Raw genomic sequence first — 54,099 nt, 5'->3', positions numbered from 1 at the left:
TTGCCCGGCACCGTTCCCGACGGTCTTTTTTGCCGCGTCGCCTAAACCGAGGTTTCTGAGAAGCAATCACCTGGCCCTGCACCGGCCCGCACTGGCACACTTGCGGCCATTTGCGGAGAACTCAGCGTGCTGATTGGCTATATCAGGGTGTCAACAAATGACCAGAACACGGACTTACAGCGGATTGCGCTGCAGAGCGCAGATTGTGAGCTGATTTTTGAGGACAGGATAAGCGGTAAAACCAGCGACAGGCCGGGGCTAAAGAAGGCGCTGCGCTGCCTGCAGCCCGGTGACACGCTGGTCGTGTGGAAGCTGGACAGACTCGGCAGAAGTATGCGGCATCTGGTCATGCTGACCGAAGAGCTGAGAGAGCGAGGCGTGAACTTCCGCAGCCTGACGGACAGCATCGATACCAGCACGCCGATGGGGCGGTTTTTCTTTCACGTTATGGGCGCCCTGGCGGAAATGGAACGCGAGCTGATCGTAGAGCGCACGCGCGCCGGGCTGGCCGCCGCGCGTGATAAAGGCCGCGTCGGTGGCAGGCGGCGAAAGATGACAGCGGAAACGGTGGAGCGTGCCCGGCGGATGCTGGCGCAGGGCGCAACGCTGCTGCAGGTGTCACTGGTGCTGGACGTGTCAGTTAAGACGATTTACCGCTATATCCCCGCCCCGGAACAGAAAACCCTGCGCGAAAACGGCGCGTCTGTTGTATCAGACACCGCACAACAGCCAGCGCGTGCCCCGTCATAGCGGACCATAGACCATAGCGGAACCCCTTCACAGGAGAACCGCCCTATGGCACAGGATTATCACCACGGCGTGCGCGTTGAGGAAATCAACGAAGGCACGCGAACTATCACCACCGTCAGCACCGCGATTGTCGGGCTGGTCTGTACCGGCGACGACGCCGACGCGGCCACCTTTCCGCTAAACCGCCCGGTGCTGTTAACCGACGTACTCACAGCCAGCGGCAAGGCCGGAGAGTCCGGCACGCTGGCGCGCTCACTGGACGCCATCGCCGATCAGTCCAAACCCGTCACCGTCGTCGTGCGCGTGCCGCAGGGCGAAACCGAAGCGGAAACCACCGCCAACATCATCGGCGGCGTGACCGACGGCCAGCGCACCGGCATGAAGGCGCTGCTGGCCGCGCAGTCCGTCTGCGGCGTAAAACCCCGCATTCTCGGCGTGCCGGGCCACGACACCAAAGCCGTCGCCACCGAGCTGCTGGGCGTGGCGCAGAGTCTGCGCGGCTTCGCCTACCTGTCCGCCTACGGCTGCAAGAGTGTTGAAGAGGCGATTGCCTACCGCAGCAACTTCAGCCAGCGCGAAGGAATGCTGATCTGGCCTGACTTCATCAGCTTTGACACCGTGCTGAAGGCAGACGCGACGGCCTACGCCACCGCCCGCGCGCTTGGCCTGCGCGCCAAAATCGACGAGCAGACCGGCTGGCACAAGTCCCTGTCAAACGTTGGCGTTAACGGCGTCACTGGCATTTCCAAAGACGTTTTCTGGGACCTGCAGGATCCGGCCACTGATGCGGGCCTGCTGAACCAGAACGACGTCACCACGCTTATCCGTAAAGACGGCTTCCGCTTCTGGGGCTCCCGCTGCCTCAGCGACGATCCGCTATTTCAGTTTGAGTGTTATACCCGCACAGCGCAGGTGCTGATGGACACGATGGCTGAAGGGCAGATGTGGTCCGTTGACGGTGCGCTGAACCCGTCGCTGGCCCGCGACATCATCGAAAGCATCCGTGCGAAGCTGCGCAGCCTGGTGACTCAGGGCTATCTGATTGGTGCGGACTGCTGGCTGGATGAGAGCGTTAACGATAAAGACACGCTCAAGGCGGGCAAGCTGTTGATCGATTACGACTACACGCCGGTGCCGCCGCTGGAAAACCTGCTGCTGCGCCAGCGCATCACAGACCAGTACCTGCTCGATTTCAGCAGCCGCGTCAGCGCATAAGGAGACGGAAAGATGGCATTACCCCGCAAACTCAAGCATCTGAACCTGTTCAACGCAGGCAACAACTGGCAGGGGCTGGTTGAGTCCGTGACGCTGCCGAAATTCACGCGCAAGTTTGAGAAGTATCGCGGCGGTGGCATGGCCGGTGCTGTGGACATTGACATGGGCCTGGACGATGGCGCGCTGGATACGGAATTCACCATTGGCGGCACTGAAGCGCTGCTGATTAAGCAGATGGGCACCACCACCGTGGACGGCATTCAGCTGCGCTTTACCGGCTCCATTCAGCGCGACGACACCGGCGAAGTGCAGGCGGTCGAGCTGGTCACGCGCGGACGATATAAGGAGCTGGACTCCGGAGAATGGAAAACCGGCGAATCCAGCACCACCAAAGTGTCCGGCACCAACAGCTACGCAAAGCTGACCATCAACGGCGAAGTGCTCTATGAGTGCGATCTGGTGAACATGATCGAAATCGTGGGCGGCACCGACCTGATGGAAGCGCACCGCAACGCGCTGGGCCTGTAATCATCCCGGCAGGCCCAGCGCCTGCCGCTTATCTCTCTTTTTAACGGAATCAAATCATGACTGACAAAACCACGCCAAATGAAAAAGCCGTTGAGCTCGACACCCCGATCCTGCGCGGCAAAACCGAAATCACCTCTGTCACCGTGCGCAAGCCGCAGTCCGGCGCGCTGCGTGGCACCCGCCTGCAGGCGCTGCTGGACATGGACGTGAACGCACTGATCACCGTGTTGCCGCGCATTACCACCCCGGCGCTGACCACGGCGGAAATTAACGAAATGGATCCCGCCGATCTGGTCAGTCTGTCGGTGGAGGTGGTCACTTTTTTGCTGAAGAAGTCGGTCCTGTCGGATTTAGCGACGGCCTGACGGTAGACGATCTGGTGGCGGACATCGCCACCGTCTTTCACTGGCCGCCCTCCGTTACGGAGTCCATGACGCTGACCGAGGTTCTGGAGTGGCGGCACAAAGCAATCCTGCGACACAGGGCCAGCGATGAGTGATAAAAATCTGCGTTTACAGGTCGTGCTGGGCGCGGTCGATAAGCTGACGCGCCCCTTCCGCAGCGCCCGCGACAGCACGCGCGAGCTGGCTGGCACACTGCGCGACACGCGCAACACCCTCAAGGCGCTGGACGCACAGGCCGGGCGCATTGACGGCTTCCGTAAAACCCGCTCACAGCTTGCCATCACTGCTAACAATCTTAAAGCCGCCCGCGAAGAAGCGGCGCGGCTGGCCGTACAGTTTACGGAAACAAACAAGCCTACCGCCGCGCAGGCCCGCGTGCTGGAGCAGGCAAAAAACCGCGCCAGCCAGCTGCAGCAGACTTACAACGGGCTGCGCCTGTCGGTGCAGCGTCAGCGTGAGGCGCTGGGCGCTGCCGGTATCGACACGAAGAAACTGAGCCAGGCACAGCGCGAACTGAAAAGTCAGTCGGACGAGGCACGCGCCGCCATTGACCGGCAGCAGCAGTCGCTTAAAAAGCTGGGAGATCGGCAGGCAAAAATGCGCGCGGTACGTGAGCGCTATTCACGCTCGCTTGAGGTGCGCGACCGCGTGGCCGGTGCCGGTGCGGCAACATCCGCCGCCGGGCTGGCAATGGGCGCGCCGGTGCTGGCCAGCGTGAAGTCTTCAGCGGCAATGGAAGACGCCATGAAGGGCGTGGCGAAGCAGGTTAACGGGCTGCGCGACGACAGCGGCAACCGCACAAAGCAGTTCTATGACATGCAGGCCGCCATCAAGGCCGCCAGTGAGCAGCTGCCGATGGAAAACGGCGCGATTGACTACGCCGCGCTGGTTGAGGGCGGCGCGCGCATGGGCGTGACGAACCAGAATGATTCCTATGAGGACCAGAAGCGCGACCTGATGGCCTTTGCCACCACGGCGGCGAAGGCGTCCACCGCGTTTGAACTGCCTGCCGGTGAGCTGGCCGAAGGGCTGGGCAAGATTGCGCAGCTGTATAAAATCCCCACGCGCAACATCGAGCAGCTGGGTGACGCGCTGAACTACCTGGACGATAACGCCATGTCCAAGGGTTCCGACATCATCGACGTACTGCAGCGCATGGGCGGCGTGGCCGACAGGCTGGACTACCGCAAGGCGGCTGCGCTCGGCTCAACCTTCCTCAGCCTGGGCGCAACGTCGGAAACCGCCGCCAGTGCGGCGAACGCCATGGTGCGCGAGCTTTCCGTTGCCACCATGCAGAGTGACCGCTTTATGGACGGCATGGATCTGCTGAAACTCGATCCGAAAAAGATTGAAAAGCAGATGACCACGGACGCCATGGGTACCATCCAGCGCGTGCTGGAAAAGGTCAACAACCTGCCGAAAGACAAACGCCTGACGGCTATGACGATGGTCTTCGGCAAGGAGTACGGCAAGGACGCGGCCAAACTCGCTAACAACATGCCGGAGCTGAGGCGACAGCTGCAGCTGACGCAGGGCGACGGGGCGAAAGGCTCCATGCAGAAAGAGTCAGACATCAATAAAGACTCGCTTTCGGCGCAGTGGATGCTGACCAAAACCGGCGTTTCCAACACCATGAGCGGCCTGGGCGATTCGCTGCGCACGCCGCTGATGGACATCATGAACATGGTGAAGAAAGTCACCGGCGTAACCCGCCGCTGGGTGGAAAACAACAAGGTGCTGGCGGGCACGCTGGTGAAGACTGCCGCCGTTCTCTCATTACTGGTGCTGGGTGCCGGGGCTTTTCTGGTGAGCCTCGCGGCGTTTTTTGGGCCGCTTGCTTTGCTGAGGTTCAGCTTTAACGTGCTGGGGATAAAAGCATTCAGCGCCTTCGGGCTGATTAAAAGCGCCATCGGCATCGTGGGGAACGGCGTGCTGTGGCTGGGGCGGCTGATGTTTGCGAACCCGATTCTGGCCGTTATCGGGCTGATTGCCGCCGGGGCGCTGCTTATCTGGCAGAACTGGGACACGCTGGGGCCGAAACTTGCCGCGCTGTGGGACGGCATCAGCACAAAGGTCAGCAGCGTCTGGACCGCGATCCGCACCTACATCAGCACAAAGTGGGGCGAGATTGTCGCCGACGCGAAAGCGCTGCCCGCGCGGTTTCAGGAGGCGGGTTCACAAATGATTGACGGCCTGATGGCGGGCATCAGTCAGAAGTGGGATGCGATTAAAAACAAGCTGTCGTCACTGACCGACTACCTGCCGGACTTTCTGAAGCCGGGCGGCGATAAGTCCGGCGGGCCGCAGCTGCCGCGACCGGCAACAGTAAAAACGGGCGGCGGTGTATCTCTGCCGCCGGGCGGGTTCCCCGGATTTGCGGGCATGTACGACAGCGGCGGCTTTATCCCGTCCGGGCAGTTTGGTGTGGCCGGTGAGAACGGACCGGAGCTGGTCAGAGGTCCGGCGAACGTGACCAGCCGCCGGAGCACCGCACGGCTGGCGGCACTGGCGGCGCTGACGCTGGGCGGCGCAGCGACGGCGGAGACAAAGCCCCTGCACCCGCTGAGCCTGCCAGTTCAGGCGTACCGGCAGGAAGCACCGCGCATGAGTGGCAGTGCTGCACAGGGAGCTGCGCCGCAGATTCATGCCTCCTTCACCATCGTGCAGCAGCCGGGGCAGAGCCAGCAGGATCTGGTTGATGAGGTCATGCGCAAGCTGGAGGCAAAAGAGCGGCAGGCGCAGGCCCGCGCCCGCAGCAGTTACCGGGACAGGGGAGGATTTGAGGAATGATGATGACGCTGGGCTTATTTGTTTTCATGCTGAAAACGGTGCCCTATCAGGAACTGCAGTATCAGCGCAGCTGGCGTTTCCCGTCAAACAGTCGCGTGGGCGTGAGGCCGTCGCTGCAGTTTTTAGGCCCGGACAACGACACGCTGACGCTTTCCGGCGTGCTGCTGCCAGAGATTACCGGCGGCAGGCTGTCGCTGTTCGCGCTGGAGCAGATTGCGGAGCTGGGCCGCGCGTGGCCGCTCATTGAGGGCAGCGGGACGATTTACGGCATGTTCGTGATTGAAAGCCTGAGCCAGACCAAAGCGGAGTTCTTCAGCAGCGGCGTGTGCCGCCGCATTGAATTCACGCTGACGCTGAAGCGCACCGATGAATCGCTGGGCGAGATGTTTGGCAGCCTCAGCGATCAGCTGTCTGCCATGCAGGGCGCAGCCGCCACCGCCGCCGGTAAGGTGAGCGCCGCAGCGGGAGGATTATTTTCATGATGACCAGCCCTTGGATTAACGGCCAGCAGAACTCACCGGCGTTCCGGCTGACGATGGACGGCGCAGACATCACGCAGAAGCTGGAAAAGCGCCTGCTGAGCCTGACGCTCACTGACAACCGGGGCTTTGAGGCGGATCAGCTGGACATCGAGCTGGACGACGCGGACGGCCAGCTGCAGCTTCCGCGCCGGGGCGTCGTGCTGTCGCTGACGCTGGGCTGGCAGGGTGAGGCACTTTTTCCGAAAGGCAGCTATGTGGTTGATGAAATCGAGCACAGCGGCACGCCTGACCGCCTGACGCTGCGGGCGCGCAGCGCGGACTTCCGGCAGACCCTGAACACTAAGCGGGAGAAGTCCTGGCACAAAACCACAGCGGGCGAAATTGTCCGGGATATCGCCGGGCGGCATAAGCTGAAGGCGGCAATGGGTGAGGACATGGCGGCCGCAGAAATTGACCACCTTGACCAGACCAACGAATCAGACGCCAGCTTTCTGATGCGCCTGGCTAAACAGTGCGGCGCGGTGGCCTGCGTCAAGGACGGTAATCTGCTGTTTATCCGCCAGGGGCAGGGAAAAACGGCAAGCGGCAAGGCGCTGCCGGTAATCACCCTTCAGCGCAGGGACGGAGACAGCCACCGCTTCACCCTGGCGGACCGCGACTCTTACACCGGCGTGATCGCCAGCTGGTTGCACACCCGCGAACCGGTAAAAAAAGAGGTGGCGAAGGTAAAGCGCAGGCGCAAATCCACTGCAAAGAAAAAAGAGCCGGAGGCTAAACAGGGCGACTACCTGATCGGCACGGATGAAAACGTGCTGGTACTGAGCCGCACTTACGCAAACCGTAGCAATGCAGAACGAGCTGCCAAAATGCAGTGGGAACGCCTGCAGCGTGGTGTGGCAACGTTCTCAATCCAGCTGGCACAGGGACGCGCAGAGCTTTACACGGAAATGCCGGTGAAGGTTAGCGGCTTCAAGCGGCAGATAGATGTGGGAGAATGGATCATCACAACGCTGACGCACAGCCTGACCGCTGATAGCGGATTTACTACCAGTATCGAGCTGGAAGTGAAAATAGACTCACTTGAAATGGAATAGAGCTATCTCAAAGTGGTTTATTTCAGTATTATTAATCTCAATTGGGTTTTGGAGACGACGTGATGATGAATTGCCCTTTATGCGGGAATGCCGCACATACTCGCAGCAGCTTTCAGGTATCAGCAACAACTAAAGAAAGATACAACCAGTGCCAGAACATCAATTGCAGCTGCACGTTTAAATCTCATGAGACCGTGTCTGAGATCATCATGAAGCCCGGTAGCGTTAAATCTGTGCCGCCGCATCCTGGAAGAAATCAGCAGCAACCACTGTGGCTATGATTGCTGCCGAATCTGACCAAAAGCAATAAGGGTATGAACTTATCCTCTGGAGGTTGCTGAGTCACAGTCTTAGGTATTTGGTTAACTCAGCAGCTCTCAATCATTCTTCAGAAGATCCCCAAGAAATTTCCAGGTATGGATGCGTAAAATTCACGCTGTAATCACGAGATTGTAATGCGTCAATAATATCATCGAGAAATTCAGCAATGTCTTCATCTCTCAGCTTATAGCTTGCTTTCGAACTACCAAATCTTTGGCAGTCATTGCACTCATACCAGATTGAGTCCATCAAATCTTTAAAGCGCATATTTTTTTTACCGCGTTCTGTGGCTTCGCGGGCATCATCTGCATCACGTTCGAACATTATTAGCATCTCCATTTTTCTGAATAATAAAAACTTAATTACTACAGGATGTATATGTAGGAGTGAGATCAAAAACTCAAGCTTAAAAATGTTAAAAATAAAAGTTTAGCTAATGTATGAAATAAGATGCTGATCTAACTGGGATTATGAAATGAAAATTCTTTTCCAACGGTGTTTTTGCATCTTGTAAAATGGAGTTTATCAATATATTCAAATGCTTATGAGAAGTGATGTTGCATAAAAATGACTGCTCATTAAAAATTTTAATCAGTGAAGGTTGGTTTGCAATATGATTGGTTGCAACAGCGATTAGTGATAAATGGCTGCTGCCATTTTGCTGCCAATGGTGAAATCTTAAAACAAAAAAGCCACCCTTGAAGGTGGCTTAACTGCATGATTTTAATCATTAAATTTGGTGGCCCCTGCTGGGCTTGAACCAGCGACCAAGCGATTATGAGAACCGTGTACCCCCTATATATAACAAAGGCTTACAAGCATTATCAACAAGTTAAGTGTTGAATGTTGTTGAATGTTGTTGAGCTTATGAGTCTTGAGGGGACAAAAAGGGGGCTTAATTTTCCAGGGGGTTCATCCTCGTAGCCTCTTCAAGATGATCGGGAGCAAAGTGTGAATAGCGCATTGTCATCTTGATATCTGTATGTCCAAGAATGCGCTGCAACACTAAAATGTTGCCGCCATTCATCATGAAATGACTAGCGAAAGTGTGGCGTAAAACGTGCGAAAGTTGCCCGTCAGGCAGTGATAATTCAGCGCGTTGTACTGCCTTTCGGAAAGCTGAATAGCAGGGAGCAAACAAAGGTGAATTTTTTTTGGGGATCGGCAGTGAGTCATATAACGCCTGGCTAATAGGGACAGTGCGGTTACGATTGCCCTTCGTTTTGAAAAATGAAATTCGATTATTTGAAACCTGTTGTTTAGTTAAGCTCTCGGCTTCATTCCAGCGCGCCCCAGTAGCAAGGCAAATTCTTGCCACATGCCAAACGCTGGGGTTTCGACTATTCAAGCATTCAGCAAGAAGCCTTTTTATCGCATCAGCTTCAAGATAAATTAGCTCGCTTTCTTCAGATTTAAAAGGCCGCATCTGCTCTAAAGGGTTGTCGCTTTTCCAGTGGCCTAATCGCTTCAGCTCATTGAAAACTGCTCGAAAATAAGCTAGTTCAAGGTTGACGGTACGGGGAGAAACCTTTTCTACTCTGCTGGTGCGAGACAACTCGCCAGACAGGCGCTTTTTACGATAAATAGAGAAAAGCGTAGCAGTGAACTCATGCGCTAAAGGTTCACCCATACTGGCGCAAGCAAACTCCATGGCCCCTTTACGCCGTTCTCCGTCATCAAGCGTTATGCCGTGCTCGTCAAACCACTGGTTAACTAAATCTTTAAGTTTGCGGCGATCTTCTTTGCCATCTAGCCACGGTTTGATGTGGAGATTTTCCATAACGTGGTTCTGGTAGGCTAGAGCTTCACCTTTTGTTGAAAAAGTTCTGCGAATACGCTTGCTCGGTTTACCTTTTGGCTTCCCTTCTGGGTAAAAATCAAGAAGCCATTTGCCGTCGCTTTGTTTTCTAATAGACATATCAATCAATAATCGTTAGCACTATGCGGCCAATAATTTCGATCTCGTCCAGAGCGCAATCGAAAGAAAGCCCTCCGGCGACACCGCTTACTCTTACTTTTTTTACTGGAATACGAATCAACCTTCTTATGCTGATTTTGCCTTCGACGTTGATTAGCCATTCTCCGTCGTAAACTTCGCTTGTTTTGCAATCAACGACATATTGGGCTTTGTCCGTTTGTAAAAGCATGGGTAAGGCTGGGGAGGGGATACCCTCTCGGAATAGGGTTTTATCAAACGTAACATAACCTGAATCGTACAGTTGGCCATCAACAAGTTTTTGGCGCGAAAACTTCAAAGTGTCCGGCTCGTCGCCATCAAATTTTTTTCCTGAACCAGTAGATAACCATTCCAGTGAGGCCCCAGTTTCTGCAACGCATCTGACCACGATATCGGCAGGAAAAATACCCCTTTTAAAGCGGGCGGAAAGGCTGCTCGCCGCCATATCTAAGTGATCCGCAAGCTGCATTTTCTGAGAGAAGCCGTATGCCTCAGTGACTCGGTCTAAAACGACACTGCTGTGGTCAATTTTATCAAAGGGGAATTTGCTCATAATTTAGCCTAAATTCGCTTTTTGCAAAATTTTATTGATGTTTTGCTAAATGCGAATTAAAGTCTCTCCGTAGTTTGCAAAAAGTTGAATGTTATTGAATGTTGTTGAATGTTGTTGAGTGTTGATGCACTCACGCGAAATGAGGAGTTTGATGCATGCGTCCTAATATTACAATCACGATCCCGATCCCCTATATGCCTTTAGAAGAGTACTGCTTATTGACCGGCATCGCAGAAGGCACCGCCCGCGATATGATCCGTGATGGCCGTCTGCCAATCCGTGGTAAAGGCGATAAGCCCCGCGCTCGCGTCGAAGTAAACATGGCAGCCCTAACCGTTGAAGCCTTAAGCGAATGCCGAATTTCGCTTCAGGCGTAAACAATCTTACGAGTTAGGGATTAACTAATCATGTTTGATTATCAGGTTTCCAAACAACCGCACTTTGATAATGCCTGCCGGGCGTTCGCTGTTCGCCATAACATCCGCGAACTGGCCGACCGTTTAGGGATGAATCATCAGACTTTGCGCAACAAACTGAACCCGGATCAGGTTCACCAGTTAACGGCGATGGAGATTGCCGCGATTACCGATCTGACTGAAGACGCAACGCTAATCGACGGTCTGCTGTCGCAAATGAAATGTATGCCTGCCGTGCCGGTCAATGAAGCGAAAGCTGAGCGTGTAACTCATTACGTTTTGCAGGCGACGTCGGAGCTGGGAAAAGTGGCAGCTGCTGCCGTTTCGGGGCAGAAAATGACGCCTTCCTGTAAGAGTGCATTTATCGAAAACATCAATGCGGGCATCCGCTGTCTTTCGTTGATCGGCTTAAGCGTTCATGCCCGCGTGCATTCTAATCCAGCCCTGGCTAACACCGTGGATGCGATTAGCGGCCTTAGCGCTTCCATCGGTCTGAGTTAAGGAAAAATAATGATCTCAATGGCTGCGCTACTGAAGCGCCAAAGTCCGTTACCTGCATACGGTCATGGCTGGATTATGAACAAGGACGGCAAGCGCTGGAATCCGGCATTAAAACAGCAAGATTTTTCCAGTAATAAAAAAAACAGTAAAAGAGGTAAATTATGGCTATTAAAGCTGAAGCAGCACTTGCTGAAATAAAAGCGGGCGCAAGAGTGGCCGGACTGAATCACGTTGCCGAACTGCGCTCAAAATTTTGGGGCAACGATTGCGGAAAGGATATCAGCCGCTTTTTTGAAGAAATGCGTGATACCACTGACCGGAACTATCAGGAAAACAAGCGGGCATTAGGCGCTATTTTCTATCTGGCAAATATTCGGACTGAGCGGCATGAGCTTGATTTCAGTGAGCTGACCACTGATGAAAAAAGCGCGCTTATTCGTGCGATGAACCATTTTCGTGCAGTAGTGAGCTTATTTCCCAAGAGAATGACTCTGCCCAACTAATCAACCTTTTTAAATAAATGACGTCAACCCGTCGGGCATCCCTTGTCCCGCATTCAGGAAAAAGAGAAATGAGAAATATCGAAACCCGCAATTTTGACAGCGAAACAGAGGCGCTGGCCGCGTTGCTGAAAAAGGCCCGCACCGAAGAACGCAAAGACCGTGCGCTGGCCGTTTCCGATCGCCTGGCTGAGCTGGCCGCGCATATCCGTGAGCAGGAGCTAAATGGCACCGAAGCCGCCGAGCTTATCCGCCGCGAGGCTGAACGTTACACCAGTGAATCGCAGGAGCTGCACTGATGGCCGATTCAATGGATCTGGTGCAGCAGCGCACCGACGAAATGCTGGCGCGCAATATCGCCCAGGTAATTTATCGCCCGGTGACGGTCAGCGCCTCTTTTTGCGAAGATTGCGACGCGCCCATCCCTGAAGCGCGCCGCCGTGCCGTTCAGGGTGTTACCCGCTGCGTGAGCTGTCAGGAACTGGAGGAGCGCGCCAATGCTTTCAATTAATAATGGAACTCACGATATCGGTATCGCAAAAACCGGAGATTATGTTTTAGGTCGGATGGTATGGCGCACGGTTGAGGGAAAGCGTGTGCGTGTGTCCGAAGTAATGGCCGTTTACAAATCCGAGGCGCTATTAGCTCGCGATCTTATAAGTGATTGCATAGGCATTGCTGCCCATCGCAATGAAGTAAGCGAGTTAGGCCAAATGTCGGACATTTATAGCCGCCTGTTAATTGCCTGTCAGGAGATTTATTCAGTTCTTTCTCCACTGCGTGAGCAAAAAAAGGCTGAATATGAAAAGCGTATGCGTCAGGGGGAAGAGTGAACAAGACTATTTTAAAATGGGCCGGTAGCAAAGCAGGCGTTATGCCTGCTCTTTCCTTGCATCTGCCGCAAGGTGATCGCCTGGTTGAGCCGTTCGCTGGATCTTGCGCGGTAATGATGAATACGGATTTCCCGGCTTATCTGGTGGTGGACGTAAATCCTGATCTAATTAATATGTATCGCCAGATAAAGGAAATTACTAATCCGTTCATCGTTACTGCAATGAAATTATTTATTGATAATGAGAAAGCGGAAGATTATTACCGTATCCGTGAGGAATTTAACTCCTGCCCGTCACTAACATTGCTACAGCGCGCCACTTATTTCCTTTATTTAAACCGTAATGGATACCGTGGGCTATGTCGTTATAACCGTAAGGGAGAATTCAACATTCCATACGGTAATTACAAAAAGCCATATTTCCCAATGGCTGAAATTGAAGCGTTTGCCGAGAGGGCGCAGCGAGCCGAATTCATCTGCGCTGATTTTCGTGAAACCCTGGGCATGGTAAAAACCGGTGATGTGGTGTATTGCGATCCGCCGTATCACGGGGCGTTTACCGATTATCATACCGGCGGGTTTAGCGAAGACGACCAGCACTCACTGGCCTGTATTCTGCTGGGTATTTCTGAGCAAAATCCTGTTGCAGTATCCAACAGCGACACGCTTTTCACGCGCAGCATTTTCCGCGCATTCGACATTACCAGAATTAACGTAGCCCGCTCTGTTGGGGTCGCTGCTGGTAAGAGTAAGTGCGCGACAGAAATCGTTGCTGTTCGTGGCCCGAAGGCAAGCCCTGTTTTCATTGGTGTGGATATGGGCGCAAGCGATGATTATTCCGCGATAATCCCGGTGGCCCAATGATTCAGGAATACGCTTACCCGTGGAATGCACCACGGGAGGCTATCGCCAGCCCATACCTAACCTATGAAGAGGAGCACAGCCGCAGTCGAATGATTGCGGCTTTGTCGCATGCACAGAATTTACTGGAGAAGCAGCCGACGCTCGTTCAGCTTGACGTAAAGCGCCGCACCGGTGAGCTGGAAAAAACTCACGGCACAGCGCGTGCCAATGCGTACTTAACGAAAACGTTCGTCGAGCGCACATTGCCACGCGTTGAAAGCGTCAGCTCGCAGTATCGCCTCGGCGAAATGAGCGCCGGCACCTTTACGCTGCTTACCGGTAACGCCTCTGATAAAACCGGGGCCGCCGGTGCGGCGGGTACGCTGTGGGAGCTGATGAACCGCTTTAACCGCCTTCCGGATCTGGCCCGTGCCGACGTGGATTTACTGGCCGGGGATATCGCCAGCTTTATCCTGGCGGAAATGGTGCAGGCGCACGGCCAGTCTGAGAATGAATCAGACTATAAATACACGCACCGGGTTTACATGACGGCTGCGGCCATCACCCGCGAACTGAAGCAGATCCCGCCACTGTGGGAGAAAGTTACCTCGCGTATTTTCTGCCCGGAAGACGTGACGCCTGCGATCATGCGTATGCAGACCGAAAAATGGTGGAAAGGACGCCTGCGCCGCGTGGCTGCCTCATGGCGCGAGCACCTGCAAATAGCGCTCGCAAACGTCAGTAAAAAACATACCCCTTACGCCAGCACCATGACTGTAAACGAGTGGCGCGAGCAAAAGCGTCGCACGCGTGAATTCCTCAAGGGCATGGAGCTGGAAGACGAGGAAGGCAACCGCATCAGCCTGATTGAAAAATACGATGGCAGCGTGGCGAACCCGGCGATTCGTCGCTGCGAGCTGATGACCCGCATCCGTGGCTTTGAAAATATCTGCAACAATATGGGCTTTGTCGGCGATTTCTATACGCTGACCGCACCCGCCCGCTATCACGCCACAATCAAGACCGGCTATCGCAACCGCAAATGGAGCGGTGCCAGCCCGGTGGAAACGCAGCGCTATCTCTGCAACGTCTGGCAGAAAGTCCGCGCCAAACTGCACAGGGAAGAGATCCGCATTTTCGGCATTCGCGTGGCCGAGCCGCATCACGACGGTACGCCACACTGGCATATGCTGATGTTCATGCGCCCGGAAGACGTGCAGCGCGTCCGGCAGGTGATCCGCGATTACGCGTATCAGCAGGACAGCTACGAACTGACCACGGACAAAGCCAGAAAGGCCCGCTTTCATGCTGAGGCTATCGATCCGGAGAAAGGCAGCGCGACCGGCTACGTGGCTAAGTACATCTCCAAAAACATCGACGGCTACGCGCTCGACGGCGAGCTGGACGACGAAAGCGGCAAAGAGCTGAAGGAAACCGCGCCCGCCGTGTCTGCCTGGGCAGCGCGCTGGCACATCCGTCAGTTCCAGTTTGTCGGCGGTGCGCCGGTAACGGTTTATCGTGAGCTGCGCCGTATGGCTGACAGCGAAACGGCGCAGGGCTTAAGCATTGAGTTTGCCGCCGCGCACGATGCTGCAGACGCGGGCGACTGGGCGGAATATGTTAACGCCCAGGGCGGCCCGTTCGTGAAGCGTGACGAGCTGGCCGTGCGCACCTGGTATCAGGCAAGCGAAGACTGCAACGAGTACGGCGAGGAAACCGTGCGCATTAAGGGCGTTTACGCCACGTCAGTTGGTGAAGACACCCCGATCTTAACCCGCCTCGCACAGTGGAAGATTGTGCCAAAGCGCGCCGTTGACCTGGCCGTTGATTTTAAGGACGCGTCCGCGTCCTCTCGGAGTTCTGTCAATAACTGTACGGGAGGTTTGAGATCGCAGGATTCAAAACAGCCGGAAAGTGTTGATGATCGCGACCTTTCAGCGTTAACCCGTAAGGAGCGGCGACGACTGTTAGCCAGGGTAAGGGCTGATATACCGGAAAAAAGGCATCTTCAGCTGCGCCGCTCTGACAAAACAGAAGCAGCGTGCGATAACGTGATCGGCCAGATACGCGACATCACCCGCGAAACCATCAGCCGGGCAGTCGCCGTGCGCCTTATCAGCGGTACAGAAACCAAAATTGCCGGGCAGTGGTTCCGCAGCTCTGGCAGCGGTGAGCTTTTTAGCCCGAAGAGACGTATTGAGACGGTAGGCCTTTTATCAAAAGTTGAACGGCTTAAGCAACTTTCAGCAAAAAAATTGCCTTAGGCACTCTGCTTAAAACTAACAGGTTATCGGCTGAACCTAAGAAAAAGGCTAGTAGCGGTTAACTAATGCTCGTTACGAATTATGATAAAAAATACAAATCTATCAAAGTGATATAATTATTTATGCGCATCTTTAAAAGACTTTATATCATTATGAATGCTGTGATACTGTATGTATGTACAGTTGTTATTGGGGGGGAGGGTGTGAGTAGTGAATTACAAAAGCAGGTGATGCTTGAGCAGGTAGAGCTGATAGCTAGGCTTACTTCAGAAGGAGCCTGTAAGGAACGAGATAGAGTAGTTGCGTTAAACCTTATTGCTGAGATAGCACGTAATATTTCGATGACTAACAAACAGCTTCCAGTCGTGTTTTCGACTGCGACTTTTGGAGGATAGCTGGTGATGTGAAAGATAGCTCAAGTTGTATCGTTTTTGACCGATAATACTACTGCTAGCTCCTTAGGGGTTATAGTGTTCTCTAATACTATATGTAGTGGTTGAGTCTGAAAAATGCGTCTTGATGCTCAAAAAGTGTTGATTTTAAGGCACCACTAGACATTAATGAGCATGAGCCCAGCATCATTTTAGTCTCTTAGACAGATTTTTCTGATTGACGCTTTGACTGTTTGAGATGGCTGGATGTAAACTCTGGCCCCAAAATCATAAACGCGGCTGATTGATAATGGGGAAACCAAAAGGAAGTCCTAGATCTGCTCCTGCTAAAGTAACAGCAGCCCAGGCATTTCGAGATGTGATGATCAAAGCTATGACCACTGGTCAGTTAGTGCCGATCACAATCAGTATCGTATTAATGATTGCAGCATGGCGAATGCCGTCAGATGAGATTGGAAAATTAGCGAACCGCATACTTGATGGGTTTGTTGATCACTCTCTATTAGGTTACATCCTAGCGGTTATTGCCGTTCTGGCTTGGGCTTGGCACGCGTCGGTTATGCGTCGGTGCTTCGCTCTGGAGGCTAAAAGAATAGGCACTGAGAAGACGCAACATCAACAAGCGCGTACTACAATTTCATTGGGTACAAGCGATAAGTAGTAACATCATAAGGAGAAACTATGCTTACAGTGCTGTTCTATGTGCTGTTGAGTATGGCTGCAGCACACTTTATTTACGAGCGGATTCTACTCCCTTCGCTGAGGCTTCATTACCGCAACAAGCTGTTTGAGCTTCGAGATACAGTAAGAAACGAGATTATCTCAGACCATTCTGAAGATAATACGAAGGCAGCACAATTGGTTCACGAGGCGTTGAACAATGCGATCAATAGACTGCACCTCATGACCATCACAAACAGAGTCAGAGCAAAGATCCGTTTAGAAAGTAATCCAGAGATTAGGGCAAAGCTAAACAGAGAGGTTGAACTGTTCAAGCGGTGTAATAACTTGGTGATTAATCAATCAATTCAGGAGTCTGCGAAGATTTTGGAAAAAGTATACATAATCAATAACTTAATGTTGATATCGTATACTTTTCCATTTTACGTGGTTATAGCTTTAGTTGCTAATGTCGTTAAGGCAGCTAACAACTTGCTCACTCTCATTGGTGACAGAAAGAGTTTGGAGCAAGCTGTCATGCTTCTACCGGATCGCCAAGTTGCTAAGCTTGTGACTGCTGACGGAAGAGCTTTCGCGTAAATAAAAAACCGCCTGCTGGGCGGTTTTTTTTCGTGCATGCATAGGGTGCATGGATCCGCATGCACGATCCCCAAGTAAACATATAAACCATGACCAATGCTGGCGCCGTTTTTTTGCTTGATGCACCTGCATTAAAAACGATGCACAAAGCGGGCAGGCGTGGCGGGGATAGCATTGCGCGCGGAGGGGGTAAACATGTGTGCCGCAGGCTGCGTCAGCGCCCCGGAGGCGTGCGCAATGGTTTGGGGTGACAGAGGGGTGATTAAGCACGAGGGCCACGCAAAATGCGTCTGAGGGCGTCTGGCATTGGCCGGAATCGATGTGGTACAGTTTTAACCAATACGGTTACCCATGTAAGGGAATGATATGGATACAACTGAGCAGCTAAACGGGACTTACTTTTACGGCGGGCTTACCAACCTGTCTGCCGGAGAGCTTTATTTCTGGATAATGATTGATGTGACTGCCGAGCACTTCAGCGGTGCAAAAGATATCCTCGCGCTGGCAGCGATCTACTCGGGACAAAATACGATTGACGTATCCGGCAAGCTAAACGGGGCGTGGAAAGGCACCTCTTATGCTTCGGTTTATTCCCGCAAGCTGTTGCGTGATTATCGTCTTCCGTTCAGATTGCCTACGTGGATACAAAATCCTAAAAAGCCGCTTCAAATTAAAATGTTAATGACTCACAAGCTGGGGACGTTTGTCGGTCGCACAATCCCGGTTTTAGGTTGGGTAATTATGGCCGCTGATGTGGCGGAGATAGGCTGGAAAGCCACGGTAAAATACAACCGTATTGCCAATAAGGACGACAGGATATGGTAAGCGAGGATACAGAAAAGGCCGTATTTGCACTGGTTGAAGATTATAACGGCAGAAGTCTGTTCACGTTCAGGCGTTATAAGCTTGAGCTGGACACCGATCTGAACAACGACTTTCGCATGGATCCTATCGACGCGTATGAGTTGCTGGAACGCTATGCTGACAAGTTTGGCATTGACCCTGGCACTATCACATTTGCCGAATATTTCCCGGAAGATTTTACCGCGCCCCATGATCCGCTGACTATTCGTCTGTTGGTTGAGTCTGCACGGGCCGGTCGCTGGCTGGGTAAATAATTAACGCCTGCAAAGGCAGGCGCTATATCTTCAGTTTGCTGCGGCCGCTTCCAGTGAATAGGGCCGGAATGCAATCACCTCTTCCCCCATCCAGTCGTTAATCTCCTTCAGCCGCTCCTGCAATGGCGTTAACTCATTCCTGACAAAAACCTGTGACGCCTTCACCGCATCCCCGAACCCACCGGAGTTGTCCGGGATAATCCCCATCATCTGCGGCGGCACGCGGTGCGCGCTTAACAAGTCGTCGCGGCTCGCCTTTTTGATGTTAAAGAAATCATCTTTCGTTGCCACCTCGCTGAGCGGCAGAATTTTAATCCCGTCCGGCTTGCCGTTCGGCGCGTACATAAACAGGTTGCGGAAGTTGCCCAGGCCTTTCGTGTCGCGCATTGCCTGGCGCATCCGATCCACGTCGCTGGAACTCTGCGCCGCGTCGGTCATATACAGGATGTAGCCCGCGTGCGCGCCGTTCTGATAGTACTTGCGGCGAAACAGCGTGGCCGCCTCGTTCAGCCAGGCGGAGTTAAGCGCGCTGAGGTATTCCGGCAGGCCGTAAAGCTCCTGATTAATGTCCGGCTCAATCAGGTGAAACACGCTGCCGGCTGCAAACTGGTGCGGCTCCTTCCAGTCGTTCACAAACCAGTATTCGCCGTCCTTCACGCCCTTACGGGTAAATTTTGCCGGGGTGGTTTCCAGCCTGAACGGCTTGCCGAGGCTGTTGTGACGCAGCTCGGCAAAGGCATTCCCGAACACCAGATAATCCAGCGCGAACTTGCTGAACTCCTGCTGGCTTAACATCGGGTGCGGAATGAACGTTGAGGCCAGAATGTTGCGCTTAACGTAAATCGGCGAGCTGTGATGCACCGCCGAACGCAGGCTTTTTGCCAGCCCGTGAAAGCTCACCGGCGGCTCGTACCAGCGCCCGTTTCCGATACACTCCGCATAATCCAGAATGTCGCGCTTATCCATGACCGGAGTGGGTTCGCCAAAGGTAAAAGCCTCGACCGGCTGCGGCGCGGCCGGTGCCGCTGGTGCTGCCTTGAATGCCTTACGGCTGCGTTTTTTCATCAGTAAAATTCCACAAAAGAAGGGTTAACGCCGCCGCTGGCGGCGGTCAGTGGTTCGTTTAACAGCGCGTGCATAATTGCCCAGGCGACGTCGGCGTGGCTGGCGTCCTCGCTGCGGCTCGCCTCATAGGTTGAGCGGTTGCCGCTGGCGGTCATGGTTTTACGGATCGCCATAAAGGACTGCGTGATATCGGTGCTTCCGGCGTCGTATTCCAGGCGGCCGCTGCTGATAGTGTCTTTTGCCTTCAGCACCATCCCTGTCTTCACTTCCGGCGAATAGCGGATTTCACGCGCGGCCGGGTAGAACTGCCGTACCAGCTGAAAAACGCCCTGGCCGATGCCGGTGGCGTCCACGCCGATGTACTCCACGCAGTATTTTTTCGTTAAGTCCTCAATGGATTTTGCCTGCGCGGCAAAGTCCATCCCGCGCCACTGGTGATGCTCCAGCACGCGAAACTTGCCGCCCGCAACCAGCGGCGGCGCAATCACGGCGCAGCCCGCGCTGTCGCCGGTGTGCGACGGGTCATAGCCAATCCACACCGGGCGGTAATCGAACGGGCGCAGCGCGTAAGGGTTAAAGTCCGTCCATTCTTCCAGGCTGTCGATCATGCAGGTCTGCAGCTCGGCAAACGGGAACACGCTGGCCTCGTCGTCCACAAACTCGCACATTAAAAGGTTCTGATATTCCGACGGGCTGTACTCAAGCGAAAGCTGGTCCAGGTCAAACAGGTTACAGCCGCCGGTCAGCGCGTCCTCAACGGTGACAATCTGCCGCCACTGGCCATCGCCGCACAGCGCGCCTTTTGCAAGATGCGAGTGCGATAAATCCAGCTCGATACGGTCGTCTTTGCTGCGGCGTCCCTTGTTAAACAGCTCGCCCGACCAGAACGGATACGCGCTGTGCGACAGGCTCGACGGTGTGGAAAAGTACGTGGTGCGCCATTTCTTGTGCAGCGACATGCCGCTGGCAACCTTGCGCAGCTCCTGAAACTTCGGGATCCAGAAATATTCGTCGAGATAGAGGTTGCCGGTGTAGCTCTGCGCGGTGCGCACGTTGGTGCCCAGGAAAATCAGCCGCGCACCGTTCGGCAGCACAATCGGATCGCCCTTGAGGTCAACGTCAACCTGCCGGGCAAAGTCGATGATGTAGTTTTTGAAAACGTGCGCCTGCGCCTTGCTGGCCGACAGAAAAATCTGGTTGCGACCGGTGGTCAGCGCATCAATCAGCGCCTCGCGGGCAAAGTAAAACGTCGCACCAATCTGGCGGGACTTCAGAATGTTGCGGATGCGGTGATCCAGCCCGGCCCGGTGCCAGTTGAGCTGATATTCAAAGCAGTTATCCATAAACAGGCCGGTCAGTTTGTCGGTCTGCTCGTCGCTGAAAACGTTTTTAATTACCGGCTGGCGCTCGCCCTTATTGCGGTTGCGCACGTTGGGATTAAGGTCAGCCTCGTTACCTGAACCGCGGTAGCGCTCGACGCGGGCCAGGCGTTCTATCTGGCGGCCCAGCGCGTCTATCTCCTTGTAGTCCCCGTTGCCTTTGACCTCTTTCATGATGAGCTGAATTAACCGCGCCTCCATGCTGGCCTCGACGCGGCTGATGGGCGCGATATCTTCCCATGCGTCGCGCAGCTTCCAGCTCTGCACGGTCGGTGTTTTCTGGCCGAGCGTCTCCGCAATCTGGCGCACGGAATATCCCTGCCAGTAAAGCAGCGCAGCCTGACGGCGCGGATCGCTGATGGTGGTTTGTATGTTCATGCCGACAAGGCTACCGGGGCGCAAAAAGACGCGCCTGCAGTGCCTGTTTGCTGGTCGCTGAGCGGGCTGGCTTTCGTTGAGCGGACGGCCCGTGGCGGGGAAACTGGCCCCGACCTGAACGAACCCACAACCGGAGCCTGATTAATGGCAACTAAAGCAAAGCGTTTTCGTATCGCAGTGGAAGGCGCAACCACCGACGGCCGCGAGATTTCCCGCGACTGGATTTCGCAGATGGCGGCGAACTATGACCCGGCGATGTACGGCGCGCGCATCAACATGGAACACATCAAGGGCTACACGCCCGACAGCCCGTTTCGCCGCTATGGCGACGTTACCGCCCTGAGCGCGGAAGAAATCGTGGACGGCCCGCTCAAGGGCAAGCTGGCGCTGTACGGTGAAATCAGCCCGACGCCGGAGCTGGTTGAGCTGACCAAAGCCCGCCAGAAAATTTATACCTCCATCGAGGTCAATCCGAAGTTTGCCGACACCGGCGAGGCGTACCTGATAGGACTTGCCGTCACCGACGACCCGGCGAGCCTCGGCACCGAAATCCTGAGTTTCAGCGCCACGGCGTCAGCCAATCCGCTGGCGTCCCGCAAGCAGCACAAAGACAACCTGTTTACCGCCGCTGAAGAAACGCTGATCGAGTTTACCGAAGAGGCCGATCCGGTGCCGTCGCTGCTGGCCCGCGTTACCGCGATGTTCTCCGCGAAGAAAAAAGGCGCCGATCTGCAGTTTGCGGACGTCAGCGCGGCCGTGACCGCCGTAGCCGAGCAGGTGCAGCAGAACGGCGAGGCGCAGGCGCAAAACCTGTCGGCGCTGGAAGTCGCTTTAACCGAACGGCTCGACGCGCTGGAGCTGCAGGCCGGGGAAGACCGCACCGCGTTTACCGCGCTGCAGGCACAGCTTGCGAAAACAGACGGCGGCTTTTCCCGTCGCCCGGCTTCGACCGGCGGCGACAGCACCGCCAGCGTGCAGACCGACTGCTGATTCCCGGCGTGCAGATTGGCCGCTGATTAAAACATTTAACTGAATACAGGAGCGCAAATGCGCCAGAACACCCGCTTTAAATTTAACGCTTTCATGACCCGCCTGGCGGAGCTGAACAACGTCGAAACCGGCGACATGAACAAGAAATTCACCGTTGAGCCAGCGGTGACGCAAACGCTGATGAACCGCGTGCAGGAGTCGTCGGACTTCTTAACGCGCATTAACATCGTGCCGGTGTCCGAAATGAAGGGCGAGAAAATCGGGATCGGCGTGTCCGGCTCGATTGCCAGCACCACCGACACGGCGGGCGGCGACGAACGTGAAACCGCCGACTTCTCCGCGCTGGACAGCACCGGCTACGAGTGCGTGCAGGTTAACTACGACTTTCATATCCGCTACAACACGCTTGACCTGTGGGCGCGCTATGAAGATTTTCAGGCCCGCCTGCGTGACGCCATTATCAAGCGCCAGTCGCTCGACCGCATCATGATCGGCTTTAACGGCGTGTCGCGCGCCAAAACCTCCAACCGCGCCAAAAATCCGATGCTGCAGGACGTGGCGGTTGGCTGGCTGCAGAAGTACCGCAACGACGCGCCGGAGCGCGTGATGAACAAAACCACGGCGGAAGACGGCACCGTGACCGACGGCGTGCTGATCGGTAAAGGCCGCACCTACGCCAACCTTGACGCCGTGGTGATGGATGCAACCAACACCCTAATCGAGCCGTGGTATCAGGAAGACCCGGAGCTGGTTGTTGTCTGCGGTCGTCAGCTGCTGGCCGACAAGTATTTCCCGCTGGTTAACCAGGTGCAGGCCAACACCGAGGCGCTGGCGGGCGATCTGATTGTGAGCCAGAAGCGTATCGGCAACCTGCCCGCCGTGCGCGTGCCGTACTTCCCGGCGGACGCGATGCTGATCACCCGCCTGGACAACCTGTCGATTTATTTTCAGGAAGGCACGCACCGCCGCATGATCGACGAGGTGGCGAAGCGCGACCGCATCGAAAACTACGAGTCCATCAACGAGGACTACGTGGTGGAGGATTACGCGGCGGGCTGCCTGATTGAAAAAATCACCCTGTCCGACGCGCCTGCAGCAGCGACACCGGAGGCATAACGCATGTTAAGCCCTGCCCGACGTCACCTTATGCGCCAGCAGGCGGAAGCGGCCTCGCAGCAGGCCAGCAACCCGCTGCGCCACGCCAACGGCTACGAGCTGATGCTGCTGAAGCTCAACGACGACAAGCGCCGCCTGAAGAAAGTACGCTCGCAGGAGCGCAAGGCCGAACTCAAGCGGCAGATGCTGCCGGAGTACCTGCCCTGGGTCGCGGGCGTGCTGGCGAAAGGCAAAGGCGCGCAGGACGCCGTACTGATGACCGTCATGATCTGGCGGCTGGATGCGGGCGACGTGCCGGGCGCGCTGGAGATTGCCCGGTACGCGCTTCAGCACGGGTTAGTGCCGCCGTCGGGCTTTAAGCGCGACGCGACCGCCTACCTGCTGGCCGAAGAGGTGGCCGACGCGGCGACCCGCACCCGGACGCTGCAGCAGGCTGTCGATATCGGCCCGCTGCTGGCAACGCTTGAGCTGACGAAATCCGCAGACATGCCCGATCAGGTGCGCGCCAAGCTGCACAAAATCACCGGGTACGTGCTGCGCGATGCGGGCAGGGCTTTGGATGCAATGGAACACCTTACACGGGCGCTGCAGCTGCACGAGGGCTGCGGCGTCAAAAAAGACATTGAGCGGCTGGCTACTGACCTGAAAAAGCAGGCCCTTGCCCGCCGCTGACCGAACGCGCCCCGCGCCGGGCGGCAGAGCTGCAACGCATTTTTAATGCCTGCGCGGCTCTCCACCGCCCACCTATTTTAAGGCCGACTATGAACACGATTGTGATACCCGCCCCGCGACCGGCAGACGATGCCGAACCGCCGGTAAAGAACACCTTTTTCTGGCCTGACGTGAACCTGCAGCAGCTGCGTAACACGCTGCGCTATGAGGGCACCGTGACCGCGCAGCGCCTGCGCCTTGCGGTAAAAACGGCGATTTCCGAAGTGAACGCCGAGCTGTACGACTGGCGCGCCGAACAAATGGCGGCGGGCTTTACCACCCTGGCCGACGTCCCGGCGGAAAGCTTTGACGGCGAAAGCGAAAAGGTCACGCATTATTTTGCCGCCGTCAGCGCCCTGACCGGTGCCGCCATCGTTGAGCGCTATCGCGGCTACGACGCCAGCGGCAAAAAAGGCGCCGAGGTGGAGGCGAGCGCGGACGAGTACTGGCGCGACGCGCGTTTCAGCATCAGCCGCATCGCCGGGCGTCCCGGCTGCATCGTGAGCCTGCTGTGATTATTTACGCGCAGCAGGGCGACACCGTAGACCAGATTTGCTGGCGGTACTACGGACGCACGGCGCAGGCCGTCGAACTGGTTTATGCCGCCAATCCGGGGCTGGCCGAGAGCGGGCCGGTATTAATGCACGGCTGCGAGGTTACGCTGCCCGACCTGCCGGAATCGTCAGCGGATGAAACCGTCAACCTGTGGGACTGAAAAAGATGGAGAAAATCAATTCGCTGGTGAACTACCTGATCGGCCTGGTGCTGATGTGGTTCGGCCGTCACACGCCGCAGGATATCGCCTTTATGGTCGGTTCCGGCGTCGCCGTGGTGACGCTGGTGATTAACGTGGCGACGTTTTTTATCAACTGGCACTACCGCCGCAAAACCTGGGAGCTGCAACAGGCGCTGGCTAAGGGGAAAGGCAATGAAAGCCGCTAAACACTGCGCCGTGCTGGCGGTGCTGGCAATTGCAACGCTGCTGCCGCAGTTTAACACGCTGAAGATATCCGACGGCGGGCTGGCGCTGATTGCCGACGCCGAAGGCTGCCGCACCTCGCCCTATCAATGCAGCGCCGGGGTCTGGACAAACGGGATCGGCCACACCGCAGGCGTGACGCCGCAAAGTCACGTCAGCGAGCGGCAGGCCGCCGTTAATCTGGTGTACGACGTGATGCGCGTGGAGCGCGGGATTGATGCCTGTATGCCCGCCATGCCGCAGCCGGTCTATGATGCGGTGGTGTCGTTCGGCTTTAACGTGGGCGTGCGCGCGGCCTGCACCTCGACGCTGGCCGGTTTTGTCCGGCATGGCGAGTGGCAACGCGCCTGCCTGCAGCTTGACCGCTGGGTATACGTGAACGGCGTCAGAAATGCCGGGCTGGAAAACCGCCGCCAGCGTGAAAAAGCCTGGTGCTTAAAGGGGGCGTTATGATCCGCCTGTTAGCGGCGCTGCTGGCCGTGGCGCTGGTCGCGCTGGGCCTGACCGGCTGGCGGCTGAATACGGCAAACGGCCACCTTACCGATGCGCAGCGCATTATCGGCACGCTGTCCGCCGGAATTGAAAGCCGCGATAAGGCGATTACCCGCCTGAACGACCAGGCAAAAGCGGGCCAGAAACGCGAGGCCGCGCTGCGCCTGCTGCAGGGCCGTGCCGGTGCCGCCGCCCTTAACCGTGAACTGACCATACAGAGGGAAACCGATGCCAACCCGACTTTACGCAGCTGGTCTGCTGCTGCTCTGCCTGCTGACGTTATCCGGCTGCAGTCGCGGCCCGCATTCAGCAACGCCCGAGATTATCTGGACTGGCTGTCCGCGCGTGACAAGCTGCCCGCTGCCGGGCAACAGCCTGCAGACCCAGGGCGATTTAGCGGCGGATAACCGCCAGTTAGAGGCTGCGCTTGCGTCGTGCGGGCTGCAGGTGGAAATCATCAAAGAATGCCAGGAGCAACACGATGGAGAAACCGAAACAGCTACGCCGGGCGCTGACCGACAGCGTGCCGCTGCTGCAAAGAAACCCTGACGGGCTGAATATGTTTATCGACGGCGGGCGCATCGTCTCAACGCTCGCCAGCTCGCTGTCTTTTGAGTATCAGTATCAGCTTAATCTGGTCGTGACCGACTACGGCGACGATATCGACCTGCTGATTGTGCCGCTGCTGGCGTGGCTGCGCGAGAACCAGCCCGACATTATGGCGACCGAAGAAAAGCGGCGTACCGGCTTTACCTTTAAGGCTGACGTGCTGAGCGACACCCTGTGCGATATCAGCATTGATTTGCAGCTGACGGAGCGCGTGATTGTGAAGCAGGAAGGCGACGCGCTGCACGTCAAGCACGCGGGCGAAAACCCGCTGCCGGATAACGTGGCGCGACCAACCCAGCTTTACGCGGGCGGTGAACTGGTCAGCGGGCTGCAGCTGTGAACGGGCTGGAAGCGTTCGACGCCAGGCTAAACGCGCTTATCGGCAATCTGTCGCCCGCTGCCCGCAAGGAGATGGCACGCACCATCGCAAAGCGCCTGCGTGCCGGTCAGCAGCAGAATATCAAACGCCAGCAGGCGCCGGACGGCACGGCGTTTAAGCCGCGCAAGGCACCGGTGCGCAAAAAGAAAGGCCGGATAAAGCGCGAGATGTTCGCCAGGCTGCGCACGGCTAAATACATGAAGGCAAAAGGCACCGCCGACGACGCCGTGGTGGAGTTTGCCGGAAACGTGCAGCGCATGGCCCGCGTGCATCATTACGGGCTGCGCGACCGGCCAGCCCGAGGAGGAAAGGAAATCCAGTACGAGGCCCGCCCGCTGCTTGGCCTGAGCGACGGCGATTTAAAACTGATTGAAGACGAAATCACTAATCACCTTTCAAAGTAATCTGTCCGGCCATTTATCAACGGGCGGCATACGATTGCCCCCAAATCATCCCGAAGCAACACTACCGGCATGAACTCACAAACCCCCGAAATCCTGCGCCTCTTGCGCAACCTGATCCGCATCGGCACCGTTTCTGCCGTCAATCTTGACGACGGGCTGTGCCGGGTGGATACCGGCAACAACACAACCAACTGGCTGCACTGGCTGACCGGCCGGGCCGGTCGTACCCGTTCATGGAATGCGCCGTCGGTCGGCGAGCAGGTGCTTGTCCTGTGCCTGGGCGGCGAGCTGGACACCGGCTTTATTTTGCCGGGCGTGTTCTCTGACGAAAATCCCGCGCCGTCGGCCTCGGCTGACGCGCTGCACTGGTCGTTTCCCGACGGCGCGGTGATTGAGTACGAACCTGCCAGCGGCGCGCTGAAGGCAACCGGCATCCAGACCGCAACCATTCAGGCCGCCGTCAAAATCATGCTGGACTCGCCCGAGGTGGAATGCTCCGCCCTGTTGAAAACCGCCACGCTGGAAGTTACCCAGGGCGGCACGATGAAGGGCGACGTTACGCACAGCGGCGGCAGCTTCAGCTCTAACGGCATCATCGTTGATTCCCACAAACACGGCGGCGTGAAGTCCGGCGGCGACACGTCGGGAGGGCCGCAGTAATGACCGTGCGATATTCCGGCATGAGCCGCGACACCGGCGAGGCGCTGACCGATCTTGACCACATCCGCCAGTCGGTGCGCGACATTCTGTTAACGCCGGTCGGTTCCCGCGTGATGCGCCGCAGCTACGGCTCGCTGCTGTCCGCGTTAATTGACCAGCCGCAAAACGAGGCGCTGCGCCTGCAGATTATGTCGGCCTGCTACATGGCGATTTTGCAGTGGGAGCCGCGCATAAGGCTGACCGGCATCTCTTACGAATCTGCGTTCGACGGCGGCATGGTGGTCGAAATCACCGGCAGCCGCACCGATACCGCGCAGGATTTTTCCTTAACCGTACCCGTGAGCTGATATGGCAACTATTGACCTGAGCCAGCTACCCGCGCCCGACGTGGTGGAAGCGCTGGACTATGAAACGTTACTCAACGAGCGAAAGGCCACGCTGGTATCGCTGTACCCGGCGGAGCAGCAGGACGCCATCGCGCGCACGCTGGCGCTGGAGTCCGAGCCGGTGGTCAAGCTGCTGCAGGAAAACGCGTACCGCGAGGTTATTCTGCGCCAGCGCGTCAACGAGGCGGCAAAGGCCGTGATGGTGGCGTATGCCCTGGCGGATGATTTAGACCACCTCGGCGCAAACAACGGCGTCGCCCGCCTGACGCGAACGGCCGCCGACGACACCACAACCCCGCCGACCGCCGCCGTGATGGAAAGCGACGACGATTACCGCGTGCGCATCGCCGCCGCCTTCGAGGGGCTGAGCGTGGCCGGGCCGTCCGGCGCCTATGAGTACCACGCGAAAAGCGCCGACGGTCGCGTGGCCGATGCGTCCGCCATCAGCCCGTCGCCCGCCTGCGTGACCATCACCGTGCTGTCGCGCGAGGGCAACGGCGAGGCGGACGCCGACCTGCTGGCCGTGGTGGACAAGGCGCTGAACGACGAGGACGTGCGCCCGGTGGCCGACCGGGTCACGGTGCAGTCGGCGGCAATCGTGGATTACGCCGTGGAGGCCGTTTTGTACCTCTATCCGGGGCCGGAAGCCGAACCCATACGCGCCGCTGCCGGGGCAAAGCTTGCCGCCTTTGTCACCACGCAGGCGCGCCTCGGCAGGGATATCCGCAAATCGGCCCTGTACGCCGCGCTGCACGTTGAGGGCGTGCAGCGCGTGGAGCTGGCGCAGCCTGCCGCCGACGTGGTGCTGGATAAAACGCAGGCCGCGTACTGCACCGGCTGGTCGATTGTGGTCGGGGGTTCGGATGAGTGATCGCCTGCTGCCGTCCGGCTCGTCGGCGCTGGAGGTGGCCGCCGCCGAAGCCTGCGCCACGATTGAAAGCATTCCGGCACCGCTGCGCCGGTTATGGAACCCGGATACCTGCCCGGCGGAGCTGCTGCCTTATCTCGCCTGGGCGTGGTCGGTTGACCGCTGGGACGCTGGCTGGAGCGAGTCCACAAAGCGCGCCGTCGTTAAAGCCTCGCAGTACGTGCACAGGCACAAGGGCACGCTCGGCTCGATCCGGCGCGTGGTGGAGCCGCTTGGCTACCTGATCCGCATCGTTGAGTGGTGGAAAACCGGCGGCGAGCCGGGCACCTTTCGCCTGGACGTGGGCGTGCTGGATACCGGCATTACCGGGGAAATGTATAACGAGCTGGAGCGCCTGATTGCCGACGCGAAGCCGTGCAGCCGCCACCTTGTCGGGCTGTCGGTTAACCTCGACGCCAGCGGCGCCCTGCCGGTTGCCGCCGCCTGTTACAGCGGCGACGAGCTGACGGTTTACCCCTATACCCCTGAACTTATCAGCGTCGGCGGGCCGGTTTATTCCGGCGCGGCGGTGCATCTTATTGACCTGACGGAAGTGAGCGCATGACCACTAAATATTTTGCCCTGCTGACCAGCCAGGGCGCGGCAAAACTGGCGAACGCTGCGGCGCTCGGCACTAAATTGCAGATTACCGACATGGCCGTGGGCGACGGCGGCGGCACGCTGCCCACACCCGACGCGGCGCAGACGAGGCTTATCGGCGAAAAGCGCCGGGCCTCACTTAACGCCCTGACGGTGGATGCGGCCAACAGCAGCCAGATCATCGCCGAGCAGATTATCCCGGAAAGCGACGGCGGATTCTGGATACGCGAAATCGGGCTGTTTGACGCCGACGGCGTGATGATTGCTGTCGCCAACTGCGCGGAAACCTACAAGCCGCAGCTCGCCGAGGGCAGCGGCCGCACGCAGACCGTGCGCATGATTTTAATCGTCAACAGCACGAGCGCGGTTACGCTGAAAATCGACCCGTCCGTGGTGCTGGCAACGCGGCAGTACGTGGATAATGCAGTGATTGAGGTGAAGGCTTACGCCGACAAGGCGCTGTCCGCGCACGTCACCGCCGCTAATCCGCATAAGCAGTACCTGCAGACCGCAAACGCGCTGGCGGAAATTAAGGACGCCGGGCTGGTTACAAAAGCGCTGGCCGCGCTGGGGCTGGGCGACGGGTCGGCGGTGCCGGTTGGCGTGCCGCTGCCTTATCCGGCGGCAACCGCGCCCGCTGGCTGGCTGAAGTGCAACGGCGCATCGTTCAGCGCCACCGCTTACCCGCTGCTGGCGAAGGTGTATCCGTCGCTGAAGCTGCCGGACTTACGCGGCGAGTTTATCCGAGGCTGGGACGACGGGCGCGGCGTGGATACCGGGCGTGCCTTGTTGGCCGCGCAGGGGGACGCAATCAGAAACATTACGGCAGCGTTTACCACTAATAACGGCTGGGGGTTCAGTGGGGCTTCCGGGGCCTTTTATACCGACGCGCTGAATCCGGCATCGACCCGCTTTGCAACCGACACCAACTCGGGTTCAACGACTAACAATGCTTCGCGGTTCATGCTGGATGCATCGCGACAGGTTCCTACTGCGGGCGAAAACAGGCCGCGCAACATCGCATTTAACTACATCGTGAGGGCCGCATAATGGCAAAGATTACTTTGGATAAAAACGGCCTGGCGAAATCGGCCGGCACGCTGACGGTTTACAACTACGACAGCCTGAGCGGCGAATTTACCGGCGCGACGGATGAATATTTACCGCAGGGCGTGGGCGTCCCGGCGTGCGCCTGCAGCAGCGCGCCGCCGTCGGCAAAGTCGGGCCTCGTGGCGGTTTACCGGGACTGCGGCTGGCAGACCGTAGCCGATCACCGGGGCGAAACGGTTTATTCCACGGCGGACGGTTCGGCGACAGCAATCACCGCGCCGGGTGATTATCCGGCAGGCACCACCACGCAGGCACCGGCAACCGCGTTTGATAAATGGGACGGCGGAAAATGGGTAACGGACAGCGACGCGCAGCGGGCCGCAGCGGTAAGTGAAGCCGAAGCGGAAAAGGCCGCGCGCATCAGCGAGGCCAACAGCACGACGCAGGCGTGGCAGACGCAGCTGCGGCTCGACATTATCACCGATGCGGATAAGGCATCGCTTACCGCGTGGATGAAGTACGTGCAGGCCGTGCAGGCCGTTGATACCGCCGCGCCAGATATTGACTGGCCAGAAAAACCTAATTGAATAGAAGGTTTTCATTAGAGTAAGACTTTAGTCTCAATAAATAATGTTTTTTTTAGCTATGGGTTAGAGTATGTTTATACTTCCTTTATTGAATAAAATGCTCATAACCCACCGCATTTGTAAAAAATGATATGGTGTTTAAAAGCGTTGGCGAAATATTTCTCAGATGGTGAGGTTGCCTTGTGTTTTCTTTTTTAAATGATGACGTTCGGGAAGAGATTAACTTCTGTGGTAAAGTGATAGAAAAAAGATACACGGATATTTACGATAAAGCAAAAAACAGAGATCCTGCCAGCTGGAATGAACATGAGCTGGTTGCTGTTATTTATATATCTGCATGGCGACACCTGGCCGAAAATCTAAAATATCCAGAGATTTTCGACAAAAGGACTGCTTATTGTAGGGATACTGCAGGTAAACACTTAACTAACAGAATCTTTCTACAGTCAGAACCTAGGTTTTATTTACATGTGTTATTAAGATTTGCATGGGAGTATAATTTATGCTTAAGTTCTAACCTATTTAATCTTGATCATTTTTGTTTGCAGGGGAATTTTTTAGAAAAATTAGATAATGTAAGGCCAGAGGTGTGGGGAGGGGATTCAAACAACCACTCTTTTTCTTTCTCCTGGATCAAAAACAATCTACCGTTTGAGGTCTACAAGGATTTTTTGAATAGTAATAACCTTAAGGAAGCAAAAAAGCTAACGGATAACATAGAATTTGAAAGAGAAAGACTTAAAGATAGCGTTAATGACATAATAGAAAAAGCAACCAGTAGTGTTGAGTATCTTGATGCTGTGCGTAAAGAGGCTGACGATTTAGGCGCCAGGTTAACTGACATTAAAAGAGAAGGTAACTTCAAGCTTCTGGCAAAAGCTTTTTCTACAATTAGAAAGGAAAAAAAGAAAGAAGTAATTTATGCACAGTTTAGGGCTTGGTCATTTATAGTGCTGCTTATATTGCTACCAATATCTTTATTTTCTTACTTCTTTTTTAAAGATATACCGTTAAATTGGTCTAGCTCTTTGCATTACATACCTTTAGTAAGTCTGGAGTTGTTGTTTTTCTATTTCATGCGGCTTTTTTACGTTGAGGTGAAGTCCCTCAAAAGTCAATTGGTTCAAATAGATCTCAGGCTTAATCTTTGTGAATTTATCTATGATTATGTCGAGACTAAAGATAAAACATCTCATTCTGAAAAGGTTGATGAATCATGGAAGTCCTTTGAAGCATTGATATTTAGCCCTATACAGCCTAATGAAGATAAAATCCCTTCAGTGATGGACGGCACTGATGTTTTGGCTGATTTGGTCGGGAAAGTTTTAAAAGCTAAAGGATAAAATCAGGTCAGAATTTTAGCCAATATGTTTTAGTTTGATTAAGAGTGCATGAGTCAGTGATTTTCATAGTTCTGCACGCTCATGTCTCAACAAGATGCAACATGATGCACCGCCCCGCCTGACCTGACAATCTGAGCGCACCCATAACACGGAGTGCATCAGATGTCTGATTATCATCACGGTGTGCGCGTCGTCGAAATCAACGACGGCACGCGCACCATTTCCACCGTCTCCACGGCAATTGTCGGGCTGGTCTGTACCGCCGACGACGCCGACGCCACCGCGTTTCCGCTGAACACGCCGGTACTGTTAACCAACGTGCAGGCCGGTATCGCCAAAGCCGGTAAAAAAGGTACGCTGGCCGCCGCGCTGCAGGCGATCGCCGACCAGTCAAAGCCCGTTACCGTCGTGGTGCGCGTGGCTGAAGGCGCGACCGAAGCGGAAACCATTTCCAATATCATCGGCACCACCGACGAAAACGGCCAGTACACCGGCATGAAAGCGCTGTTAAGCGCGCAGACCCAGCTCGACGTTAAGCCGCGCATTCTCGGCGTGCCGGGCCTCGACTCTTTAGAAGTGGCGACCGCGCTTGCCAGCATCGCGCAGCAGCTGCGCGCCTTCTGCTACGTCTCGGCGTGGAACTGCAAAACCGTCTCTGACGCGAGGAAGTACCGCGAAAACTTCAGCCAGCGCGAAATCATGGTTATCTGGCCGGATTTCATTGCCTGGAACACCACGGCCAACGCATCTGAAACCGCGTACGCCACGGCGCGGGCGCTGGGCCTGCGCGCCAGAATCGACAACGACACCGGCTGGCACAAAACGCTTTCTAACGTCGGCGTGAACGGCGTCACCGGGATTTCTGCGGGCGTCTTCTGGGACCTGCAGCAGACCGGCACCGACGCCGATCTGCTGAATGAGGCCTGCGTGACCACGCTTATCCGCAAGGACGGCTTTCGCTTCTGGGGAAACCGCACCTGCAGCGACGATCCGCTGTTTGCCTTTGAGAACTACACCCGCACCGCGCAGGTGCTGGCCGACACGATGGCTGAGGCGCATATGTGGGCCAACGATAAGCCACTGACGCCGGTACTGGTGCGCGAGATTATCGCGGGCATCAATGCCAAATTCCGCGAGCTGGTGAACGCCGGTTATCTGCTGGGCGCATCATGCTGGTATGACGAAAGCGCCAACGACAAGGACACGCTGAAGGCGGGCAAGCTGTCGATTGACTACGACTACACGCCGGTGCCGCCGCTGGAAGATTTAACCCTGCGCCAGCGCATCACCGACAAATATCTGGCGAACTTCGCCGCATCCGTAAACAGCTGAGGACTGAAAAATGGCACTGCCACGAAAACTCAAGGGGATGAACCTCTTTAACGACGCCAACAGCTATCAGGGCGTCGTCACCAGCGTCACGCTGCCGAAGCTGAGCCGCAAGCTTGACCCGTTCCGGGGCGGTGGCATGAGCGGCGCGGCGCATATCGATATGGGTCTGGACGACGATGCGCTGGATATGGAATGGAGCATCGGCGGTATTGACGAGCTGGTGCTGACGCAGTGGGGCGCGACGTCCGTACCGCTGCGCTTTACCGGCTCGTACCAGCGCGACGACACCGGCGAGGAAATCCCGGTAGAGATTGAGGTGCGCGGCAAGCACCAGGCGTTTGATTTTGGCGAGGCCAAACAGGGCGAGGACACGGAAACCAAAATCACCACCAAATGCACCTATTACAAAATGACCTTTAACGGCAAGGAGCTGATCGAAATCGACACCATCAACATGGTGGAGAAGGTCAGCGGCACCGATCGCCTGGAGCAGCGCCGCAAGAATATCGGCCTCGTTTAACTGACCGCCAGCGCCCGGCGCTGGCCTTAACCCCCCTTTTGCAGAGAGAGCAATCATGGAAACTAAAGAAAACACCGTTACCCTGGAAACCCCGGTTATGCGCGGCGAGCAGGCAATTAATACCGTTGAGGTGATTAAGCCCAATTCCGGCGCGCTGCGCGGCACCCGCCTGGCCGACCTTGCAGGCTCGGACGTGGACGCGCTGATTACCGTGCTGCCGCGCATTACGCTGCCCGCCCTGACAAAAGCGGAATGCCTGAATCTCGATCCGGCCGACCTGATTGCCCTGGCCGGTAAGGTGATCGGTTTTTTGTCGCCGAAGTCGGACGCGTAAGCTGGCCCAAAGCGCTGACCGTTAACGACCTGATGGCGGACATAGCGACGGTGTTTCACTGGCCGCCGTCTGAAATGTACGCCATGCCGCTGGCCGAGCTTATCGACTGGCGGCACAAGGCCATCATTCGCAGCGGAGTAAAAACCGATGAATAACCTCAAGTTGCAGGTGCTGCTGAAGGCGGTGGATCAGGCGACGCGCCCTTTTAAGGCCATCCAGAACCAGACCAAGGCGCTGGCGGGCGGCATCCGCGACGCGCAAAGCAGCCTGAAGGAACTGGACGCGCAGGCGGCGAAGATTGACGGCTTTCGCAAATCAAGCGCACAGCTGGCGGTCACGCAGCAGAGCCTGAAGGACGCGAAGGCGGAAGCGGCCGCGCTGGCCGTGGCCTTTAAAAATACCGAAAATCCCACCACGGCGCAGGCCCGCGCGCTGGAAAAAGCCCGGCAGGCGGCCAGCGCGCTGCAGACCAAAAGCAACAGCCTGCGCCTGTCGGTGCAGCAGCAGCGCGAGGCGCTGAACGCCGCCGGGATCTCCACCAAAAGCCTCGGCAGCGAGCAGCAGCGGCTGAAAACCGCCGCCGCCCAGGCAACCGTCAGCCTGAGCCGTCAGAAAATGGAGCTGCAGCGCCTGAGTCAGCAGCAGGAGCGGCTGAACCAGACCGGCGAGCGCTACCGCAAAGGCCAGGAATTGTCGGCGAAAATGCGCAACGTCGGCGCGGCCGGTGTCGGCGCCGCCACGGTCGGCGCGGTCGCGGCCTCTTCCGTGCTGCGTCCCGGCTACGACTTCGCGCTGGCGAACTCCACGCTGCAGGCGACGCTCGGCCTTGATAAAAACTCCGCCGACTTTCAGTCACTGCGCACCCAGGCGCGCAGCATCGGCGACAACACGGCGGCTTCGGCCAACGACGCCGCGCAGGCGCAAATCGTTATCGCCAAATCGGGCGCGAACGTTGACGACATTAAGGCGGCCACGCCGGTTACGCTGAATATGTCGCTGGCAAATAACCGCACGATGGAGGAAAGCGCCGAGCTTTTAATGAGCACTAAAAATGCCTTTGGGCTGGCTAACAGCGAGGTCGCGCACCTGGGCGACGTGATATCCGCGACGCTCAACAGAACCGCGACCAAATTCGACGACCTGAGCGACGCCATGCCCTACGTCGCATCGGTGGCTAAAAATGCGAAGGTAAGCGCCGAGCAGACGGCGGCCATGATTGGCGCTCTGGCAAATAACGGCACTACCGGCAGCATGGCCGGTACAGGCATTCGTGCCATGCTGCTGCGCGTGCAGGGGCCGACCGGCGAGGCGTTCAAGGCAATAAAAGAGCTGGGCGTAAAGACCGCCGACGGCAAGGGCAACCTGCGGCCGTTTTTCGCCATCCTGAAGGAGATGCAAAAGTCCTTTGATAAAAACAGGCTCGGCGATACCCAGCAGGCGGAATACCTGAAGACCATCTTCGGCGAGGAGGCCGCGTCGGCAGCCGTCACGCTGATGAAATCCGCCGCCAGCGGTGAGCTGGACAAACTGACGAAAACCTTTCAGGGATCGGACGGCAGCACGGCGAAGCTGGTCAACGTGCAGCAGGACAACCTCGGCGGCGATCTTAAAGAACTGCAGTCTGCCAAAGAGGCTATCGGCACCGACCTGTTTGACGGCCTTGATAAGACCCTGCGCTCGCTGACAAAGCAGACCACAAAGTTTTTGCTGAACGTGGACGGCTGGATCCAGAAAAACCCGGTACTGGCCGGAGGAATTACCAAAGCCGCCACGGCCGGACTGATTTTTGTGGGCGCGCTGGGGGCAATCGGCCTGGTTGCCTGGCCGGTAATTACCGGGATTAACATGCTTATTGCTGGCGCGGGGCTGCTTGGATCGGTGTTCAGCGTGGTAGGCGGAGCCATTACAACCGCGCTGGGCGCCATCACGCTGCCGGTCGCGCTTGTGGTGGCCGCCGTCGTCGCCGGGGCGCTGCTGATCCGTAAATACTGGCAGCCGATTAAGGCGTTTATTGCGGGCGTGGCCGAGGGCTTTAAGGCCGCAGCGGGGCCAATAAGCGACGCCTTTTCGCCGCTGAAGCCCGTCTTTGACTGGGTAACGGAAAAAATTAAGGCCGCATGGAACTGGTTTAAAAAGCTGCTGGAGCCGGTGAAGTCCACGCAGGCGGAGCTGAAAAACGCCGGGGACATGGGCAAGAAGTTTGGCAACGCGCTGGCCGAGGGGCTGAAGATACCCGGCAAGGCGCTCGACCAGCTTACAAACGGCATCACCTGGATGCTGGAAAAGCTGCACCTTATCGACAGCAAGTCCGACGACCTGAAGGACAAGGTGCCGGGAGGCGATCCGAACAATCCAAAGGATAAACACGACCCGGTCGCGCCGAACGGCCTGCCGTGGAGCCTGGCCGATACCGGCCCGGCCTATAAGCCGGTAACGTCCCCGGCGGCGGGCAGCTACAGCGACCAGAGCCAGAACAACTATCAGTACGATATCCACATGCATCCGGGTATGACCAAAGACGATGCGCTGGCGCTGATGGCGCAGCATCAGGCCCGTGAGCAACGCAACCGCCAGGCGCAGCAGCGCAGCAAAATGGGATGGGAATAACATGATGATGATTTACGGGCTGCTGCCGTTTATGCGCCAGACGCTGCCCTATTCGGACATGCAGCAGAATATCGACTACCGCTGGCCCACTAACAGCCGTGTCGGGCAGCGGGCGTCGGCGCAGTTCCTCGGCGTGGGCGATGAAAAAATCACCCTGACCGGCGAACTGCGCCCGGAGGTGACTGGCGGCGCTGTCTCGCTGCTGAGCTTTAAGCTGCTGGCCGACGAGGGCCGGGCGTGGCCGCTGATTGGCGGCAACGGCACTATTTACGGGATGTACGTCACGGAGAACTTTTCCGCCTCGCACAGCGAGTTTTTAAGCAACGGCAGCGCGCTGAAAATCACCTTTACGCTGAGCCTGAAGCGCGTGGACGAGTCGTTAACGTCGATGTTTGGCGACCTGAAAAAGCAGGCCGACGGGCTGATAAGCGGCGCGGGCAGCCTGCCGGGCCAGGTCACGTTCGTTATCAGCCAGGCGAAAACCGCCGCCGCAGCCGTGGGCGGGCTGCTGTCATGAGTATCAGCAGCATGGCAATACAGGCGGGTGCGCAGATGGCCCCGGACTTTATGCTGTCGGTAAACTCTAAGGACGTCACGGCTAATATCCGCGACCGGCTTATCTTGCTGACGCTGACCGACAACCGGGGCTTTGAGGCCGACCAGCTCGACCTTGAGCTGGACGACGCCGACGGGCTGCTGGCGATGCCGGTGCGCGGCGCGGTGATTAAGCTGTTTCTCGGCTGGAAGGGCCAGGCGCTGGTCGGCAAGGGGGAATTCACGGTTGACGAGGTGGAGCACCACGGCGCGCCGGACACCATGACGATCCGTGCGCGCAGCGCAGATTTTCGCGGGACGCTTAACTCGCGGCGCGAGGTGTCTTATCACGACACCACCCTGGGCGACGTGGTGAAGCAGGTAGCGGAGCGCAACAAGCTGAAGGCGGCGCTGGCCGCAGGTTTCGCCACGCAGGCGGTGAGCCATATCGACCAGACGCAGGAAACCGACGCGGCCTTCCTGACGCGGCTTGCCACGCTTTACGGCGCGGTGGCCGCTGTGAAAGCAGGAAAGCTGCTGTTCCTGCGTCCGGGCAGCGGCGTGACGGCCAGCGGCAAACCGATCCCGCAGCTGAACATTACGCGACAGGACGGCGACCGACACAGCTTCAGCATTGCCGACCGGGGCGCGTATACCGGCGTGTCGGCCAGCTGGCTGCACACCAGAGATCCGAAGCCGAAGAAGGTAAAGGTGAAGCGCAAGCCGAAGGAAAAGCACCTGCGCGCGCTGGAGCATCCGGCGGCCAGAAAGAAAAAGGCCACCGCCACCAAAACCCCGGAGGCAAAGGAGGGCGACTATCTGGCCGGCACGGAAGACAACGTGTTTACGCTGACCACGGTTTACGCCACAAAGGCCGCCGCGATGCGCGCCGCAAAGGCAAAATGGGACAAGCTCCAGCGCGGCGTCGCCGAGTTTTCGCTGACGCTGGCAATGGGCCGGGCGGATCTCTTTCCGGAAACGCCGGTAAGGGTAAGCGGGTTCAAGGCGGTGATCGACGCGCAGCCGTGGCTAATCAGCAAGGTGACGCACAGCCTGAGCGGCAGCGGCTACACGACGGCGCTTGAGTTTGAGGTGCTGCTATCGCAAGTGGAATATGAAGCAGAAAGCGAAGAGTAAATTAGATTATTGCGAAATAAATTGTATTTTAAGTTGATTTAGTCTAATAAAGGTTGTCCCGATAAGGAGAGCCGATAAATGATGCATTGCCCGCTTTGCCAGACAGCTGCCCATGCCAAAAGCAGCCGCTACATTTCCAAAGAAACAAAAGAGCGCTACCACCAGTGCCAGAACATCAATTGCAGCTGCACTTTCAAAACGCACGAAAGCATAGCGGGAATGATCGTTTCTCCTGGGCAAGTTAGTAGAGTGCCAATTTTTACTCACAACGAGCAGCAACCTTCGTTGCTTCACTGATACGACCCGCGAAAGCGGGTTTTTTTCATCTGAAGAAAAGTAATTCAGTTTCTTAGGTAGTTAAAAAAAGGGAGGGACAAGAGCCAAAAAGAAAAGGCGAGGGGACGAAAAAGGGACATCGCCCCATAAGAACAAAAAAGCCACTCCTTGCGAAGTGGCTTAACTGCATGATTTTCATCACTAAATCTGGTGGCCCCTGCTGGACTTGAACCAGCGACCAAGCGATTATGAGTCGCCTGCTCTAACCACTGAGCTAAGGGGCCTGTGGCGCGGGATTATAAAGTAACTTGCGGATGCAATCCAGCTATCCACCACTGTTTGTCTGTTTTTTAGGCATCAGGTTAAATGTAGAAATGATTGAATAACAAACTATTATCCTGCCACCTGCCACCTGCCACCTGCCACCTGCCACCTGCCACCTGCCACCTGCCGCCTGCCGCCTGCCGCCTGCCGCCTGCCGCCTGCCGCCTGCCGCCAGCATCCAGCATCCTGCGCCTGGCCATTCCATTCTCTTCTCTGAATCGGGTTGTTTTTGGTTCAGCATCCTGGCTAATCTGTTCTTTATCCTGTCCGGCAAGCCGTCAACAAAAGCGCGGGCCGTTATGTTCATCCCTTACAGAGACTGACCGTGGCCGATAATCTTTCCTCATCTGAACGCCGTCGGCTAAAAATGGCGGCCTTAATAACCCGGCTGGCGCCAGGCAATGGTTACACCCAATCGGCTTTGGAAGAAGTGCGGCTGCTGCGTTCTGATGTGCCGCTGGAGAGAACGCCGGTGCTGTATGAGCCTTCCATCGTTATCGTCTGCCAGGGACGCAAGCGGGGTTTCCTGGGCGACAACGTTTATATCTACGATGCTCAGCAGTTTCTGGTGGTGGCCGTGCCGTTGCCTTTTATCAGCCAGACAGAGGCCTCAAAGGAAGAACCGATGCTGGCCGTGGCGCTGCGCCTGGATTTACAGGTGCTCGCGGATTTGCTGGTTACGCTGCAACTGCCCTTTGCGGCGGAGGTGGAGCCGGTAAGTATGCTGTCCACGCCGCTTGATGAGCGTCTGGGAGACAGCGTGTTACGCCTGCTTGAAGCGTTGCAGTCGCCGCAGGAGACTCAGGTTCTTGCGCCAGGGCTGCTGCGTGAAATTTACTATCGCGTACTGGTCAGCGAGCAGGGCGCTGCGCTGCGGGCCGCATTAACGAATCAGGGATACTTTGCGCAAATCGCGCGCGCGTTACAGATAATGCAAACCCGCTATCAGCAGCATATGGAAGTAGCCGACCTGGCACGTGAAGTGGGAATGAGCAGCGCGAATTTCCATGCGCGATTTAAGGCCGTCACGCAAAGTTCGCCAATGCAGTATCTCAAGTCTTTGCGCCTGCATCAGGCCAGGCTGTTAATGGTGCGACAGGGATTTTCTGCCGTCGCGGCTTCGGCAGAGACGGGCTATGAAAGCCCGTCGCAGTTCAGCCGGGAGTTTAAGCGCTTTTTTGGCCGAAGCCCGCAGCAGGAGGCGCAGTATATGCAGGAAATATTACGGCTGGCGCCGGCTTGTAGCCTGGCCGGGTCATATCAGTAAGGACTGGCGGTAGGGCGGATCACCAGCTCGCTGACATCCACTTCATCAGGCTGAGCAATAACCCAGGCGATAGCACGGGCGACAGCGTCGGCATCAAGCGCCACGCGCCGAAACGTTTTCATCGCCTCACGAGCGGATGCGTCACTGATCGTCTCCGCCAGTTCAGACGTCACCACGCCAGGGGAAACAACCGTCACCCGTAATTTATCCGTTTCCTGCCGCAGTCCGTCGGAGATCGCCCGTACGGCGAATTTCGTCGCGCAATAAACCGCAGCGGTAGGGGAAACGCTCAAACCGCCAATGGAAGAAATATTGATAATATGGCCGTGCTGCTGCTGTTCCATTACCGGTTGGGCCGCGGCGATGCCGTGCAGGACGCCACGGATATTCACGTCGATCATCTGATTCCACTCATCCACCTTGCGCGCCGACAGGGGCGAAAGCGGCATCACGCCAGCGTTATTAATCATGACGTCCAGCCCGCCAAAATGCTGCTGCGCCGCAGCGACAAAAGCTTCAACTTGTTCCGGGCGGGTAACGTCCAGCGCCATTGAATGCGCTTCGCCGCCTGCCTCGCGGATCTCCTCGACCAGCGCCGTCAGGCGATCCACACGTCGGGCGCCCAGCATGACGCGAGCGCCTTTAGCGGCCAGCAAGCGAGCGGTTGCTTCGCCAATACCGCTGCTGGCACCAGTAATAGCAACGATTTTATTTTTCAGTTCAGACACGGAAACCTCCAATAAGAGAACGGCTGAACGGCATCTCCGTCAGCAGTCATCAGCGTAAGCGGGTTGCCGCGCAGGAAAAATAGCCGTGGCTCTTTAAAGCTTGCCCGATCCTCTGAAACTACGCGTCCGCCGGAATAAAAGGCGGATGGTAAATGGCGGTGCTCCAGTGGCGGCTGCTGGCATGCTTCTCGGCCAGCCAGCCCTGTTTACGCAGCTGTCGGGCGATCAGTTTATTCATAATGCCGTGCCCGGCCAGCAGCACGTTGCCGCGTGCCGACAGCGCAATCAGCTTGGCGGCTGCCTGCTGCGCCCGCTGTTCCGCCTGCTGATAAGACTCCACCGTTCCGGCATAGCCACCCAGCCACATCAGGCGCAATGCCAACAGCCAGAAGCCAGGAGGAAGATGGGGATAGCCCAGCCGCATCACGGGCAGGGAAACCTCGCTGAACAGCGGATCGATGTCAGCCGCTTCCAGCCCCAGCTTCTCCAGCGAGGAGCGTGCGCGGGGCAGCGGGCTGGCCACAATATAGTCCGCCGTGGCGGCAACCTGGCGGCATCTGTCCGGCGGCATATCCTCTACCTGCGACATATCGTACGCCTCGCACCACGCTGCCATAGCCAGCGCGGGCAGAGGACCGCCCTGAGGATGATCGGGTTTACCATGGCGCATCAGGATAATAGTCATCGGTTTCCTCAAAGGTAACGTTAAGAACGGCAGCGCGCTGAGAAACCCGGGCCTGCCGATCGTTAACCTGTCATCCGACTGCAATCTGCCAGCGATAGAGTGCAGCCGCTGATGCCAGCGCGAAAAAGCGCAATAATTGTACTTAAGTAAACGCTTTGCATGGTTTTTTGGCAAAAAGCCGCATGCATAAATTTTCACGTAAATTAACTTTATGATTTAAAACAAATTATATCATCTGTTTTTTTAATGAATGTGAAGAAAGGCTAATTTGTTTCGTCAGGTGGCTTGATTTATCTACGCGCGTAGATACAATGGCGGCGCGTTGAAAATTCACGGTGACGAGGCTTGTTTGTCCAGTGAAGGTCAAATTTACTTTACGTTTTAAACGACTGATACCTTAAATCAGCGGACGCAAAGTAAACAAAACGAAGTCCAACACCAGGGAACCCGTTACTGACCTTTAATCATGGCTCAGCAAAAGCACGTCCTCACTGGCGGATCGCCCACGTAGCAGGTAGCCAGGGAAGGCGATACAGACCTCCTCATATCAGGGAATTTTTCATGTTGACACAAAGCACCCGGCAGGACGCTGTTTCCGCAGCGGATGCGCGTCTGACCACGCCGGAAGGGCGTAAGGATTTCTGGCGGGCGACCTTCTCCTGCTGGCTCGGTACCGCGATGGAATATGCGGACTTCGCGCTTTACGGCCTGGCGGCCGGCATCATTTTCGGCGACGTATTCTTCCCCAACGCTACGCCCACCATGGCGCTGCTGTCGAGCTTTGCCACCTGGTCAGTCGGCTTTATTGCCCGTCCCATCGGCGCACTCTTTTTTGGCTGGCTGGGCGATCGCAAAGGCCGCAAGATAGTGATGGTCACCACCATCATCCTGATGGGCCTCTCTACCACCCTTATTGGTCTTATTCCCGGCTATGCCACTATCGGCTTCTGGGCGCCGGTCTGCCTGGTGATTTTACGCTTTACCCAGGGGTTTGGCGCCGGGGCGGAACTCTCCGGCGGCACGGTGATGCTGGGAGAATATGCGCCAGCCAAAAAGCGTGGTCTGGTCTCCTCGATTATCGCGCTGGGATCGAACAGCGGTACGCTGATCGCTTCGCTGGTCTGGCTGGCCGTGGTGCAGATGGATCAGGCGCAGCTGCAGGCGTGGGGCTGGCGCATTCCCTTTCTGTGCAGCTCGCTGATTGCGCTGCTGGCGCTGTGGATCCGTCGTCACCTGAAAGAAACGCCGGTGTTCGAGCGTAAAAACGCAGAGATGCAGGCGGCACGCGAAGGCAAGCTGGTGATGTATCAGCCCGCCGCCGACCGCAGTTTCTGGCAGCGCAGCCGCTCGTTTCTGGTGATGCTGGGCCTGCGCATCGGCGAAAACGGCCCCTCCTATCTGGCGCAGGGCTTTATGATCGGCTACGTGGTGAAGGTGCTGGCGGTGGATAAATCGGTGGCGACCTCGGCGGTATTTATCGCCTCGCTGCTGGGATTCCTGATTATTCCTTTTGCGGGCTGGCTCTCTGACCGGTTTGGTCGCCGTATTGTCTACCGCTGGTTTTGCCTGCTGCTGATCCTCTACGCTTTTCCGGCTTTTATGCTGCTGGACTCCCGCGAACCGGCTGTCGTGATGGCGGTGATCGTCACGGGCATGGGATTAGCCTCGCTGGGGATTTACGGCGTGCAGGCGGCCTGGGGTGTAGAGCTGTTTGGCGTAAAACACCGCTACACTAAAATGGCGACCGCCAAAGAGCTGGGGTCTATCCTCTCCGGCGGCACGGCACCGCTGGTTGCGGCGGCGCTGCTATCCTGGACCGGCCACTGGTGGGCGATCGCCAGCTATTTTGCCGTGATGGCGGCTATCGGATTTCTGACCACCTTTGTGGCGCCGGAAACCCGGGGTCGCGATCTTAACGCGCCGGAAGATGCCATCTGATATAACGCGGGCGGGTTGCGCCGCCCGTCAGGAAAAAGAGGTGCCACGTTGGCGAGACAAAGTTCTGAGAGGGCGACGCGTGCCGATGTAGCCAGAGAAGCCGGTACCTCCGTTGCGGTGGTCAGCTATGTGATCAATAACGGGCCGAGGCCGGTGGCGGAAGCGACCCGGCTGCGCGTGCTGGAGGCGGTGCGGAAAACCGGCTATCGCCCTAACAGCCTGGCCAGAGCGCTGGCGCTGGGCACGACCAAAACCTACGGGCTGGTGGTGCCGGATATCGGCAACGCGTTTATCGCCTCTTTCGCGCACGCCCTGCAACAGGAAGCGTTGAGCAACGGCATGGTGATGCTGCTGGGCGACGCGGGCAACAGCCGCCAGCGCGAGCTGGAGCTGATCAACAATCTGCTCAGCCAGCAGGTTGACGGCCTGTTTTACAACAGCGTCGATCGTCATCCCTATATCGATATTATCCAGGCCAGCGGTACGCCGCTGGTGATGCTCGATCGCGTCGATCCGGCGCTGAACGTCAATATTCTCCGCGTGGACGAGCGCGAGGCGGCACATCAGGTCACCACGCATTTGCTCAGCCACGGCTACCAGCAGGTTGGCATAATCAGCGGCCCGCCGGAGATGTATAACGCGCAGGATCGTCTGGCAGGCTGGCGACAGGCGTTGGCGGATTTCGGCATCCCGGCACGGCCCGAGTGGATTTTCCCGGCAGCCTACACGCGCGAGGGCGGCTACCTGGCAACAAAGAAAATGCTGCGCGGCGGCGCGCTTCCCCGTGCGCTGTTTGCCTCTAACGAGCTACAGGCTATCGGCTGCGTGCGGGCGCTGGCAGAGCAGCGACTCCGCGTGCCGCAGGATATGGCGCTGGTCTGTTTTAACGGGACGGAGCAGTCGGCTTTTCATGTGCCTTCCCTGACGACGGTACGCCAGCCGGTGGATGCGATGGCGAAAAAAGCGCTGGCGATGCTGGCCGCGCCGCAAAGCGAGGTGCAGCTAAGCGATTTTTCACACCAGCTGCAGATTGGAGAATCCTGCGGCTGTGGCCCTGTTTCCGCTGCGGTGCAGAACTAATGAAAAGAGTAATAATCGACTGCGATCCGGGCAACGGCGTGGTCGGCGCGAACGTGGACGATGGCCTGGCGCTGGCTTTGGCGATCGGCTCGCCCGGCATCTCGCTGGAGATGATCACTATCGTGGCGGGCAATACGCCGAGCCAGACGGGTTTTAACGTGGCAAAGGCGCTGTTAGCCAGGCTTGAGCTGGACGTGCCGGTCTATAAAGGCGCCGACAGGGCGTTAGCGGAGCCGCCGCAACCCTGGCGCGAGGCGCTGGATAACCGCGTCTGGCATACGCAGCTGGCGCACTTTTGGCAGAATGTTCGTCCGCCCCGCGCTTATCAGGCGCCGGACGAAGAGGCCGCCGATGCGATGGGACGGCTGATTTGCGCTAATCCCGGCAAAATCACGCTGGTGGCGATTGGGCCGCTGACCAACGTCGCGCTGGCGCTGGAGCGCTATCCGCAAATGGCGGAAGCCGTGCAGGAAATCGCCATTATGGGCGGCGTGTTTGCGCTGGACGACTTTATCAAAGACACCAATTTTGGTCTGGATCCTGAAGCGGCGCGACGGGTGCTGACCTGCGGCGCCTGTATTACGCTGGTGCCGATGGACGTCACTACCCGCACGATGCTGACCCATGTCGATCTGCAACGGATAACCGCGCCTGATACGCCGCTGGCGAGATTCATTGGTGAAACGCTGCGGCCCTGGCTCGACTATTCCATGCAAACCCGCAGGCTGCCGGGCTGCTGGATCCATGATGCGCTGGTGATGGCATGGCTGATCGATCAGCGCGTCGCCACGGCGGCGGATTATTATGTCGATGTAGAGCTGCGGCCGGGCATGACGCGTGGAAAATCCTGGCGCTATCGTCTGCCGCTACGGGTCGATACGGCCGTGGGCGAGCTGACCGGCGGGCTGGCGCACGTGCTGCAAACGGTGGATAACGCCAGGCTGCTGGCGATGCTGGAGCAGGCGTTGGCAGGGTAGGGGCGTTCAGGCCGCCCCTCTGTGCGCCAGGAAATCGGCCACGGAAACCACGCGGCTCAGTTCTTCCTGGGTGCGGGCATCGTTCTCTATCTCCCAGATATCAAGGCTGTTCTGAATGTTTAACCAGAACGCGATACTGGTATCAAAGACGGCGGCAAGCCTGAACGCCATATCGGGCGTCAGCTTACGGTTGTTATTCACCAGCGCGCTGACTGAATTGCGATGTACGTTGAGCATCTCTGCTAAATCATTGATTTTCAGATCTAAAGGCTCCAGGTACTCGTACAGCAAAATATCTCCGACGCTGGTGGGTTTGCGTGTAGCCTGTTTCATTAGTTTCTCCAAATCAACGTTGCGCTAACGGTATGTTTTATAACGATGTGGATCCAGATACAGATCGACCGCTTTGCCATCGAGCCACTTAAATATAAGTCTGTACCGTTCGTTAACCCGCAGCGAAGAGTAGCCTTTTAGCGGCGGCCTCAATTCTTCATATCTGTTGCCCGGCGGCGATCGTAAGTCTTTACAGGTGACGGCTGCATTAATCATATCCAGTTTGCGCGCCAGGGCTGACTGAATATCAGCCGGGATAAGACGGTGCGACTTGTTATACAGGAAAAAATCCTCCAACCATTTGTCCCGAAAACTGTCGATATTTCTCAGCATTTTTGCCACCTCCGTGTGACGCCTGGCCAATACTTTATTGCACAACTGCACTGTGCGCAAGTGCAGATGTGCCTGACGCAAACGGCGCGCGCTAGCTTTTTGCCCGCTGCCAGCGTAGCGCGTCAATCAGCAGCAGCAACAGCAGGCTGACGCCCATCACCGGCAGGCTGACCGCCAGCGTCGCGATGCAGACCAGCAGCAAAAAACGCGCGCTCAGGCCGAGTCGGCGCCAGTGATAGATCAGCGTTTCCGCCGGATGGCAGCCCCGGGCAGCGGCAGGGCGCCGCAGCCACCACAGACGATAGCCGAGCACAATCATTATGCAGAGTCCCAGCCCAAACGCTGCCAGCATCAGCTGGTTCGGCAGGCCAAACAGTACGCCCATATGTGCATCCACGCCCCAGCGGGTCAGTTTTGCCAGCAGGCCGAACTGCGCAAAGGTCACTTTGTCCATCACGCGAAAGCTGGCCGGATCCACCGCGACGCTGTCCACCTTCGTCGGCCAGCGGCGGTCGATCTCGCTGACGATCCAGGCTTTGTCGGCTTTCGTGGTCGGCCGGATTTCTATTTTCTCTGCCCGGATCCCCGCAGCGCGCGCGGCCTGCACCACGCCGTCAAACTGCGCTGGCGTCATCGCCACGGCGGCCGCTTTCGGCATGGCCATGCCCGGCATGTCGTGATGCGCGGATGAAGTCATATGGTGTCCGGCGTGTTCGTCCATCGGGCTGGGTTTATCGGGCAGCAGCGAGGTATTGACGGCAGGCGTCATCCAGCCGAAATGGGCGCGCAGAGCGGAAATATTATCGCCCGCCCAGCGCGACCAGGTCAGGCCGGTGGCGGAGAAGAACAGCAGACCGAGCAGCAGGATCACGCCCAGCGTGCTGTGCCAGTAGCGCTGACGCAGGATCGGCTGACCGCGTCCTTTGGCGCGCTGCTTTGGTCGACCGGCAGCCCACAGCAGCACGCCGCCAAGCGCTGCGACCCACAGCCAGCTGGCGGCCAGCTCGCTGTAGTTTCTGCCGAGGTCGCCCAGCAGCAGATTTCGATGCAGATAGTCCAGCCAGGTGCGCAGCGGCAGCACGCCGCTGGTGCCGTAAACCGGCAGCATGCCGCGGATCTCCAGCGTGGCGGGATCGACAAAAACGGCCGTGCTTTCAGAAGGGCCGGAAGTCGGCGTGGTGAACATCACGCGCGTGGTCTCGCCCGGCGCAGGCGCGGGACGCACGGCGGCGATCGGCAGATCGGCACCGACAAAATCCTGCGCCACGCGCACCTGGTCGGCGAGTGGCCTGGCCGGTTCCGCGTTATCGGTAAACAGCTGGTGGCTATAGAGCGCATTTTCCAGCTGCGGCGTCAGCACATAGATCGTGCCGGTCAGGGCGGCGATAAAAATAAAAGGCGCGATAAACAGCCCGATATAAAAATGCAGGCGACGCAGCAGCGGCAGCAGCGCGCCGTGAGTGGTGGCGGCGCGCAAAGGCTGCGCCAGGCTTTTTTCTGACATAGGAATTCCATCCGCCTGAATCCAGGCATAAGCAGGTGACTGTCGCAAAAGCGACGCTTTTTTAGCGGGACGGCTTAGCGGCGCGGCGGCGCGCGGGGATGGAAAAAGTGGGGAACGAAGCGGGCGACAACGGGCCTGAACAGCGGCAGCGCGGGCAGTCTGGCAGCCTGCAGCGACGACCAGAGCGGCGGCAGCCGGGTAAGATCGAGCGGCAGATGGGCCAGCAGCACGCAGTAACCGCAGGCGCTGTCGTCCATTACAGAAAGGGGAGGTCCGCCTTTGGCGCGACCGTTATCTTCCGCTACTGTGGCGCTCTCGCCAGGCATCGCGGACGCGTCGTCGTGTGCCATCCCGGCGTGGCCGATCATGGCGGCATCGGCCATCATCGCCTCATCCATCGCCATGCCCGGCATCATTATGCTGTGCCACGCAGGCGACGCCACCAGCGATTTAGAAATCACCGGCGCGATAAACAGCAGCATGACGGCAAGCAGGCCAAGCCAGGCGGCAAGGCAACTACGCCGCATTTTAATCAGCGAAAGGTTTGGCATATCCTCAACGGCAACGGCGCCAGCGAATAAACGGTGGCCAGTGTAGCAAATTCACTCACCTCTGTTGTGAAAAGGTTGCTTACAACCTGAATTAAAGGCTGACAACTGCTTCGGCCTTTAGCAACTTCTTACATGCTATAAACAAATAGTTAACATTTGCGCCGCCTTCCCTGGCGGATTTTGCCGTCTGCAAGACAGGAACTTCATATGCTTGACTGGACTTCTACCCAGCGCAACGTGGCCTTCGCCAGTTTTGCCAGCTGGATGCTGGATGCGTTTGACTTTTTTATTCTGGTTTTCGTGCTGAGCGATATCGCGGCGAATTTTCACGTTGGGGTGGCGGAAGTGTCGCTGGCGATCATGCTGACGCTGGCGGTGCGGCCGATCGGCGCGCTGCTGTTTGGCCGTCTGGCAGAAACCTATGGCCGCCGCCCGATCCTGATGAGCAATATCCTGCTTTTCTCGCTGTTTGAGCTGCTCTCCGCCTGGTCGCCTACGCTTACCACCTTCCTGATTTTGCGCGTGATTTACGGCATTGCGATGGGCGGCGTCTGGGGCGTGGCCTCGTCGCTGGCGATGGAAACCATTCCCGATCGTTCCCGAGGGCTGATGTCCGGCATTTTTCAGGCGGGCTATCCGGCAGGCTATCTGCTGGCCTCGATTATTTTTGGGCTTTGCTATGCGTCTGTCGGCTGGCGCGGCATGTTCCTGATTGGCGCGATGCCGGTGCTGCTGCTGCCGTTTATCTGGTTTAAGGTGCCGGAATCGCCGGTCTGGCTGGCCGCCAGAGCGCAGAAAGAGAGCGTGGCGCTGCTGCCGGTGGTGCGTAAGCACTGGAAGCTGTGCCTCTATCTGGTCGGGCTGATGGCCTGCTTTAACTTTTTCAGCCACGGCACGCAGGATCTCTATCCAACCTTCCTGAAGGTGCAGCACGGCTTCGACCCGCATACCGTCAGCCTGATCGCCATTGCCTACAATATTGCCGCGATGATGGGCGGCGTCTTTTTCGGCTCGCTGTCGGAGAAAATCGGCCGCAAGAAGGCGATCATTATCGCCGCGCTGCTGGCGCTGCCGGTGTTGCCGCTGTGGGCTTTTTCCAGCGGATCGTTCACCATCGGGCTGGGCGCGTTTCTGATGCAGTTTATGGTACAGGGCGCGTGGGGCGTGGTGCCGACCTGGCTGACTGAACTGGTGCCGGCCAATACGCGAGCGATACTGCCGGGCTTCGTTTACCAGCTGGGGAATCTGATAGCGTCGGTCAATGCCACGCTCCAGTCCGGCATTGCCGAAGCGCACGGCAATAATTACGGCCTGGCGATGGCGATAGTGGCCGGAACGGTGGCGGTATTGATTGCGGTTATCGTCGCCTTTGGCAGGGAAACGCAGGGCAAAGTCATCACCCGCCAGGAAAACTAAAACGGCTTCAGCCCGGCGGCTGGCAGACGTCTACCCAGGTGGCGTCGGTCAGCTCCGCCAGCAGCTGGGGAGAAATACGCACCGCGCTGTAGATGGAGCCTGCCGCGGGCAGCACTTCGTCATACTGCCGCAGCGACACATCGCACAGCACCTGAAGCGGCGTTTCCAGGCCGAAAGGGCAGACGCCGCCGACGGGATGGCCCGTCCAGCTCACCACCTCATCGGTGCTGAGCATCCGCGCCTTCGCGCCCAGCACCGCTTTCAGCTTGCGGTTATCCAGTCTTAAATCACCACAGGTCACGATCAATATCACCCTGTCTTTTACCTTCAGCGACAGCGTTTTGGCTATCTGCCCCGGCTTGACGTAGTGGGCACGCGCCGCCTGCGCCACCGTGGCGGTACTCTCCGCCAGCTCAATAATGCCGATATCGGGCGCGCGCTCGGCAAAGAACTGCCGTACAGACTCCAGGCTCATGCTCCAGCTCCTTAACGTTCGGGGCGATAAAGCTGCCACAGAGCGGCCCGGCTGTAAACGGGCAGGAAAAAATTGAGACCTTTCGGGGCGGGAAGGGCGGTCAGACGGGCTTGAGCGTGCAGTTGCCGCAGCGCTCTACGTCAGGCAAACGATAGCGCTGGCAGCAGGTGCGGCGCTGCATCTCGCCGTCTCGCGGCAGCATGGTGCGGTAAAAAGGATTGTCGGCGCCATCGGCGAGCGAGCGCGAGAAGAAAAATGCGTGCTCCAGCTCGGCGCGCAGGCTCTCGCCCAGCAACGGCGCCAGCTCGCCCAGGAACCAGTGCACCGCGAAGCCGGTATTGCTCCAGATCAGCTTGCCGTTGATATCGCCGTGCCGTTCAATTCCGTTTACGATCGGGATCAGGCAGCGCTGGATCAGGCGATCCATCCGGCGACGCGGGCTGAGGTAGCGCGCCTCTTCATCTTCCTGCACGTCGATCCAGAAGGCGGCGGGGCGGCCGGTTTCATGAAACTCAACGTGAATATGTTCCGGCGAGCAGTCCAGCGCGCGGTTTTCCAGCAGCAGCGCCATCATCAGCGGCGGCAGGAGCAGACCCAGATACCACTGCGCCCAGAGCGATTGCAGCGGTTTGTTTTCCCTTTCCTGGTCGCCGTGAGCGCGATAAATAAAATCGCCGTAGCGCGCGTTGAGCCGGGCGAACGCCTCCGGCTGCGACCACTGCTCCAGCGTTAAACAGCCGGCAGGCGCCGCTTCGTTCAGCCTGATTGTCTCCAGAAAGTAAGCGCGATGCTCGCTGAACAGCGCACGTAGCGAACCGGCCAGCGGGCGATGGCTCTGGAGAAAGATAAGCGGAGAAACCGCTGAATCTGGGGCCTGACGACGAAGTGTGCTCATGGGTTATCCGGCATCAATCTAAGTGGGAAAACAAATGATAATCGTTCTTGATTGTATCTGAGGCCTGGCGGACAAACAAGCGCCATTTTTTCCGTCGCCCGGACGCCAAAAAGCACGGTATTTTCTGAATAAAGTAATTTGCATTAATGTCGCAGGCGGGAAAAAATCGTGCGGTAACGATTCCGCAAGTTTTGTCCGGCCATTAATTTGATTTTAGGCTGGCCGGATACAGAAAATAATTACTCAGTATATGAATAATAAAAACTCGTAGCGGAATTTACCTTAAAGACGCATAAAGGAATTCTGAAAAAAAACGTTTCCGGCAGGTTGGCTCTTTTTAATGAATATAAATCAAATAAGACTGGTGCAGGGGAGGGGATATTAAGGCAAATTTATTTCACCGACCCGAATTGTTCAGGCCGGTGAAAGCATTAAAGCGTGTTAGCAGGTTTGTTCAGATCGTGTTGACTAAGCGCTTCCCAAGAAAGAATAGTATTCCGTCCCCGATTTTTCGCCAGATAGAGCGCGCGATCGGCATTGGCGACCGCGCTGTCAAAATCCTCATCGATTATTGGGGCAAAGCCCGCGCTGAGGGTAACGTGTGTGGCGACGCGCTCGTTAAACAGATGCGGGATCTCCAGCTCGTGCACGTACTGACGAATACGCTCCGACAGCTTCATCGCGATGGCGTCGTTAACGTTGGTCAGCAGCACCAGGAACTCCTCGCCGCCGTAGCGCGCCACGATATCGCGGGAACGCACGGCGTCGCGGATGGCGATTGAAACGCGTGCCAGCGCCTGGTCGCCCATCGCGTGCCCATAGTTATCGTTGTAGGCTTTAAAATGATCGATATCCAGCAGCAGAACAAAATGGTTACCTGCATGATTATCAAATATATTTTTCAGCCGGTTCATCAAGCCCCGCCGGTTATACAGGCCGGTTAACGGGTCGAGCATGCTCAGATCGCTCCAGGCTTCTTTCTCTTCGTAGAGCTGGCTGACCAGGCGTCGGGTAAAGCGATCCCGCCGTCTTTGCAGGATATGGTTCAGCGTAAAGCCCACCAGCGGCAGCAGGATAGTGAAGGCGATAATCGCCGTATTCTGGCCGCGATCCAGCACGACCACCGCCGCCGAAGGCGGCGCGGTATGCAGACAAAATGCCAGCAGATTATCGTTCAACGCAATGGCCGCGATAAAAAAGGCGCAGAACAGGCTGAGCAGCAAAAAACTGTTATCAAAATAGAAAATTAATTCAAATGTCAGGACAATTTGCCAGGCCCAGAGCAGACCGGTGGTTACCGCCGCGATATTTAATAGCGGAAATTTCCCTCTGGGACGCAAAAATGTCCATAACAATAACAGCCCGCTGAGCAAAGCAATAATCAGCGTGGGCGCGCCGGTTTTTTCTTTTCTGCTGTAAATATAAAATAAAGACGCTGCTGTGTTTAAAAAGAGAAATAGCATCAGCGAAAACCGATATTTGCTGTGAAGCAATTCATTATAGCTTTGTAATTTCATTCTTTTCTACTCATGACTGCCTGAATAGCGCACGGCCTGGCCTGAAAAAAGGACCATGCCGGGAAGAGTCTGCTGTTGTTATTATATGGATTTAATAATAGTAAGGCGCCGACAATTTAACACTTAATAACACTGGTGTCATCATCGGGCGTAAAGACACGTCAAGAAATCTTGCTGCAAAATGATAGGAGTTCTTATATGCTATTGGGAATCATTATCATTAGTGGCGCGAGCAAAGCGATGCAGACCGCCGTAAAAGCCGCTTGCGGCACAGGGGGAACAGGCTGGATGGCAGGAAACAAACTGGAAAGTGCCTGGGGAGCGCTGCTTCCTTGCGCGATTATGCCGCTGATTACGTTACTGAATCTCTCTTTCAACCAGTGGCGGCTGGTAATGGTGGCCGCGCTACTGGCGACGGTAGTCATGCTTTATCACAAACGGCTGCGCCACTATCTGCTGCTGCCTTCTTGCCTGGCGCTGGCGGGCGGGATGATAGCGATCTCGGTTAATTTCGGCGCGCTGATAAAATAGCGGCCTGCGATAAAGCCAGCGGTGGAATGACGGTGGGAACGTTGGTATCAGGCATACGCCTGCTGGCGCGGCTGGCCAGCTCGACGGGGAACCTGGCGGCGGGAGCATAGCAATCCGCTGCGGCAAAGCGTTATGCAGCGGCGCGGCGACCTCGTGAACGATAAAGCGTTATGCAGCGGCGCGGCGATCTCGTGAACGATAAAGCATTATGCAGCGGCGAGGCAATCTCGTGAACGATAAAGCGTTATGCCGCAGTCTGGCGATGCCGTAGACGACAAATCCCATGCAGTGACCTGGCGATCCCCTGGAAGATCAAGCCGTGCAGCAGCATGGCGATGTTATAGACGGCAAATTACCGCATAGTCAGCGCGTACGGAAGCATGACGGCGAAGCAGGTATCGGCATCAGAAGCAAAAACAGATATTGAAAGCAGAGAAGGTAAAAACAGAAAAGGGGTAATGCGAGAGGATAAAAGCGCAGAAAAGAGCGTTCAACGTGGTGCGAAGAGAGGGACTTGAACCCTCACGTCCGTAAGAACACTAACACCTGA

At 57.0% G+C, this 54,099-nt stretch carries 67 protein-coding genes, 1 tRNA gene and 1 pseudogene; 54 read left to right on the top strand and 15 right to left on the bottom strand.

What is annotated here, in order from left to right:
* Positions 1–126 precede the first annotated feature (126 nt).
* The 9 genes from QCD69_RS18905 to QCD69_RS18865 all read left to right on the top strand — a co-directional run bounded on the left by QCD69_RS18905 (position 127) and on the right by QCD69_RS18865 (position 7,544).
* Positions 127–750 (top strand): recombinase family protein, encoded by a 624-nt coding sequence (locus QCD69_RS18905; RefSeq protein ID WP_301253143.1) that lies wholly within the window; start codon positions 127–129, stop codon positions 748–750.
* Positions 751–795: 45 nt separating this feature from the next.
* On the top strand, positions 796–1,965 hold the full coding sequence (locus QCD69_RS18900) for a phage tail sheath protein (RefSeq protein WP_090965639.1): 1,170 nt from the start codon (positions 796–798) through the stop codon (positions 1,963–1,965).
* Positions 1,966–1,977: 12 nt separating this feature from the next.
* Positions 1,978–2,493 (top strand): phage major tail tube protein, encoded by a 516-nt coding sequence (locus QCD69_RS18895; RefSeq protein WP_060680951.1) that lies wholly within the window; start codon positions 1,978–1,980, stop codon positions 2,491–2,493.
* A 56-nt stretch (positions 2,494–2,549) separates the two neighbouring features.
* Positions 2,550–2,858, top strand: coding sequence for a phage tail assembly protein (locus QCD69_RS18890; protein WP_090965641.1), 309 nt, complete (start codon positions 2,550–2,552; stop codon positions 2,856–2,858).
* Between the two features lie 14 nt (positions 2,859–2,872).
* Positions 2,873–2,992: a GpE family phage tail protein gene (locus QCD69_RS18885; protein WP_033786692.1), complete on the top strand. Its 120-nt coding sequence runs from the start codon at positions 2,873–2,875 to the stop codon at positions 2,990–2,992.
* Complete coding sequence (locus tag QCD69_RS18880; protein ID WP_301253141.1) at positions 2,985–5,687, top strand: phage tail tape measure protein; 2,703 nt, start codon at positions 2,985–2,987, stop codon at positions 5,685–5,687. Before QCD69_RS18885 ends, QCD69_RS18880 begins: the two co-directional genes overlap by 8 nt.
* Positions 5,684–6,169, top strand: coding sequence for a phage tail protein (locus QCD69_RS18875; protein WP_010248695.1), 486 nt, complete (start codon positions 5,684–5,686; stop codon positions 6,167–6,169). Before QCD69_RS18880 ends, QCD69_RS18875 begins: the two co-directional genes overlap by 4 nt.
* Positions 6,166–7,263 (top strand): phage late control D family protein, encoded by a 1,098-nt coding sequence (locus tag QCD69_RS18870; protein WP_301253138.1) that lies wholly within the window; start codon positions 6,166–6,168, stop codon positions 7,261–7,263. The genes QCD69_RS18875 and QCD69_RS18870 overlap by 4 nt, the downstream gene beginning before the upstream one ends.
* 62 nt (positions 7,264–7,325) lie before the next feature.
* Positions 7,326–7,544 carry an ogr/Delta-like zinc finger family protein gene (locus QCD69_RS18865; protein ID WP_167429229.1) on the top strand — a complete coding sequence of 73 codons (219 nt, stop codon included), beginning with the start codon at positions 7,326–7,328 and terminating at the stop codon, positions 7,542–7,544.
* A 100-nt stretch (positions 7,545–7,644) separates the two neighbouring features.
* Here QCD69_RS18865 and QCD69_RS18860 read toward each other — a convergent pair whose 3' ends face one another.
* From QCD69_RS18860 to QCD69_RS18850, 3 genes are all read right to left on the bottom strand, one after another.
* Positions 7,645–7,908 carry a hypothetical protein gene (locus QCD69_RS18860; protein WP_167429218.1) on the bottom strand — a complete coding sequence of 88 codons (264 nt, stop codon included), beginning with the start codon at positions 7,906–7,908 and terminating at the stop codon, positions 7,645–7,647.
* A gap of 571 nt (positions 7,909–8,479) precedes the next feature.
* Complete coding sequence (locus QCD69_RS18855; protein WP_301253135.1) at positions 8,480–9,502, bottom strand: phage integrase; 1,023 nt, start codon at positions 9,500–9,502, stop codon at positions 8,480–8,482.
* 1 nt (position 9,503) lies between these two features.
* Positions 9,504–10,094: a phage repressor protein CI gene (locus QCD69_RS18850; RefSeq protein WP_301253134.1), complete on the bottom strand. Its 591-nt coding sequence runs from the start codon at positions 10,092–10,094 to the stop codon at positions 9,504–9,506.
* A 155-nt stretch (positions 10,095–10,249) separates the two neighbouring features.
* Between QCD69_RS18850 and QCD69_RS18845 the strand changes: the two genes are divergently transcribed.
* The 13 genes from QCD69_RS18845 (at position 10,250) to QCD69_RS18785 (ending at position 18,220) form a co-directional block, all read left to right on the top strand.
* Positions 10,250–10,471 (top strand): regulator, encoded by a 222-nt coding sequence (locus tag QCD69_RS18845; RefSeq protein WP_301253133.1) that lies wholly within the window; start codon positions 10,250–10,252, stop codon positions 10,469–10,471.
* A gap of 30 nt (positions 10,472–10,501) precedes the next feature.
* The gene (locus QCD69_RS18840; RefSeq protein ID WP_301253132.1) at positions 10,502–11,011 is read left to right on the top strand and encodes a phage regulatory CII family protein; all 510 of its coding nucleotides are present in this window, start codon (positions 10,502–10,504) and stop codon (positions 11,009–11,011) included.
* A gap of 9 nt (positions 11,012–11,020) precedes the next feature.
* Entirely contained in the window at positions 11,021–11,209 is a 189-nt protein-coding gene (locus tag QCD69_RS18835; protein WP_301253131.1) for a phage filamentation protein Fil family protein, read from the top strand.
* Positions 11,173–11,514, top strand: a complete 342-nt coding sequence (locus QCD69_RS18830; RefSeq protein ID WP_301253129.1) for a DUF5347 domain-containing protein — start codon at positions 11,173–11,175, stop codon at positions 11,512–11,514. The genes QCD69_RS18835 and QCD69_RS18830 overlap by 37 nt, the downstream gene beginning before the upstream one ends.
* Positions 11,515–11,582: 68 nt before the next feature.
* Entirely contained in the window at positions 11,583–11,810 is a 228-nt protein-coding gene (locus tag QCD69_RS18825; RefSeq protein WP_301253127.1) for a DUF2732 family protein, read from the top strand.
* A complete protein-coding gene (locus QCD69_RS18820) occupies positions 11,810–12,022 on the top strand; it encodes a TraR/DksA family transcriptional regulator (protein ID WP_301253126.1) in 213 nt (70 codons plus the stop codon). The genes QCD69_RS18825 and QCD69_RS18820 overlap by 1 nt, the downstream gene beginning before the upstream one ends.
* Positions 12,009–12,344, top strand: a complete 336-nt coding sequence (locus QCD69_RS18815) for a hypothetical protein (protein ID WP_301253124.1) — start codon at positions 12,009–12,011, stop codon at positions 12,342–12,344. The genes QCD69_RS18820 and QCD69_RS18815 overlap by 14 nt, the downstream gene beginning before the upstream one ends.
* The gene (locus QCD69_RS18810) at positions 12,341–13,207 is read left to right on the top strand and encodes a DNA adenine methylase (protein ID WP_301253123.1); all 867 of its coding nucleotides are present in this window, start codon (positions 12,341–12,343) and stop codon (positions 13,205–13,207) included. The genes QCD69_RS18815 and QCD69_RS18810 overlap by 4 nt, the downstream gene beginning before the upstream one ends.
* Positions 13,204–15,450 (top strand): replication endonuclease, encoded by a 2,247-nt coding sequence (locus QCD69_RS18805; RefSeq protein WP_301253122.1) that lies wholly within the window; start codon positions 13,204–13,206, stop codon positions 15,448–15,450. The genes QCD69_RS18810 and QCD69_RS18805 overlap by 4 nt, the downstream gene beginning before the upstream one ends.
* Before the next feature lie 681 nt (positions 15,451–16,131).
* A complete protein-coding gene (locus QCD69_RS18800; RefSeq protein ID WP_301253121.1) occupies positions 16,132–16,503 on the top strand; it encodes a hypothetical protein in 372 nt (123 codons plus the stop codon).
* Positions 16,504–16,523: 20 nt separating this feature from the next.
* Positions 16,524–17,102, top strand: a complete 579-nt coding sequence (locus tag QCD69_RS18795; RefSeq protein WP_301253120.1) for a hypothetical protein — start codon at positions 16,524–16,526, stop codon at positions 17,100–17,102.
* A gap of 366 nt (positions 17,103–17,468) precedes the next feature.
* On the top strand, positions 17,469–17,927 hold the full coding sequence (locus tag QCD69_RS18790) for an STM2901 family protein (protein WP_301253118.1): 459 nt from the start codon (positions 17,469–17,471) through the stop codon (positions 17,925–17,927).
* Entirely contained in the window at positions 17,921–18,220 is a 300-nt protein-coding gene (locus QCD69_RS18785) for a DUF1493 family protein (RefSeq protein WP_301253117.1), read from the top strand. The genes QCD69_RS18790 and QCD69_RS18785 overlap by 7 nt, the downstream gene beginning before the upstream one ends.
* Positions 18,221–18,250: 30 nt before the next feature.
* Here QCD69_RS18785 and QCD69_RS18780 read toward each other — a convergent pair whose 3' ends face one another.
* The gene (locus tag QCD69_RS18780; RefSeq protein ID WP_441004987.1) at positions 18,251–19,285 is read right to left on the bottom strand and encodes a phage portal protein; all 1,035 of its coding nucleotides are present in this window, start codon (positions 19,283–19,285) and stop codon (positions 18,251–18,253) included.
* A complete protein-coding gene (locus QCD69_RS18775; protein ID WP_301253116.1) occupies positions 19,285–21,042 on the bottom strand; it encodes a terminase ATPase subunit family protein in 1,758 nt (585 codons plus the stop codon). The genes QCD69_RS18780 and QCD69_RS18775 overlap by 1 nt, the downstream gene beginning before the upstream one ends.
* A 144-nt stretch (positions 21,043–21,186) precedes the next feature.
* Here QCD69_RS18775 and QCD69_RS18770 point away from each other — a divergent pair, with 144 nt between their 5' ends.
* The 26 genes and pseudogenes from QCD69_RS18770 (at position 21,187) to QCD69_RS18645 (ending at position 39,016) form a co-directional block, all read left to right on the top strand.
* The gene (locus QCD69_RS18770) at positions 21,187–22,032 is read left to right on the top strand and encodes a GPO family capsid scaffolding protein (RefSeq protein ID WP_301253115.1); all 846 of its coding nucleotides are present in this window, start codon (positions 21,187–21,189) and stop codon (positions 22,030–22,032) included.
* A 57-nt stretch (positions 22,033–22,089) separates the two neighbouring features.
* A complete protein-coding gene (locus tag QCD69_RS18765; protein WP_301253114.1) occupies positions 22,090–23,148 on the top strand; it encodes a phage major capsid protein, P2 family in 1,059 nt (352 codons plus the stop codon).
* Positions 23,149–23,151: 3 nt separating this feature from the next.
* Complete coding sequence (locus QCD69_RS18760; RefSeq protein WP_301253113.1) at positions 23,152–23,820, top strand: terminase endonuclease subunit; 669 nt, start codon at positions 23,152–23,154, stop codon at positions 23,818–23,820.
* An 89-nt stretch (positions 23,821–23,909) separates the two neighbouring features.
* On the top strand, positions 23,910–24,374 hold the full coding sequence (locus tag QCD69_RS18755; protein ID WP_301253111.1) for a head completion/stabilization protein: 465 nt from the start codon (positions 23,910–23,912) through the stop codon (positions 24,372–24,374).
* The gene (locus tag QCD69_RS18750; protein ID WP_253455621.1) at positions 24,371–24,574 is read left to right on the top strand and encodes a tail protein X; all 204 of its coding nucleotides are present in this window, start codon (positions 24,371–24,373) and stop codon (positions 24,572–24,574) included. The genes QCD69_RS18755 and QCD69_RS18750 overlap by 4 nt, the downstream gene beginning before the upstream one ends.
* Positions 24,575–24,579: 5 nt before the next feature.
* The gene (locus QCD69_RS18745; RefSeq protein WP_301253110.1) at positions 24,580–24,801 is read left to right on the top strand and encodes an HP1 family phage holin; all 222 of its coding nucleotides are present in this window, start codon (positions 24,580–24,582) and stop codon (positions 24,799–24,801) included.
* Positions 24,788–25,291: a lysozyme gene (locus QCD69_RS18740; protein WP_301253109.1), complete on the top strand. Its 504-nt coding sequence runs from the start codon at positions 24,788–24,790 to the stop codon at positions 25,289–25,291. The genes QCD69_RS18745 and QCD69_RS18740 overlap by 14 nt, the downstream gene beginning before the upstream one ends.
* A pseudogene (locus tag QCD69_RS18735) lies at positions 25,288–25,638 on the top strand (Rz-like lysis system protein LysB); the annotation flags it as partial. The gene QCD69_RS18740 and the pseudogene QCD69_RS18735, both read left to right, overlap by 4 nt.
* Complete coding sequence (lysC, locus tag QCD69_RS18730; RefSeq protein WP_301253107.1) at positions 25,559–25,879, top strand: Rz1-like lysis system protein LysC; 321 nt, start codon at positions 25,559–25,561, stop codon at positions 25,877–25,879. The pseudogene QCD69_RS18735 and the gene lysC, both read left to right, overlap by 80 nt.
* Positions 25,812–26,279, top strand: a complete 468-nt coding sequence (locus QCD69_RS18725; RefSeq protein WP_301253105.1) for a phage tail protein — start codon at positions 25,812–25,814, stop codon at positions 26,277–26,279. Before lysC ends, QCD69_RS18725 begins: the two co-directional genes overlap by 68 nt.
* Positions 26,276–26,722 carry a phage virion morphogenesis protein gene (locus QCD69_RS18720; protein WP_301253103.1) on the top strand — a complete coding sequence of 149 codons (447 nt, stop codon included), beginning with the start codon at positions 26,276–26,278 and terminating at the stop codon, positions 26,720–26,722. Before QCD69_RS18725 ends, QCD69_RS18720 begins: the two co-directional genes overlap by 4 nt.
* A 69-nt stretch (positions 26,723–26,791) precedes the next feature.
* Positions 26,792–27,382 carry a phage baseplate assembly protein V gene (locus QCD69_RS18715; RefSeq protein WP_301253102.1) on the top strand — a complete coding sequence of 197 codons (591 nt, stop codon included), beginning with the start codon at positions 26,792–26,794 and terminating at the stop codon, positions 27,380–27,382.
* A complete protein-coding gene (locus QCD69_RS18710) occupies positions 27,382–27,729 on the top strand; it encodes a GPW/gp25 family protein (RefSeq protein ID WP_301253101.1) in 348 nt (115 codons plus the stop codon). Before QCD69_RS18715 ends, QCD69_RS18710 begins: the two co-directional genes overlap by 1 nt.
* 1 nt (position 27,730) lies before the next feature.
* Positions 27,731–28,639, top strand: coding sequence for a baseplate assembly protein (locus tag QCD69_RS18705; RefSeq protein ID WP_301253099.1), 909 nt, complete (start codon positions 27,731–27,733; stop codon positions 28,637–28,639).
* On the top strand, positions 28,632–29,240 hold the full coding sequence (locus QCD69_RS18700) for a phage tail protein I (protein ID WP_301253097.1): 609 nt from the start codon (positions 28,632–28,634) through the stop codon (positions 29,238–29,240). The genes QCD69_RS18705 and QCD69_RS18700 overlap by 8 nt, the downstream gene beginning before the upstream one ends.
* On the top strand, positions 29,237–30,325 hold the full coding sequence (locus QCD69_RS18695; RefSeq protein WP_301253096.1) for a phage tail protein: 1,089 nt from the start codon (positions 29,237–29,239) through the stop codon (positions 30,323–30,325). The genes QCD69_RS18700 and QCD69_RS18695 overlap by 4 nt, the downstream gene beginning before the upstream one ends.
* Complete coding sequence (locus QCD69_RS18690) at positions 30,325–30,912, top strand: tail fiber assembly protein (protein WP_301253094.1); 588 nt, start codon at positions 30,325–30,327, stop codon at positions 30,910–30,912. The genes QCD69_RS18695 and QCD69_RS18690 overlap by 1 nt, the downstream gene beginning before the upstream one ends.
* Positions 30,913–31,094: 182 nt before the next feature.
* On the top strand, positions 31,095–32,255 hold the full coding sequence (locus QCD69_RS18685) for a hypothetical protein (RefSeq protein WP_301253092.1): 1,161 nt from the start codon (positions 31,095–31,097) through the stop codon (positions 32,253–32,255).
* A 162-nt stretch (positions 32,256–32,417) separates the two neighbouring features.
* Positions 32,418–33,587, top strand: coding sequence for a phage tail sheath protein (locus tag QCD69_RS18680; protein ID WP_301253091.1), 1,170 nt, complete (start codon positions 32,418–32,420; stop codon positions 33,585–33,587).
* 10 nt (positions 33,588–33,597) lie between these two features.
* On the top strand, positions 33,598–34,107 hold the full coding sequence (locus QCD69_RS18675) for a phage major tail tube protein (RefSeq protein WP_301253089.1): 510 nt from the start codon (positions 33,598–33,600) through the stop codon (positions 34,105–34,107).
* 55 nt (positions 34,108–34,162) lie between these two features.
* Positions 34,163–34,441 carry a phage tail assembly protein gene (locus QCD69_RS18670; RefSeq protein WP_301253087.1) on the top strand — a complete coding sequence of 93 codons (279 nt, stop codon included), beginning with the start codon at positions 34,163–34,165 and terminating at the stop codon, positions 34,439–34,441.
* 32 nt (positions 34,442–34,473) lie between these two features.
* Positions 34,474–34,596, top strand: a complete 123-nt coding sequence (locus QCD69_RS18665) for a GpE family phage tail protein (RefSeq protein WP_125287881.1) — start codon at positions 34,474–34,476, stop codon at positions 34,594–34,596.
* A complete protein-coding gene (locus QCD69_RS18660) occupies positions 34,589–37,048 on the top strand; it encodes a phage tail tape measure protein (protein WP_301253085.1) in 2,460 nt (819 codons plus the stop codon). Before QCD69_RS18665 ends, QCD69_RS18660 begins: the two co-directional genes overlap by 8 nt.
* A 1-nt stretch (position 37,049) precedes the next feature.
* A complete protein-coding gene (locus QCD69_RS18655) occupies positions 37,050–37,565 on the top strand; it encodes a phage tail protein (RefSeq protein ID WP_301253084.1) in 516 nt (171 codons plus the stop codon).
* On the top strand, positions 37,562–38,719 hold the full coding sequence (locus QCD69_RS18650; RefSeq protein WP_301253082.1) for a phage late control D family protein: 1,158 nt from the start codon (positions 37,562–37,564) through the stop codon (positions 38,717–38,719). The genes QCD69_RS18655 and QCD69_RS18650 overlap by 4 nt, the downstream gene beginning before the upstream one ends.
* A 78-nt stretch (positions 38,720–38,797) precedes the next feature.
* Entirely contained in the window at positions 38,798–39,016 is a 219-nt protein-coding gene (locus QCD69_RS18645; RefSeq protein WP_301253080.1) for an ogr/Delta-like zinc finger family protein, read from the top strand.
* A gap of 187 nt (positions 39,017–39,203) precedes the next feature.
* On the opposite strand, the gene QCD69_RS18640 is transcribed toward QCD69_RS18645, so the two are convergent.
* A tRNA-Ile gene (locus QCD69_RS18640) sits at positions 39,204–39,279 on the bottom strand.
* A 407-nt stretch (positions 39,280–39,686) separates the two neighbouring features.
* Here QCD69_RS18640 and QCD69_RS18635 point away from each other — a divergent pair.
* Positions 39,687–40,586 carry an AraC family transcriptional regulator gene (locus QCD69_RS18635; protein ID WP_301253145.1) on the top strand — a complete coding sequence of 300 codons (900 nt, stop codon included), beginning with the start codon at positions 39,687–39,689 and terminating at the stop codon, positions 40,584–40,586.
* Here QCD69_RS18635 and QCD69_RS18630 read toward each other — a convergent pair.
* Entirely contained in the window at positions 40,580–41,314 is a 735-nt protein-coding gene (locus QCD69_RS18630; protein WP_301253077.1) for an SDR family oxidoreductase, read from the bottom strand. The two genes, QCD69_RS18635 and QCD69_RS18630, sit on opposite strands and share 7 nt — an antisense overlap.
* A 118-nt stretch (positions 41,315–41,432) precedes the next feature.
* Positions 41,433–41,999: a histidine phosphatase family protein gene (locus tag QCD69_RS18625; protein ID WP_301253075.1), complete on the bottom strand. Its 567-nt coding sequence runs from the start codon at positions 41,997–41,999 to the stop codon at positions 41,433–41,435.
* A gap of 561 nt (positions 42,000–42,560) precedes the next feature.
* Between QCD69_RS18625 and QCD69_RS18620 the strand changes: the two genes are divergently transcribed.
* The 3 genes from QCD69_RS18620 to QCD69_RS18610 are packed head-to-tail and all read left to right on the top strand — an operon-like array spanning position 42,561 to position 45,994.
* On the top strand, positions 42,561–43,937 hold the full coding sequence (locus QCD69_RS18620) for an MFS transporter (RefSeq protein ID WP_253455562.1): 1,377 nt from the start codon (positions 42,561–42,563) through the stop codon (positions 43,935–43,937).
* Between the two features lie 48 nt (positions 43,938–43,985).
* A complete protein-coding gene (locus QCD69_RS18615) occupies positions 43,986–45,017 on the top strand; it encodes a LacI family DNA-binding transcriptional regulator (protein WP_301253074.1) in 1,032 nt (343 codons plus the stop codon).
* Entirely contained in the window at positions 45,017–45,994 is a 978-nt protein-coding gene (locus QCD69_RS18610; protein WP_301253073.1) for a nucleoside hydrolase, read from the top strand. Before QCD69_RS18615 ends, QCD69_RS18610 begins: the two co-directional genes overlap by 1 nt.
* 6 nt (positions 45,995–46,000) lie before the next feature.
* Here the strand turns inward: QCD69_RS18610 and QCD69_RS18605 are convergent, their stop codons facing one another.
* From QCD69_RS18605 to QCD69_RS18590, 4 genes are all read right to left on the bottom strand, one after another.
* On the bottom strand, positions 46,001–46,327 hold the full coding sequence (locus tag QCD69_RS18605; RefSeq protein WP_253455553.1) for a HigA family addiction module antitoxin: 327 nt from the start codon (positions 46,325–46,327) through the stop codon (positions 46,001–46,003).
* A 24-nt stretch (positions 46,328–46,351) separates the two neighbouring features.
* On the bottom strand, positions 46,352–46,660 hold the full coding sequence (locus QCD69_RS18600; protein ID WP_253455550.1) for a type II toxin-antitoxin system RelE/ParE family toxin: 309 nt from the start codon (positions 46,658–46,660) through the stop codon (positions 46,352–46,354).
* 91 nt (positions 46,661–46,751) lie between these two features.
* On the bottom strand, positions 46,752–48,164 hold the full coding sequence (locus tag QCD69_RS18595; protein WP_301253071.1) for a PepSY-associated TM helix domain-containing protein: 1,413 nt from the start codon (positions 48,162–48,164) through the stop codon (positions 46,752–46,754).
* A gap of 74 nt (positions 48,165–48,238) precedes the next feature.
* Positions 48,239–48,715 carry a DUF2946 domain-containing protein gene (locus QCD69_RS18590; protein ID WP_301253070.1) on the bottom strand — a complete coding sequence of 159 codons (477 nt, stop codon included), beginning with the start codon at positions 48,713–48,715 and terminating at the stop codon, positions 48,239–48,241.
* A gap of 207 nt (positions 48,716–48,922) precedes the next feature.
* Here QCD69_RS18590 and QCD69_RS18585 point away from each other — a divergent pair, with 207 nt between their 5' ends.
* The gene (locus QCD69_RS18585; protein WP_253455542.1) at positions 48,923–50,131 is read left to right on the top strand and encodes an MFS transporter; all 1,209 of its coding nucleotides are present in this window, start codon (positions 48,923–48,925) and stop codon (positions 50,129–50,131) included.
* A gap of 7 nt (positions 50,132–50,138) precedes the next feature.
* Here QCD69_RS18585 and QCD69_RS18580 read toward each other — a convergent pair whose 3' ends face one another.
* From QCD69_RS18580 to QCD69_RS18570, 3 genes are all read right to left on the bottom strand, one after another.
* Complete coding sequence (locus QCD69_RS18580; RefSeq protein WP_253455539.1) at positions 50,139–50,606, bottom strand: YbaK/EbsC family protein; 468 nt, start codon at positions 50,604–50,606, stop codon at positions 50,139–50,141.
* Positions 50,607–50,706: 100 nt separating this feature from the next.
* Positions 50,707–51,501, bottom strand: a complete 795-nt coding sequence (fhuF, locus tag QCD69_RS18575) for a siderophore-iron reductase FhuF (RefSeq protein ID WP_301253067.1) — start codon at positions 51,499–51,501, stop codon at positions 50,707–50,709.
* A 431-nt stretch (positions 51,502–51,932) separates the two neighbouring features.
* Positions 51,933–53,018 (bottom strand): GGDEF domain-containing protein, encoded by a 1,086-nt coding sequence (locus QCD69_RS18570; protein WP_301253066.1) that lies wholly within the window; start codon positions 53,016–53,018, stop codon positions 51,933–51,935.
* Between the two features lie 240 nt (positions 53,019–53,258).
* Here QCD69_RS18570 and QCD69_RS18565 point away from each other — a divergent pair, with 240 nt between their 5' ends.
* Positions 53,259–53,549 (top strand): DUF1435 domain-containing protein, encoded by a 291-nt coding sequence (locus tag QCD69_RS18565; RefSeq protein WP_253461132.1) that lies wholly within the window; start codon positions 53,259–53,261, stop codon positions 53,547–53,549.
* The last annotated feature ends 550 nt before the right edge of the window (positions 53,550–54,099 follow it).

This window comes from Erwinia sp. PsM31, assembly GCF_030433775.1.
GTDB lineage: Bacteria > Pseudomonadota > Gammaproteobacteria > Enterobacterales > Enterobacteriaceae > Erwinia > Erwinia aeris.
Note: the sequence above shows the minus strand (reverse complement) of the source record. Positions and strands in the feature narration are given on the sequence as shown.

Excerpts from the sequence above, each read along its gene's own strand:
- QCD69_RS18900 (WP_090965639.1), top strand. The coding sequence starts at position 796 with ATGGCACAGGATTATCACCACGGCGTGCGCGTTGAGGAAATCAACGAA.
- QCD69_RS18895 (WP_060680951.1), top strand. The coding sequence starts at position 1,978 with ATGGCATTACCCCGCAAACTCAAGCATCTGAACCTGTTCAACGCAGGC.
- QCD69_RS18890 (WP_090965641.1), top strand. The coding sequence starts at position 2,550 with ATGACTGACAAAACCACGCCAAATGAAAAAGCCGTTGAGCTCGACACC.
- QCD69_RS18880 (WP_301253141.1), top strand. The coding sequence starts at position 2,985 with ATGAGTGATAAAAATCTGCGTTTACAGGTCGTGCTGGGCGCGGTCGAT.
- QCD69_RS18875 (WP_010248695.1), top strand. The coding sequence starts at position 5,684 with ATGATGATGACGCTGGGCTTATTTGTTTTCATGCTGAAAACGGTGCCC.
- QCD69_RS18870 (WP_301253138.1), top strand. The coding sequence starts at position 6,166 with ATGATGACCAGCCCTTGGATTAACGGCCAGCAGAACTCACCGGCGTTC.
- QCD69_RS18865 (WP_167429229.1), top strand. The coding sequence starts at position 7,326 with ATGATGAATTGCCCTTTATGCGGGAATGCCGCACATACTCGCAGCAGC.
- QCD69_RS18860 (WP_167429218.1), bottom strand. The coding sequence starts at position 7,908 with ATGTTCGAACGTGATGCAGATGATGCCCGCGAAGCCACAGAACGCGGT.
- QCD69_RS18855 (WP_301253135.1), bottom strand. The coding sequence starts at position 9,502 with ATGTCTATTAGAAAACAAAGCGACGGCAAATGGCTTCTTGATTTTTAC.
- QCD69_RS18850 (WP_301253134.1), bottom strand. The coding sequence starts at position 10,094 with ATGAGCAAATTCCCCTTTGATAAAATTGACCACAGCAGTGTCGTTTTA.
- QCD69_RS18845 (WP_301253133.1), top strand. The coding sequence starts at position 10,250 with ATGCGTCCTAATATTACAATCACGATCCCGATCCCCTATATGCCTTTA.
- QCD69_RS18840 (WP_301253132.1), top strand. The coding sequence starts at position 10,502 with ATGTTTGATTATCAGGTTTCCAAACAACCGCACTTTGATAATGCCTGC.
- QCD69_RS18835 (WP_301253131.1), top strand. The coding sequence starts at position 11,021 with ATGATCTCAATGGCTGCGCTACTGAAGCGCCAAAGTCCGTTACCTGCA.
- QCD69_RS18830 (WP_301253129.1), top strand. The coding sequence starts at position 11,173 with ATGGCTATTAAAGCTGAAGCAGCACTTGCTGAAATAAAAGCGGGCGCA.
- QCD69_RS18825 (WP_301253127.1), top strand. The coding sequence starts at position 11,583 with ATGAGAAATATCGAAACCCGCAATTTTGACAGCGAAACAGAGGCGCTG.
- QCD69_RS18820 (WP_301253126.1), top strand. The coding sequence starts at position 11,810 with ATGGCCGATTCAATGGATCTGGTGCAGCAGCGCACCGACGAAATGCTG.
- QCD69_RS18815 (WP_301253124.1), top strand. The coding sequence starts at position 12,009 with ATGCTTTCAATTAATAATGGAACTCACGATATCGGTATCGCAAAAACC.
- QCD69_RS18805 (WP_301253122.1), top strand. The coding sequence starts at position 13,204 with ATGATTCAGGAATACGCTTACCCGTGGAATGCACCACGGGAGGCTATC.
- QCD69_RS18800 (WP_301253121.1), top strand. The coding sequence starts at position 16,132 with ATGGGGAAACCAAAAGGAAGTCCTAGATCTGCTCCTGCTAAAGTAACA.
- QCD69_RS18795 (WP_301253120.1), top strand. The coding sequence starts at position 16,524 with ATGCTTACAGTGCTGTTCTATGTGCTGTTGAGTATGGCTGCAGCACAC.
- QCD69_RS18790 (WP_301253118.1), top strand. The coding sequence starts at position 17,469 with ATGGATACAACTGAGCAGCTAAACGGGACTTACTTTTACGGCGGGCTT.
- QCD69_RS18785 (WP_301253117.1), top strand. The coding sequence starts at position 17,921 with ATGGTAAGCGAGGATACAGAAAAGGCCGTATTTGCACTGGTTGAAGAT.
- QCD69_RS18780 (WP_441004987.1), bottom strand. The coding sequence starts at position 19,285 with ATGAAAAAACGCAGCCGTAAGGCATTCAAGGCAGCACCAGCGGCACCG.
- QCD69_RS18775 (WP_301253116.1), bottom strand. The coding sequence starts at position 21,042 with ATGAACATACAAACCACCATCAGCGATCCGCGCCGTCAGGCTGCGCTG.
- QCD69_RS18770 (WP_301253115.1), top strand. The coding sequence starts at position 21,187 with ATGGCAACTAAAGCAAAGCGTTTTCGTATCGCAGTGGAAGGCGCAACC.
- QCD69_RS18765 (WP_301253114.1), top strand. The coding sequence starts at position 22,090 with ATGCGCCAGAACACCCGCTTTAAATTTAACGCTTTCATGACCCGCCTG.
- QCD69_RS18760 (WP_301253113.1), top strand. The coding sequence starts at position 23,152 with ATGTTAAGCCCTGCCCGACGTCACCTTATGCGCCAGCAGGCGGAAGCG.
- QCD69_RS18755 (WP_301253111.1), top strand. The coding sequence starts at position 23,910 with ATGAACACGATTGTGATACCCGCCCCGCGACCGGCAGACGATGCCGAA.
- QCD69_RS18745 (WP_301253110.1), top strand. The coding sequence starts at position 24,580 with ATGGAGAAAATCAATTCGCTGGTGAACTACCTGATCGGCCTGGTGCTG.
- QCD69_RS18740 (WP_301253109.1), top strand. The coding sequence starts at position 24,788 with ATGAAAGCCGCTAAACACTGCGCCGTGCTGGCGGTGCTGGCAATTGCA.
- lysC (WP_301253107.1), top strand. The coding sequence starts at position 25,559 with ATGCCAACCCGACTTTACGCAGCTGGTCTGCTGCTGCTCTGCCTGCTG.
- QCD69_RS18725 (WP_301253105.1), top strand. The coding sequence starts at position 25,812 with ATGGAGAAACCGAAACAGCTACGCCGGGCGCTGACCGACAGCGTGCCG.
- QCD69_RS18715 (WP_301253102.1), top strand. The coding sequence starts at position 26,792 with ATGAACTCACAAACCCCCGAAATCCTGCGCCTCTTGCGCAACCTGATC.
- QCD69_RS18710 (WP_301253101.1), top strand. The coding sequence starts at position 27,382 with ATGACCGTGCGATATTCCGGCATGAGCCGCGACACCGGCGAGGCGCTG.
- QCD69_RS18705 (WP_301253099.1), top strand. The coding sequence starts at position 27,731 with ATGGCAACTATTGACCTGAGCCAGCTACCCGCGCCCGACGTGGTGGAA.
- QCD69_RS18700 (WP_301253097.1), top strand. The coding sequence starts at position 28,632 with ATGAGTGATCGCCTGCTGCCGTCCGGCTCGTCGGCGCTGGAGGTGGCC.
- QCD69_RS18695 (WP_301253096.1), top strand. The coding sequence starts at position 29,237 with ATGACCACTAAATATTTTGCCCTGCTGACCAGCCAGGGCGCGGCAAAA.
- QCD69_RS18690 (WP_301253094.1), top strand. The coding sequence starts at position 30,325 with ATGGCAAAGATTACTTTGGATAAAAACGGCCTGGCGAAATCGGCCGGC.
- QCD69_RS18680 (WP_301253091.1), top strand. The coding sequence starts at position 32,418 with ATGTCTGATTATCATCACGGTGTGCGCGTCGTCGAAATCAACGACGGC.
- QCD69_RS18675 (WP_301253089.1), top strand. The coding sequence starts at position 33,598 with ATGGCACTGCCACGAAAACTCAAGGGGATGAACCTCTTTAACGACGCC.
- QCD69_RS18670 (WP_301253087.1), top strand. The coding sequence starts at position 34,163 with ATGGAAACTAAAGAAAACACCGTTACCCTGGAAACCCCGGTTATGCGC.
- QCD69_RS18665 (WP_125287881.1), top strand. The coding sequence starts at position 34,474 with ATGGCGGACATAGCGACGGTGTTTCACTGGCCGCCGTCTGAAATGTAC.
- QCD69_RS18660 (WP_301253085.1), top strand. The coding sequence starts at position 34,589 with ATGAATAACCTCAAGTTGCAGGTGCTGCTGAAGGCGGTGGATCAGGCG.
- QCD69_RS18655 (WP_301253084.1), top strand. The coding sequence starts at position 37,050 with ATGATGATGATTTACGGGCTGCTGCCGTTTATGCGCCAGACGCTGCCC.
- QCD69_RS18650 (WP_301253082.1), top strand. The coding sequence starts at position 37,562 with ATGAGTATCAGCAGCATGGCAATACAGGCGGGTGCGCAGATGGCCCCG.
- QCD69_RS18645 (WP_301253080.1), top strand. The coding sequence starts at position 38,798 with ATGATGCATTGCCCGCTTTGCCAGACAGCTGCCCATGCCAAAAGCAGC.
- QCD69_RS18635 (WP_301253145.1), top strand. The coding sequence starts at position 39,687 with ATGGCGGCCTTAATAACCCGGCTGGCGCCAGGCAATGGTTACACCCAA.
- QCD69_RS18625 (WP_301253075.1), bottom strand. The coding sequence starts at position 41,999 with ATGACTATTATCCTGATGCGCCATGGTAAACCCGATCATCCTCAGGGC.
- QCD69_RS18620 (WP_253455562.1), top strand. The coding sequence starts at position 42,561 with ATGTTGACACAAAGCACCCGGCAGGACGCTGTTTCCGCAGCGGATGCG.
- QCD69_RS18610 (WP_301253073.1), top strand. The coding sequence starts at position 45,017 with ATGAAAAGAGTAATAATCGACTGCGATCCGGGCAACGGCGTGGTCGGC.
- QCD69_RS18605 (WP_253455553.1), bottom strand. The coding sequence starts at position 46,327 with ATGAAACAGGCTACACGCAAACCCACCAGCGTCGGAGATATTTTGCTG.
- QCD69_RS18600 (WP_253455550.1), bottom strand. The coding sequence starts at position 46,660 with ATGCTGAGAAATATCGACAGTTTTCGGGACAAATGGTTGGAGGATTTT.
- QCD69_RS18595 (WP_301253071.1), bottom strand. The coding sequence starts at position 48,164 with ATGTCAGAAAAAAGCCTGGCGCAGCCTTTGCGCGCCGCCACCACTCAC.
- QCD69_RS18590 (WP_301253070.1), bottom strand. The coding sequence starts at position 48,715 with ATGCCAAACCTTTCGCTGATTAAAATGCGGCGTAGTTGCCTTGCCGCC.
- QCD69_RS18585 (WP_253455542.1), top strand. The coding sequence starts at position 48,923 with ATGCTTGACTGGACTTCTACCCAGCGCAACGTGGCCTTCGCCAGTTTT.
- QCD69_RS18580 (WP_253455539.1), bottom strand. The coding sequence starts at position 50,606 with ATGAGCCTGGAGTCTGTACGGCAGTTCTTTGCCGAGCGCGCGCCCGAT.
- fhuF (WP_301253067.1), bottom strand. The coding sequence starts at position 51,501 with ATGAGCACACTTCGTCGTCAGGCCCCAGATTCAGCGGTTTCTCCGCTT.
- QCD69_RS18570 (WP_301253066.1), bottom strand. The coding sequence starts at position 53,018 with ATGAAATTACAAAGCTATAATGAATTGCTTCACAGCAAATATCGGTTT.
- QCD69_RS18565 (WP_253461132.1), top strand. The coding sequence starts at position 53,259 with ATGCAGACCGCCGTAAAAGCCGCTTGCGGCACAGGGGGAACAGGCTGG.